The sequence below is a fragment of the Kistimonas scapharcae genome (genome assembly GCF_039540975.1).
Lineage (GTDB): Bacteria > Pseudomonadota > Gammaproteobacteria > Pseudomonadales > Endozoicomonadaceae > Kistimonas > Kistimonas scapharcae.
Genome location: NZ_BAABFL010000463.1, coordinates 1 through 44,028 on the forward strand (window position 1 = coordinate 1; position 44,028 = coordinate 44,028).

The following is a 44,028-nucleotide window of genomic DNA, read 5'->3' on the forward strand; positions in this document are numbered from 1 at the left end:
ATGAAAGCATGAGCGGTAGCAACATACTGCGGATTTTCAGGCTTGGTTCAAGGCTTTCAATGAAACGTCAACAGCCCCTAAAGGTTCTTTGCCCTATCTGCCCCGAGACGGAGTTATCACTTGACACAATAAACTCTCACATTGTCAGCAAACATAACAATATAAAACCCAAAAAAAAGAAAAAGGCATGTAAGCAACTTTACTATCGAGCATGCATATTAGCGTTTCAAAAAGTTAATACCGAGACTACAAATATCAAGCCATGACTCCTTTGCCAGTACAGTCTCTTCATTTTCTTTAAGTGAGGGTATTCGTATGAGTCGTGAAAATAGCAGTGAAAATGACTGCAACAAAGTTCATGGCGATGTCTTTTCTATCAACGGAGAATAACGGATTAGAACATTGTATTTATCTACAACGATGCATTTCCAGAAATAAAAGCTAGTTTTACTCATTACCACAAGGAGTCCAACTGAATGAATTATCTATATTTGCAAAAAAATGTGTTTATTCTAGGTTCATTGTTAATCATGACAACCGTAAATGCCGAGCTGGTTGTACTTCCCCCTGGCGGCAGCCTTTCTCTGAACGAACTGTATAACGGGCAGATACAAACAACGACTGTCTATTGCGATACTGACTACCATCATGAACGGACATCCTTTTCCATTCGACAAGAAAGCTCCTCCTATCAGGTACTGATGAACAATGACATCGCTGAAACCTGCTACTTCTTCAGTTCTGCGCTAAACACCGTGAAGAAACTGAAGGCCCACATGAATGAATGGGATATTGAGCCAGCAAGATGCGGTATCAAACAGGAGGGGAATCACTACCTCATCATGATTGACAGGAATGCTGCAGAAACCGTCTATTTCTTTGATGCGGCTACCAAGACACTGCAAGAGCTGCGTGATGCCGGTATCTGCCGATGAATCTGTCAGAAAACGTCTTCACCTCATCATCTGACGACTACCGTGCAAAACGAAAACTACAGTTTTCCTGCAAAGATGACCTGCTTGTCCGATTTTCGGCATCCATTGTCCCTATCACGTCAACACCTGCCATTACGGGAAACGTATTCCCTCAAGTTCCCGGCTTCATCCACACATTGACGGAACAGCCATAAACGATACAGTAGCAGCTAACCGATCTTGACGGGCTGGCTGGAACGATTCCAACAGACCAACCACAAACCTGTTGTCATAACACTGGCTGGAACACCACGTATGAAAGATCCGCTGCGAGAACTCACTGGCATCGTTCAGAGCGTGGCATTGTCTGAGTCGCCTGATGAGCAAATTCAGCAGGTCGTTATTGCGATAAGCCGAGCCATTGGCGCCGATGTTTGCTCACTGTACCGCAAGGCGGATTGTGACAATATGGTGCTGGTTGCCTGCCACGGCCTTGAGACGCCCAGCCCCCTGGTGCTGCCCGGTGGCACAGGTCTGGTCGGCCTGGTCGCAAGAAGTCGGCGCCCAATCAATTTGTCTGATGCTGCCACACACCCGGATTTTGTCCATATTCCAGGTCTTGAGGAAGATGCCTTTCCAGGGTTCTGTGGCGTACCATTGGTTCGGCGCGGCGAAGTGGTCGGTGTGCTGGTCGTACTGCACCGTAGACAATACCGTGTCAGCGATGAAACTGAAGCGTTCCTGCTGACCCTGGCCTCCCACCTGGCGCTGGTTCTGGTGGATATCAAACCGTCCGGTGTCCCCATCCCACGACCGCCCAACCAACGGATCACCGGCCAGAAAGGCGCTCCGGGCGTCGGCATTGGCCGGGTGCGCCTGTGTCGTCAATACGACCTGGATGCTGTGCCCGATACAGCCTGCGACGATATTGAACGCACAGTACAAGAGTGGCATAACCTGCTGGTTACAGTCAGCGAGGATCTGTGCGAAGAACGCGAGGCGCTGATCGGCGACGCCGGCGCAAGCATCCGCGGTATTTTTGACGCCTACCAGATGATGCTCAATGACACCACCCTGAAAGATCGGGTCGAGTCGGAGATCAGAACCGGACGTTCCCTGCCCAGCGCCCTGCGACTGGCCGTCCACTATTTTTCCGACCTTTTCCTGGCCATGGAGGATGCCTACCTCAAGGCACGCCACGAAGATATAAGACATCTGGGAAACAAGTTATTTCACGCCTGGCGTGGTGGCCAGCACGCGCAGCCTGTGTCAGGCGATCAAGACTCTCCCGTCGTGCTGGTAGGAACCCAGGTGAGTGTTTCAGATATCGCAGCTGTTCCTGGCGAAAATCTGGCGGGTGTCGTTTGCCTTGAAGGATCAAGCCTTTCCCATACAGCAGTGCTGGCCAATGCGCTCGGGGTACCCGTGGTTGTCAGTATTTCTGTGCTTCCTGACATGAATGACGGTGATGAACTGATTGTTGACGGCAACACCGGCCACGTCATTCTGCGCCCAACAAAGACCGTGAGAGAGGAATACCGCCGTTTAATGGTACGCCGTCAGCGATTCCTTGACCGGCTGGAATCCATTCACGGCAAGCCCGCTATCACAACCGATGGTGTCCGTATTGAGCTGTTAAGCAATACCGGCCTGCTGGCCGACATTACGCCGGGACTGAAAGCGGGTGCGGAAGGGGTTGGTTTGTACAGAACAGAAATCCCCTTCATGGTGCGTAGCAGTTTCCCCGGTGAAGAGGAGCAGGTTCAGGTATATCGACAGGTGCTGTCTGCTTACGCAGGCATGCCCGTCTATATGCGTACACTGGATGTCGGCGGCGACAAGCAGCTGCCCTACCTGCATATGGAACCAGAAGAAAACCCTGCCCTGGGTTGGCGAGGCATCCGTTTCACCCTGGACAACATCCCCCTGCTGATGGTGCAGGTCAGAGCCATGATCAGGGCTTCGCAGGGACTGGACAACCTCCATATCCTGCTCCCCATGGTCAGTGCGACGGATGAACTGGATATCTTTCTTGGTCTGTTGGATGACGTTTGTCGTCAATTACAGGATGAGGGATATAACATTCACTGTCCGCAGGTTGGCGTCATGGTTGAAGTACCTGCAGCGATTTCCCAGTTAATATTCTGGCGCAAGCGGATTGACTTCGTCTCTATTGGCTCCAATGACCTGAGCCAGTACCTGCTGGCATTGGATCGCAACAATGCCCGCGTCGCATCACGTTATGATCCGGTGCATCCTGCGGTACTGCATGAGATACAGCGGATTGTCCATATCACCAACACCTGTGGCCTGCCGGTCAGCCTTTGTGGAGAGATGGGTTCGGATCCGGTTGCGGTGGTGCTATTGGCCGGCATGGGTATCCAGCGACTCAGCATGAGTTCTGCCAAGCTCCCCGAAATCAAATGGCTCATTCGCTCCATCAGTCAGACGGCTGCCCGTGAACTGCTTGATGAAGCCCTGAAACTCGAGTCGGTTAGCGACATCCGTACCTTGGTACAGAATCGACTGCAATCACTGGGCTTGGGCGAACTGACCGTCTGAAGAAACTGTCATCCTTACAATCCCCTGAGCAGGATACGCTGCAGGAACTTCGTGGCTACCCTGCCGTAAATCAGGTTGCCCAGAAACTGGGCTCCAACCCTGTGATCAATAAGATTGGTGTAATGGGTCGCCGTGTCAATCGCCACCCTTGTCGTATGCTTGATATCCACACAGACAAAGGCGCTGGATGCCGTATATCCATGCTAGTCATACCGATACCCCTGTCACATGCCGTTGGCACAAACGGCTGCGCCAGAATCAGAGCGCTCATCAATGTCGCCGTCAGGTACTGCCGGAGTCACTCTGTTATAAAAATTTTGCTGGTACAGCACATGATGCATGTCAGGATTCCACTCATAATCACCCCAAAGAAACATCATCCACAAAGCGTACAATAAACAGCCTCATCAACTAGCAAAAACAAAAAAATGCATTATTACCTCCAAATAATATGCCATAGTCATAAATACTCATTACCCGTATAAGAACGGCCTTGATAATCTGCTCTTTCTGGTAAAAACCCAGGTTTCACCGTCCGCAGCATTCGCTGACGACGGATCGATTCATTAACACCGATATTCCACACCAGACACGATCAACACCAGCTCCAATGAAGGCTGGCGGTCGTGTATGCGTCGTTATGATCGGCTCAAATCAGACATTGCCAAATTGCCATGAAAAAACAGAGTTTTTTTGAAGTGCTGTTGGTCATACTGCTCATCACCGCCGTGGGACAGATGACCAATACGATCTATGTACCGGCACTGCCCATGATGGCCAATGACCTGCAGGTTCTGCCGTCGCAGGTACAGGCGGTTATGGCGTTCTATTTGATTCCTTACGGGCTGTCACAGTTTATTTATGGGCCGCTGTCTGATCGTCTGGGTCGCAAGCCGGTTATGTTAATGGGCCTGATTGTCTTTCTGGCAGGCTCCATCATGGCGGTCATGTCGAACCGGTTTGAGTTTCTGCTGGCTGCCAGCTTTATCCAGGGCATGGGCACAGGCACCGGTGGCGTCATGGCGCGTACCGTCATGCGTGACCTGTATTCTGGCCGAGACCTTCAGATGGCCAACAGCTATGTGAGTATGGGGCTGATCTTCACGCCGCTTATCGCCCCACTCTTGGGGGGCTGGCTGACGGAAAGCTGGAACTGGCAGGCAAACTTCGTTTTTCTGACTATCTTCGGTGCCGTAGTCTGGACCGCTGTTGCCCTGATGTTCCGGGAAACCTGTCCGGAACAACCGGCGCGTACCAGCGTTATCCACAGCTACAAAACAGTATTGGGACACGAGCAGTTTCAGGGCTTTATCCTCTGCCTGATTGCGACCTTTGCCGGTATTGCCGTATTTGAGGCAGCATCTGGCGTACTGTTCGGCAATGTGCTGGGTTATGACGCCACGACAACGTCACTGTTGTTTATTGTACCGATCCCGGGTTATCTGCTGGGTTCCTGGCTGGCCGGAAAACTGGCTGACCGACTCAGCATGAGTCAGGTCATGCTGCGTGGCATTCTGTTACTCCTGGCCGGTGCTATTGGCCTGCTATTGCCAGGGCTGTTCGGTCATATCAGCGCGGTTGCGCTGCTGATTCCAGGCTTCCTTTACTTCATGGGCACGGGCATCGTTTTCCCAACCGCCACAACCGGCGCAATTGAACCCTTTCCAACCATGGCGGGTGTCGCTGGTGCAGTGCTGGGCGGACTACAGAATTTGGGTGCAGGGCTGGTGACCCTGGCAGCCTCAATGGTGCCCATGCACAACCAGGTACCGCTAGGCATTATCCTGCTGGTCCTGAGTCTGATGGTGACATCAGTGTACCTGCTGAGACTGAGAAGTACCGACAACAACCTCCATATGGCTGCTGGCGGTTAATGTACTCCACAGGTTGCCTTGCTTCTGCAAGGCAACCTGATCATGGTGCACATAAGCCCCCCGCCATGGACGATCTTAGGATGGTTTCTCTGCTTCTCAGATTAACGATCTTAAACTAACATCTTGACTGAAGACGTGCTGAATCTGTAACGAGTAAGGCATATGACAACATGTATTTCTCTTGGTTCGCACATTTATCTTTTTAAAGATGACTCGGGTACTCGTGCTGACCATTTGCTAATTACCTCCCATGGAACATCCCCATTAACAAATAACTTACTCTTTGTACCTGAGTGGACAACACTGTACTTTTACAACCCGCCTGACACCAAATTATGTGGAATTGAAAACTGGGATATTCTATCAGGTAGAATCAATTACTTTGAAAAAAGGAAACCACATGATGTGGTTTACAACTATCTCTTATCAAAGTACCAATCGAAAAGCGACACAGAGACTTATGAAAGCATAAGCAGCGATATAGAATTAAATCGATTAAGTTTTGACATTATAGCTGGCACTAATAAACATTCTGCCGAACTGCGCAAAAGAACATTACAGAAAAATATAAACATAAAAAAATTTGATATCCTGACAATACGAAAAAGGCTGCTGGGACACCTTCCTTATATCACGCTTAACGATGTCTTAACAACATTAATGAAGCATGGCCATATCTATACAAACATTCATTGTTCTTTTTGTCGTTCTCATAGACTTAAAACTTCTGTTTCTTATAGACCAACTCCATGGTGATAAGTGAAAAAACGTGCATCACAAATAATCCATTCATACCATTCCCTTACTGCCTTTTTCATAACTGGATGTGCAAAAACAATCGTTGACCGAACAGCCAGTGTAATAATTCAACCACCACCTAGGTGAACATTATCATGGCAGCCACCGAGACCAGCATGGTATCTGGCTCGTAAAGGAATATTACTACCGACACCGTTGTCATCGCATTCACAAACAGGCTCATGGAAATATCCAGTACCATCTGCAGACAAACCGGCAAGGTATCCACCAGGAATGCGCGATAAAGCGGAACAGGCGAAGCTCATACTCGTTCGCTGTATTTATCACCAATGACTTTGGCAACACCAAAACCAAAGTAAAAACCACAGAACAATGCGTACACCTCGGGAGGACAGCGTCACAGCAACTTAATGATAAAAGGCGCCGTTGCACTGACAGTAATATGACGCCATCATGGCAGCATTGTGGAATAACCTGGAAAAACGCAAATTAACCGGTCTGTTCGGTCGCTTGGACTCCAGACATAGAGAACGTCGTCGATTGAATAATGAATGGTTGTCTATTTATAGGTTGTACTGGTTATTTTATGCAGTCCGTTATTTTAAACACACTGATACTTAACTGTCTGCCCATCTTCGGCATAGTGTTTCTGGATTGGCAAAGTGCAGACCTGATTCTGCTCTATGGCATCGAAACGTTGTTTATCATGATTTTTGGCATTATTTCTATTTGCCGACTGCCGGTTGAAAGCCCGGCATCCAGTATTTTGAAAGCCGCTGGCATTCTGTTCTTCCTCTGTCATTTTGGAGTCTTTTCAATTGTCGTTCTAATCATCTCATTGGCGTTTTATTATGCAGCCGATATTCAGGCTGAGCCCCTGCTACTCTGGCTGGCCTTTGCGGCACTGGTCTGGCACCAAGTCAGGGAAATGGAACAACATGGCGATAAGCACCATCCTGCCAGCAAGATCTTCACGATGGGGTTCAGTCCATGGTTCCGGATCATTGGTTTCATTATTGGCCTGATCGCTACCATCGTCATTGCCTCGGAATGTGACGGACTACAATGCAAATTCCACTACGATACGTCAACAGCAACAAAAGAAGAAACCCAAAATATCAATGACATTCTCATGCTCACCCTCCTCACCCTGAAAATCACCAATGACCTTGTATCTGACGTTTTCCGGCACAGAAGAAAACCGTCAGATACACAACCGGCGTAAAGCAATCTGCACCATCATAAACACCTTTTTATGCTCAGTGTCGCGTTGTTATATATCCGGTTACATTGCAGGAGAAGCCTCTCAGACAGAGTTAGTGTAACGTGATTCGATAAGAAGCCCTGAGGCATGCTGTATTTTTTCCGCCCCATTGGCGTAAATTTTACCGCCGCACTGTTGTTTCCAGCGATAACAGAAAGACAGGTCCTCTGAAAGCTCACTTTTTTCTAACTGAATCTTATTGAATGGTGTTATAAATTGAGAAAATTTTGATGAGAATGGAAATTTTTTATAACGGTATTAATCGACAATCTCAGGGCATTTCTCCACCATTTTTTCAATACAGACTCTGGAAATCATAAGAATACCCGCTCCACAGGAATCCACTTCAAAAAAGCCATTCCCAAAATCATCTACCACTTTCCCGACAAATGAACATGACCTGGCAAAGGCTTCGCTAAATTCCATTCCAGACAGTGAATGAAGCTTTTGCAAATCGATACACCGCTGCGGTGCAATCACACCGACAACATCTTTATCAAACTCAAGCATCTTATAAATCAAGTCACTATGAAAACCCATATCATCATCGATCATGAGGATATAGTCGCTATCTTGCTTGTTGTAGAAAAAGTGAGAAATAAGATAATTTCTCGAAACGGCAACATCAGCATAATCAACATCAGACAATGAAAAGCCAACATCAAAATCATTTGCGGTTGTTAAAAGAGAATATAGGCTTCTTACATAATTCCCTGAATAACGTGAACCATAAGACGGCGTAGCTATATTGATTTTCAAGCGTCTTTTTTGTTTTTGAAAAAACGGCATTCTTTCTGTGAGTAAGTTGTCACTCATATTCCGTTCCAACAATAGATATCCATAAGAGTTCGATTGTGCGTTATTGAATTCTGAACCCCGGATACGTCGCCCTATCCCACCGGCTCAATGACGCGTTTTACCCGCCAAACATTCTGGAAATCCCAAGATCAGGGGATTTCCAGTAACTGTCCAATCTGGATATGGTCAGCGGCCTTGATGCCGTTGATACGTCGCAGGCCAGACATCGAGACATTATACCGGGCCGCAATATCCGACAAAGTATCACCGGATCTCACCTTATGCTTGCGCGGCTTCGATGATGCCACCAAGGTGCCTTTGCTCTTCTCCTGGGCAATCAGGGTACCCAGTGGCGGCTGATGGTGGAAGAAATCGCGAATCCCGGTGTAAATGGAGTGTGCAATCCGCGTCCGATGGGAATGGGATTTCAGCTTACGGGCATCTTCCGGATTGGTGATAAAACCGGTCTCCACCAGCATTGACGGGATATCCGGCGATTTCAGTACGACAAAAGCCGCCTGCTCAACCTGCTTCTTGTGCAGTCGATTCTGCTTGCCCAGCTCGCTAAGCACCATCTTGCCTGCCTTGATGCTGCGGGTCTGAGTATCGGTCATGGAGAGATCCAGCAGGACACTGGCCAGCAAGCCATCCTTATCATCCAGGCTGACCCCTTCCTCACCACCGATCAGGTCAGAATTGTTTTCCTTGTTGGCCAGCCAGCGCGCCGTCTCAGAGGAAGCGCCCCGTTTGGACAGGGTAAACACCGACATTCCCCGGGCCTGGGGCTGAACAAAGGCATCGGCATGGATGGAAACAAACAGGTCAGCACCATGCTTCCGAGCAATCTGTGTTCGCTCCCGCAGGGAAATATAATAATCCCCGGTCCGGGTCAGCTTGGCTTTGAATCCTTTTTCCCGGTTAAAGAGCGCCGCAACCTCTTTGGCAATGGCGAGTGTGACATCCTTTTCCCGAGCCTTTCCATGACCTATAGCGCCTGGATCCTCACCACCATGTCCGGCATCAATCGCAACGATTATATCCCGCCCCTGCACCGGGGCGGGGGAAGACTTGGGCGGTATGGTGGGTTTGGCGCTGGCCTTGCCTTTATCAAACAGGTCAACCACCAGACGATGGCCATAGGTGGAATTCGGCTTCAGCAGAAAGCTGCGCGGGCTGACTGCCTCATGCAAATCCAGCACGATGCGTACGTCATTATTATTACGTTTTGCCCATCGCACCTTTCGGATAGGAGTATTCGTCAGAGTCAGGCTTGAAAGTGACTGCTTCAGGGAAGATCCATCCACATCAATGACGAGTCGGCTGGGATTGCTGAGTGAAAAGATTTTGTGATTAACGGAACCAGTGAGATCAAACACCAGGCGAGTCTTTTCCGGCGAGCGCCACAGGCGGGCACCCTCAATGTTGGTGGCATTGGCTATACCCGCCACCAACAGTAACAAGACAATCAGGCTTGTGTTTGCCAGACGTCCTAGCATACCTCCTCCGCCAACATTCCCTGTCTGCCCGCTATCGTTTTACAGATAGCCCGCCCATGTCCGGTCTGCGGGTCTACCGTGACAATCCGCGCCTCCGGAAGGTACTCGATAGATAATATAATATCGGCGGCCGGAAGGAAGCCCTTACCACGATCCGGCCATTCAATCAGACACAGGGAAGGGCTGTCGAAGTAGTCCCGAACGCCCAGAAAATCGAGTTCCTCGGGGTCACCCAGACGGTAAAGGTCAAAATGGTAAACGGATGCCTGTTCCATTTCATAGGGCTCAACCAGAGTATACGTCGGGCTTTTGACAGCCCCTTCGTAACCAAAACCGCGCAACACGCCCCGGCACAGTGTCGTTTTACCTGCCCCGAGGTTGCCCTGTAGATAAACAGTGCCATAGCCCTGGCAGGCATCAGCCAGAAGACGGCCGAAAGCCACCATGCGAGCTTCACCGGCCAGTGTCAGTTGAATTGACTCAGACATCGTATTCGACACGCTTCCCATACCATCACCTTAATCGGGAAGGATACCATCGGGAAACCGGGGTAAAAACGCCGTATTTGTCACGAATATCAGCTAATGACACTTTTCTTTCTGCACTCAGGCATTGGCCAGCTGATTAACGCGCCGGCGAATATAGGGCAGTAGATCCGTAGCCTTCATGCCGATCTGCCCATCCTCAGCCGCACAGTCGTCTCCGGCAGCAGCATGCAACCAGACGCCGAGTTTTGCTGCATGCGCCATATCATAACCTTGCGCCAGCAGGCTGCCGATGACGCCACTGAGTACATCCCCCATCCCGGCTACAGCCATGCCGGGATTACCGGCACCGCACAAGGATACGGTTTCACCGTCATAAACCAGCGAACCCGCGCCCTTCAACACCGCGACACCACCATATTGCTGCTGCAACTGTCGAACGGCCGCAAAGCGGTTGGCCTGTACGTCTGGAATGGGCTCCTGCAACAGTCGGCTAGCTTCCCCCGGATGGGGTGTCATCAATAACGAACGGGAAGTGCTTTCCAGCAACTGGCTATCTTCAGCGATCAGGTTCAGGGCATCTGCATCCGCGAGGATGGGGAGGTCTGATTGTAAGATGCTTGCCAACAACGCTTTGCTCCAATCGGACTGCCCAAGGCCTGGACCGATAACCACTGCAGATTTCCCCGTTAGCAAGCGATTCACATCATCCGCATCTTGAACACCACGCGCCATGATTTCAGGACAGCGGGCATTAATGGCATCCACATGTTCATCTCGTGTCGCCACTGTCACCAGCCCTGCGCCGGTTCTGAGTGCCGCTTCGGCGGCCATCACAACCGCGCCTCCCATCCCTTCATCGCCCCCGACAACCAGCAGATGACCATGACTGCCTTTGTTGGCATCGGCCAGCCTCGGTCGTACCAAGGCTGCCAGTTCCTGCTCCCGCAGCAAATGGGAGGCGGGCAATTCTTTACTGTAAATTTCATCCGGTACGGCAAGCGAGGCAAAATTGAGTGTGCCGCAATAACGCGGACCGGCACCGGTCAACAGTCCCTGTTTCAGGCCAATGAATGTCACCGTCATTGCGGCCTGCACTGCAGCACCGAGGGCTGCTCCGGTATCCGCTGATAAGCCGGAGGGGATATCCACTGCCAGCACAGGACGTTCCGAATGATTGATCATCTGGATTGCATCCAGGTAATCGCCCCTCACTTCACCGCTGAGACCCGTCCCCAGCATGGCATCCACCAGTACGGTTCCGGTGATCGTCACATTGCGACTCCAGGATTCCGTGGAACCGCCCAGATCACGGAACCAGTGCCATGCGCGCAAGGCATCACCATTTAGTTCATCCGGATTCTTGAGTGCAACCACCCGCACAGGGAGATAACGTTGACGGGCGAGACTGGCAATCACGTAACCATCACCACCGTTATTACCTGCACCACAGAAAACCTGCAGGGTGCCTCCACGCGATAATGCCGGCCATCGCTCCAACATCCGGTCAAACGCCGCCTGACCGGCCCGCTTCATCAGTTCAAAACCATTGATGTGATAGTCATTGATGGCAACCGCATCCAGATGCCTGACCTGTTCTGCGGTATACAATGCTTCTGGCAACCACTCGTCCATGGGAGACACGCCCTTTCATTGACCTTCTTGTTTCATTATATCCATTGCTGCGAGGAAAACGGTGACTTGGCACCATTCGGCATAGCAGTTCTTAGTGATAGACCCACTCAAGGAATATGGGAAATGGTCAACGTATGGCGTTCAGGTATCCGCCTGGCCGCCATGAAGGCCACCAGTGAGCAGCAAAGCATATAACACAACGGAAACTTAAATGAGTACTGTGCATACACGCCGGATAACCAGACACCTAATGCGGTGAAAAGTGCAAAACCAACATTATAGGAAAGCGCAAAACCACTGCATCGAAGACGGGTTGGAAAAGAATCCAGGACAACTCTGGGATAGACACCACGCCCAAACGCTGAAAAAACCGCAACAGACATCACAAACAACCAGAAAAAAATGCCTAGCGGTAAGAAATCAATGAGTAAACCCAAGGCGCTTAACAAACCTGTCACCATTGCACTGAAATGGATGATCCATTTTCGCCCCATCATATCGGACAATTTTCCTCCAATAATGATAAATGGAATACCAATTGACAGGGACAGCACAAACATGGACAGGAAATCGCGTCCGGACAGTCCAACCGCAGAGGGAAATAATTTATAAATGGAAAGCAGGCAGGCTAAGGCACCGGCGTCTTTCAACGCGATACCGATGCCAGTCAATATCTCCCGGTAATAATGAACCACCACGTCTGCAGGGGGAAAATTGCTCCTGCCGGAATTGCGGGACGCATCAAGAAACCCTCTGGATTCCAGGGTACACAGACGAATCGCGTAAGCGATACCCCCCATAGCGCCACCAAACAGAAACAAGAGTCGCCACCCCCAGGCGACAATATCTTTATCTGATAAAAACAACATCAATAGCTGACAGCACAAAAAGCCCGCCAGATAGCCGAATTCACAGCCCGCACCAAATTGTGCCACCACACACCCTCTGTTGTGATGGTTACTATTTTCAGAAACAAAGACATACCCCAGTGGTATTTCTCCTCCCGCCGAGACGCCCTGCAATACCCTGAAAACCATGAGCCAGACATAGGCCACAATCCCCTGATTGCTGGCATCAGGCAACAGTGCAATCCCGAAGGTGGCAATGGACATCAACATTAACGAATAGAGAAAGGTTTTTTTTCGCCCCAGACAATCCCCCAAGTAGCCAAACATGATGCCGCCCAGGGGGCGTGCGATATAACCGGTTACCATCAAACCTGCAGCAAGATAGCCCCCTTGTTTGGCAAGGGGTAGAAAAACAGCGGAAAGGTAATCCGATAGAAACAGGAAAATAGAGAAATCGTACATCTCAATCGCACCGCCCGCAGCCGTGGCAATGATGGGGTAGCGGTAATCACCTTGCATTAACCCATAAGTCCTGTAAGTGGGAAGAATGGAGAAATATAGTCATTTTCATATTTATCCACTCTTAAATAACCAAGGGATTTGTGAGGAACGCCCCAAACACAATGCAAAAACCATGTAACCCATAAAATACGGGTCTAACATGCACCTTCGGATATAAAAACACCGCAACATAAACATCAAACAAAGAAATAAAAACAGCCTCCCATCAACGAATAATCTGAAATCAGATAGTGCATATTGCGGCTATTCAATATCTCTTTTAGCGCTTACCCTATATCCTTCGCTTTCATTGTTTTATTGCTATCAATACTCCGTGACTGATTCAGCCTCCCAAACCAGAACCTCCCCAGACATGCTTGACTTGGCCAATGCCATCAAACAGTGGGGGCGCGAACTCGGCTTTCAGGCAGTGGGTATTACGGACGTTGATCTTGGCGAGCATGAGCAGCACCTGCAGTCCTGGCTAGGCCGTCATTTCCACGGTGAAATGACCTACATGGCCGACCACGGCAACAAACGCTCCCGTCCGGCAGAGCTGGTACCAGGAACCCTGCGCGTCATCAGTGTCCGGATGGATTATCTGCCTGCTGATACCGATGCCGTGCGTATCCTGAAAGACAGCAGCAAAGCCTACATTTCCCGCTATTCCCTGGGGCGAGACTATCACAAGGTCATTCGCAAGCGCCTGCAGCAGCTGGCGAGCCGTATTGAAGAACAGGTCGGTCAGTTTGGTTACCGGGCTTTTGTTGACAGCGCCCCGGTATTGGAAAAGGCTATCGCCATGAAAGCTGGACTTGGCTGGATTGGGAAAAACACACTACTGATGAATCAGAAAGCGGGCTCATGGTTCTTTCTGGGAGAACTATTTACCGATCTGCCGCTGCCTGTGGATAAATCGCAGGAAACCATGCACTGCGGCAGCTGCTTTGCCTGCCGTGATGTCTGCCCGACAGACGCCATTGTCGGCCCTCACCAGCTGGATGCCAGGCGCTGCATTTCCTATCTCACCATAGAACTGAAAGGTGCCATCCCGGTTGAGTTCCGCAAAGCCATTGGCAACCGCGTCTTCGGATGCGATGACTGCCAGCTGATCTGCCCCTGGAACAAGTTTGCCAAATCGACGGCGGAAACTGACTTTCTACCCCGTCACCAACTGGATTCCACCGATCTGGCCGGCCTGTTTCTCTGGACCGAGCAGGAATTCCTCGATCGCACAGCGGGCTCTCCCATTCGCCGCACCGGCTTTGAGGGATGGCTTCGCAACCTTGCAGTCGGATTGGGCAATGCCCCCTCCTCCGAGAAAGTGATTAAAGCTCTGGAAGCTCGACTGGATTATCCTTCCGAGCTGGTACGAGAGCATGTCCAGTGGGCGCTATCACAACACAACAAGGATGGATGCCGTCAAACAACAGATGACGTCCGAGGTTGACAGCTCGCTGCCCCAAAATAGTCACAAAACTGATCTCTCAGTATTCGCTTATTCAGCTTACCGGTGGCGGTATAAGGCAGCGCTTTTATCCAGACGATATCATCTGGAATCCACCAGTCTGCCACTTTACCCCGGTACCAAGACGCCATTTCGGCTTTATCCACAGGTTCTCCTTTACTCACAGCCACCAGCAGAGGTCGCTCTCCCCAACGGTTGTGGGGAACAGCAATCACCGCTGCAGCCGTTATATTTGGCTGATTCATGGCAATGTTCTCCAGCTCAATGGAGCAGATCCACTCACCACCGGACTTGATCAGGTCCTTTCGCCGGTCAGTGATCATCAGATAACCGTCAGCATCAATGGTGGCAATATCGCCGGTTCGCAACCAGCCCGCCTCATCGTGTGACTCCGCAGCTCCCTCTACCTGGAAGTAACGGGAACAGACGGTAGGCGCCCGAACACAAAGCTCGCCCATCTGAAGGCCATCATGCGGCAGGGTATTCCCCTGTTCGTCGACTATTTTCATCTGTACACCGAACAGGGGCGTTCCCTGCTTGAGCGCCAGCGTGTCGAGTTCAGACTGTGATTTATCACAGACTGCAGCCCTGACCCGATTAAAAGTGCCTACCGGACTCATTTCAGTCATCCCCCAGCCCTGATGCACAGAAACACCGTATTGCTTCATCCGTTCAAACAGACTGGCCGGACTGGCAGATCCACCCACACCAATTTCCTGCAGGCAATCAATACGCTTGCCACTGGATTCCAGATAATCCAGCAAAGCCTGCCAGATAGTGGGAACCCCTGTGCTGCAAGTGACTTGTTCTGTAACAATCAGCTTCTGCAACATTTCTCCATCAGCCATCTTCGGTCCGGGCAATACCAGTTTGGCCCCCAACATGGGCGCGGCATGGGGCATCCCCCAGGCATTGACATGGAACATCGGCACAACCGGCATCACCACATCGTGGTCAGAGAGATTCAAGCCATTAGACATAGCCACCATCATGGCATGCAGAAGAGTTGAGCGATGGCTATAGAGAACCCCCTTGGGATTACCCGTCGTGCCCGAGGTATAACACAGGGAACTGGCGGTATATTCATCCAGCACGGGCCAGGCAAAGTCCTCCGGTTCATCGTCGATGAGGGTTTCATAAGCAATGGCATTTTTCAGGGAGGTCTCCGGCATGGCTGACTCGTGTGTCAGAACCACGAAACCTTCAACAGCCTCCAAATCAGGCTGTAGTTTTTCCAGCAGGGGAACGAAAAGGGGATCAGTGAAAATCCAGCGATCTGCAGCGTGATTAAGAATATAAAGAATCTGTTCTTCAAACAGCCGGGGGTTCACGGTATGGCAGATAGCCCCGGCACAAGCAATAGCGTAGTAAATCTCCAGATGACGGAAGTCGGTCCACGCGAGGGTAGCAATCCGGTCCCCTTCCTTCATCCCCAGACGCTGCATGGCGTTGGCCAATTGCCGAACGCGCCGGAAACAATCCCGATACCGGTAACGGTGAATACCCTGGTCTTGCGTGACAGAAACGATTTCCGAGGTTGGATACACCGTTTCAGCATGCTGCATGATCATCGTGATCAGCAGAGGCTGGTCCATCATAAGACCGTTCATTGGACAGACTCCGGCAAATGAAATGCCCATAACCATAGTCGATGGGCATCCGTTTACCGGCTATTTCATCTCACGGTTACCCGTGATATACGCCAATTGCGGGTCAGTAACGTTGCACAAAACCCCAGCACCAATACGAATGCCACGATATAAAAGGCATCAGCGTACGCCATGATGGTTGCCTGTTCCGTCAGCTGCCGGGCAATCAGACCCACCTGTTGCTGAAAACTCAGTTGCGGCATAACGGCAGACAAGGTATCCAGCCGCTGCTGGGTCAGATCACCATACATCGGCAGGGTTTCACTGAGGCGGGCAGCGTGCAGTGTCGAGTGCCGCTGAATGATCGTTGCCAGCAAAGCAATACCAATGGCGCCGCTGAGATTCCGCAACGTATTGAACAAGCTCGAAGCCGAAGATACATCCTTTGGCAGGATCTTCTCCATCGCCAGCATGGACAGGGGAATCATGATGAAGGGCTGTCCCATGGCCCGAATCAGCAGGCTCAACCGGAACTGATCACCCGCATAATCTCCCGTCATTGTGGTATTCAGATAGACGCTGAATGCCATCAGGATAAAACCCAGACTGGCCATCAAACGGGGGCTCACCCGCTTCATCAATCGGGGTACCATGGGTATCAGCAACAGCTGTGGCATCCCTCCCCACATAAGTACTTCACCGATCTGCAGTGAGTTGTAACCCTGCACCTGGGACAGGTAGAGAGGCAGGATATAGACACTGCCATACAGACCGAGGCCAAGCCCCATATTGGCCAGTGTTGCCATCAGGAACTGCCGTTGTCCCAGCAAACGCAGGTTCAACAGCGGGCGCTCACGGGTTAACTGTAACCAGGTGAAAGTCACCAGTGAGACAGCAGCAATTAACGCCGTCCAGACAATGATCTCGGAGCCAAACCAATCCTTACGGTTGCCCTCCTCCAGGAAATATTCCAGCGTCGCCAGCCCCAGAGAAAGGGTAAAAATACCGGGCCAATCCGCTTCACGCAGCTTGTTCAGCTGCATCGGTTCTTTATCCAGGCTGGCGCTCAACATCAGGAACATGATGATGCCCGGCACCAGGTTAATGTAGAAAATCAGGTGCCAGCTGAACGTTTCCGTCAACCACCCACCCAGGCTCGGGCCGATAGCCGGTGCAAACACAGCGGAAAAGGAAAACAACGCCATCCCTTTGGCCTGATCAGATGCAGGCAAACGGAGCCGCACCAGGCTGAACGCCAGCGGAATCAAGGGCGCTGCACCAATGCCCTGCAGCACCCGGAACAGAATCATGGATTCCAGGCTCCAGGCCAGACCACACAGCATCGACGCCGCGACAAACAGCACAATGGTATAACGCATGTAGGTTCGGATCGACAGCACCTGCACCAACCAGCCGCTGAGTGGAATCATCACGATCTCAGCGATCATGTAGGCTGTGGATATCCAGGAGCCTTCTTCCACCGATGCCGACAATGCCCCCTGGATATCCGCCAGCGAGGCATTGATGATCTGGATATCCAGTACCGCAATAAAGGCGCCGAGGGCAGCACCATAGACCGCCATCCAGTCCCGGCGGCTGGCGCGCTCAATACCCTGCGACATGCTGCTCTACCACAGGGGCAACGTTATTGCGGACAGCTTTCATCCCACTGATCGCCACAGGCTCATCACGGGTGTTCAGAGACGCCTCCACTGACATGCATGCTCGCAATTGACCTGCCAGTGGCTGATCCGCAGGTATCGCGATCTTCACAGGAATGCGCTGCACAATCTTGGTGAAATTACCTGTCGCATTCTCGGGGGGTAACAGGCTGAACTTCGCACCGCTGGCAGGCCATAGACTGTCGATGTAGCCGGTCACGGGCTGGCCGGGAAAGGCGTCAATATCCAGTGTGACGGGTTGGCCACGACGCATATGCCCGATCTGGGTTTCCTTGAAATTCGCAGTCACCCAAACCGTGTCTGCCGCCACCAGTCCGAACAGCACCTGGCCCGCCTTGATCAGCTGACCATCCTTGACCTGGCGCTGCCCGATAACACCATCGCGTGGTGCACGGATGATGGTTTCACTCAGTGCCTGTTGTGCCTGATCCTGTCGAGCCTTGGCCTGGGACAAGGTTGCACGGGCTTCCTGCAGCTGAGTATCCAGCACGGTTAATTGACGACGCGAGGATTCCAGTTGCGCCTGGCTTTCTGACAATGCCGCACGGGTTCGCTCATTCGTGGAAATGGCGTTATCAAGATCATCCTGAGAAGCATATTTCTTGCGGTGCAGTTCCCGCGCACGCTTCAGTTCAGCAGCCGCCAGCTGTCGATCAGCCTGCGCTGCCGCAACGGAGGATTCACCAGCCGTGATCACGGATTCCTGCAGATAACGCTGTGCGGCCAGTTGGTCAATACCCGCCCTGGCAGCCGCAACCGCAGCCCTGGCTTCCGCCAGATCCAGTTGAAAATCTGTGTCGTCTATACGGGCCAGCACCTCACCCTCATGGACGGCCTGGTTATCCTGAATCCAGCCGGCCTGGGCAAAACCACCCTGTTTTGAACTGATATAAATGATGTCTGACTGCACATACGCATTATCGGTGGATTCCTGATATTGCCCCACCTGCCACCAGTAACCTCCACCGATCAGCAGCACCAGCATTATCAAAGCAATAACCACCGACAACCGGATGTTTTTTATCATTCAGTCTTGCCTCGGAACAGGAAACTTGAAAGGGAAAAAAAGCGCAGCCGCTTGGGGGAGTAGGTGTCAAAACGCAAAATGCGGCTGCGAATCAATGGGTAGCGGCTATCCTACCATTGTTGTTTGTCTGGGATTAGAATACCAAAACTCAAAACAGTGTTTCCTGTATGCAACAACCCACCGACCTGAATGAAGCCCTGATTTTTGTCCGTGTCGTCGAAGCCGGTAGTCTCACTGCCGCAGCTGAACGCCTGACCATGCAAAAATCCACCGTAAGCCGCAAATTGACGGCGATGGAGAACCGCCTCGATGTACGCCTCATTCAACGCAGCACCCGCCGCCTGACACTGACAGATATCGGTGCCGAACACTACGAGCGCTGTCGTCAGATTGTGCAGGCCTTTGAAGAAGCGGAACTGGCCCTGCGTCGTGTACATGAAGAACCCTCAGGCCATTTACGGCTGGTGATGCCCATCGAGTTTGGGCAACGCTTTCTTGCCCGTGTCATCGCCCGCTTCCTGCAACGTTATCCACAGGTTACCATTGAGGCAGAACTGACCAGCCGTCGTGTGGATATCATTGAAGAGGGTATTGACCTGGCAATACGGGTTGACCCGGGTCATGAGCCAGACCTGGTGTGCCGTAAACTGGTGTCGGCTCCCGTCCGGTTACTGGCATCACCGGCTTATCTCGATCGCCATCCCAGGCTTCGGCATCCCAGCGACCTCGCCTACCACAATTGCATACGTAACAGCTCCAGCCTCGCGCATAAGACCTGGTGCCTTCACAAAAACGACGAAAAGATTGTTATAAACCCGACGGGCAACCTGATATTGAATAACATTACGGCCGTTCGAGAAGCCTTAAAAGCGCACGCAGGTATTGGCACAGTCCCCAACCTGATCTGTCAGGACGCCATTAACCATGGCGAACTGGTGGAAGTTCTGCCGGGATGGCAATTGCCTGCCGGTAATATCTACGGTATGTACATGCCCCGTCGTTTTATGCCGCTGGCGCTTGAAAAGCTTCTGGACCACTGTGTTGACGAAATCGCCACAACAGAAGCTTCACCGCAGGTCAGGGAGACAGCCTGAGTGCAAACAATGCGGTTAATGCAGTAATACCCTCTCACTACGAATGTTTCATCTAGAATAAAAGCCTGTTTTAAACAATCTGCTGTCACCCCATGCCTTCCTCATTATTCGGCCGAGAATACAGGCCATGCTGTTCAATAACAGAATCAAGAGCGCGCTGAAAACAGCACTGGCCATGGTGCTTGCTTATGGCCTGGCCCTGTCATTTGGCTGGGACAAACCCATGTGGGCGGGCTTTGCTGTCGCATTCATCAGTCTTTCCACCACCGGTCTGACCGTTAACAAAGGCCTGCTGCGATTCTTGGGCACCCTGGCTGGTATCCTGTGCAGCCTGACCATATTGGCCCTGCTGACCAGTAACCGCTGGCAGCTGATTGCCGGATTATCCGTCATTGTCGGCTTCAGCACCTATATGACCGGGGGCGCCAGCAAACAGTATTTCTGGCGTATGACGGGGTTCGTCACCATTGTCATCACCTTTTACGCCATTGCCTACGATCTGAACGACATCAAAACCTTTAACCTGGCGATTCTCCGGATACAGGAAACCGCTCTCGGCATTATCACTTATACCGTCGTTACCGTAGTGCTATGGCCCAAGAGCACCTATCAGGATCTGCTGGCGGAAACCCGGCAGCTTGTCGCCGCACAAAACCGCCTGCAATCCGCCTACTACCGCCTGTTGAGCCAACCTATTCCTCTTACTGACATTGAGGCGTTGCGAAAGCAGGAGCTGGATGCGTTGAATCGATTCGGCGAGCTGCTGGAGGGCGCCGAGAGCGACAGTTACCCTGTCATGGAAAAAAAACGTCAGTGGAGATGTTTCCACCAGCAGTCGCGGGAACTGCATCGCCAACTGGAGAGCTGGCGGGAGTGCCTGACCATGGCTGACATGCATCACTTCCTGGCAAGCATTCCCAACCTTCCTGCGTTTGAGCAGGCTCAGCATCAACTCGCAGAAAACCGGACTGCAATCTGGGAGACGAACCGGGATATCTCGATACCATCCTTTCTACTGCCCCCGCTCTACGATCAGCAAACAGACAGCGCCGGGGATAAACGGCAATCAATCGGTGAACACCTGCTTTATAAAAGGATGTGTGACACCATAATGCTGAACCGGCAACTCCTTATCCTGTCCATGGATATCAGGAATCAGAAAACTAAACCGCTTCCCGAGACAGACATTCAAGCGGTTCCCAAAAACCAGTCCCTCGCGCTTGATCATTTTCGACTGGCTGCAGCACTTCGGGTCATCGTAATTATGTGGATTGCGTTCTTGCTGTGGATCTTTTTCCGAATACCCGGCGATACCGCCTTCCTGATGATTACCACCATATTCGGCAGCGTGCTTTCCTACAGGATGGATGTGCCGGTCAGGCGATTATACTGGCCCATGACAAAGGCCGCCCTTATTGCCTCCGGCTGCTACTTCTTGGTCATGCCCATGCTTTCCTCTTATTGGGGCTTGGGCACCATGCTGTTTTGCACCAGCTTTTATACGTCATATTGTTACTCTTCACTGGAACAGGTGCTGAATCGCGCTTTTAGCCTGATCATGCTGGCCAGTATCACCGCTATCAGTGACGTTCAGACATACACCGTCACACATCCCCTGAACGTCACCCTGATGTTCGCCATCGTCATTACCCTGTTGAGTCTCATTATGGCTTTCTGTCCTTCATCCAATCCTAAAACCCTGTGTCTGTGGCTTCTGCGCCACTATTTCCGGCAGCTACGTTTTGTGTTCAGGTGGATGGGAAGAACGCCGCAGGGATTGACGGGTTGGATACGCTATCGGTCAGAACATTTCTATTCAGGGGGCGACTGGCTACTGACCTCGAACCGTTTGACGCCTCTACTCACAAAGTTGCAGGCATCTCCTTCCGCCGCAGAGCGTAATACTCCCCTCCGCGATCTGATTTATTCCCTGGAATCCATGTCCTATCGGCTCAGCATGTTACTTGAGAGTACTAACGACAGACGCCTTCGACGGCTACTGAGTCATATACCCGCATCAGAATGCCTTGATCCTCTGTTATCTCACCTGAATATCTGGATTAAGTCGCCAGAGATGGCAGACAAAAAACGACAACAGCCGTTGAGTCCATGATGACGTCCTGCGAAGCACACCTGCTCAAAGCGGTCGAAAGTCTCACGCTGTCACCTGAGGAATATGAAGCGCTCTACAGCTTTATTGGTTATTACAAAAACTTCTGCCAGGCGGTTATGCATTATTCCACCGCCATGGACACGCTCCGGACACCACTCTTCAGCAACAATCTGCATCCCAGCCAAGGTTCCTGCCATGAGCAACGTACCACATGAGATCGCCATCCTGGGTATTTTCTGCCCGCCCCTGCTGATCGCTACAATGATTGGCATGTTCCTGGCCTGGGGTACCAAGTACATCCTCACACGACTGCAACTATCCCACTACCTGGCCAGTCCACCACTGGTGTATATCGCCATGACCATCATTTTTACCAGCGTCGTCGGTTTTCGTATTACCCCTTTTTGAGGGCCATGTCATGCAATCCTGGATTCGTTATATCACTTGCGGCACCTTAATCGTGATTGCCACCATCATGCTGCTGGTTCGATATTCAGACTACCTGGTCAATCCCTGGACCCGGGATGGGCAGGTACGCGCCCGTGTACTGCAGATTGCACCTCGTGTCTCGGGGCCAATAATCTCGCTCTCAGTGAATGAAGACCAATATGTCCGTGCGGGTGACCTGCTCTTTACCATCGATCCAGTCACTTTCCAGAATGCCGTCGCCCAGGCCACAGCGGAAGTCAATGCCGCAGACGTCAAGGCTCGTCTTGCAAGGACGGAATACCACCGCTATCGCGACCTCGCCCAAACAGATCCCGGCAGCCTCTCGGAACAGTTACTGACCGATAAGGAAGATGCCTTCAAATTAGCGTCTGCCCAGCTCGAAAGCGCAAAAGAAGCATTGACCGGCACAGAATTGAACCTTTCATTTACACAGGTTTATGCCCCTGTTGACGGCTATGCCACCAACCTGCAATTAAGCGTCGGCAGTCAGATGGTTGCCAACCAGCCAGTGCTGGCCCTGGTCAACAGCGCGACATTCTGGGTAACCGGTTATTTTCAGGAAAACGCACTGACTGGCATAACCGTCGGTGACAACGCGATCGTCACGTTAATGAGCTATCCAGACAGGCCATTATCTGCAACCGTCAGCGCCATTGGCTGGGGAATTGCCACTACCGATGGTCAGTCCGGCTATGATCTGCTGCCGGATGTCCAGGCAAACTTCAGCTGGATTCGCCTGCCCCAGCGTATACCGGTTCATGTTCGCTTAACAGAACATCCAGAGACGGTACATTTAAGGGTCGGCACAACAGCATCAGTCCTGGTGAAAACAGATAACCGACAGTGACTGATTTATTATGTCTAAATAGTAGTCGGTAGTTGTTTATTAGTTTTTATTTATCTAATAAAAAACCTGAGTAAAAACAATAACATTCACAATTCAACTATTCTTACTCCAATTTGGAGAATTGACGACTTCGTGTCAGGAAATGAGCCTTAGTACTTACTGGCATTCATTGCTAATCATGATCAACTGAATAACCGGATCCCACCCTCTTACTCCACTTCCTTTCGTCCAAGACAAGAACACGATTATGGCCACCGTATCGAGTAAACCTGCAAAACGCTTATCGATTATGTCCATCGCGCTGATGACCGCCGCAGCGGTCATCAGCCTGAGGGGGCTGCCCATGATGGCAAAGGAAGAAATGACCATGTTCTTCTACATTGGTTTTTCCACCATCATGTTCCTGTTGCCTGCAGCACTGGTCGCCGCAGAGCTGGGCAGCGCGTTCTCCAATCAGGGAGGGGGTGTCTATACCTGGGTTGAACAGGCGTTCGGCCCAAGGGCAGGCTTCATTGCCATATGGTTGCAATGGATACAGAACGTCGTCTGGTATCCAACGGTGATGTCATTTGCCGCAGCAGGCATCGCCTATCTGATTGCCCGGCCGGAACTCGCGAATGACCGCTATTATGTCGGTATTTTCTGCATTATTTTCTATTGGTTCGCCACCTGGATGACGTTCAAGGGAACCGATGTCATTGCCAAGGTCACCAGCAGCAGCTTCCTGCTCGGCACGATCTTGCCGGGCATCGTCGTCATCATCCTCGCACTTGTATGGATTGATCATGGCAATCCCATCGCTTTTGAACACCTGACCACCAAAGACACCGGACTGATCGCCCTAGAAGGCGGTAAGGTGCACCCGCGGTTCTGGCCCGAGTTCAACAGTTTCGGGAACCTTGCGTTCCTGGGAGGGATTATTTTGTTGTTTGCCGGGGTTGAGGTGCATGCCGTCCATGCCAATGAGATGGCAAACCCGAAGACCGAGTTTCCTACCGCGATGCTGATTGCCGCCCTGATCATTTTCATACTGTTCACCCTCGGCTCCCTGGCAATTGCTACAGTGATGCCGGCAGACGCCATTGACCTTCAATCCGGCCTGATGGCCGCCACGCATATCATGCTTGACAAGGTAGGGCTGGCCGACTGGAACCGCCTGCTGTGTGCCCTGCTGGCTATCGGCGCACTGGGTGGTGTCATGTCCTGGATCAGCGGCCCCAGCAAAGGGCTGCTCTGGACTGCCCGCCTGGGCCACCTGCCACCAGCACTTGCCAAGAGTAATGACCAGGGCATCCCAAGCAACATCCTGCTCCTGCAAGGCCTGCTGGTTACGATTCTGTCGTGTATTTACTTTGTTTTTGACAATGTCAGTGTCGCCTTTTTCCTGATCAGCGTCATGACCATCTCCCTGTACCTGATTATGTACATGATGATGTATGCTGCAGCCATCCGTCTGCGTTTCACCAAACCGGACATGGAGCGACCCTACAAGGTTCCGGGCGGCAACGGCGGAATGATCTGTATCGGTGGACTAGGCTTTCTCGGGGTCCTGTTTGCCTTCATTGTCTCCTTCTTTCCTCCCAGCAATCTCCCCATAGGCAGCCCAAACACCTACGTGATGATTGTCGTAGTCGGTACAGTCGTCTTTACCGGCCTGGCCTTTGTTATCGACATGTTGAAAAAACCTTCCTGGCGACAGGCGTCTGACCAGTAAACACCTGTCCATCGTTTATCACAGCGTTGTTAAATTAACAGGAACCCGTCATGCCTTTACATCACCGCTCTACCAATGTGAATGTCTTCGCCACCAGTTTTGGATCCAACGTCGATCTGGAGCCACTGTCAAAATATAAACTGCCGGAAAAAAGCACGAGCCCACGCTTTATCAAGGATTTTATCCGTGATGAACTACTGCTCGACGGCAATGCCAAAATGAATCTGGCCACCTTCTGCCAGACCGATGTCGAAGAAGAAATCCATTACCTGATGGATCTTTCCATCACCAAGAACATGATCGATAAGGATGAATATCCACAGACGGCCGAAATTGAACAACGCTGTGTGCATATTCTTGCGGACTTATGGAACTCACCGGAATCCGCAACAACGATCGGTTGTTCTACAACCGGCTCCAGTGAAGCGGCCATGCTTGGCGGTTTGGCACTGAAATGGAAATGGCGGCTGAAGCGCGAGGCGGAAGGAAAATCCGCCGACAAGCCCAATCTCGTCACCGGGCCGGTACAAATCTGCTGGGACAAGTTCTGCCGCTATTTCGATGTCGAGCAACGCCAGATACCCATTAAGAAAAATGAAGTCGGCATCACAGCCGATCAGATTGCGGACTTCTGCGATGAAAACACCATCGGTGTCGTTCCCACCCAGGGGCTGACCTACACCCTGGCTTATGAACCGGTCAAGGAAATCTGTGAAGCACTGGATCGACTGCAACAGGACAAAGGTCTGGATATTCCGGTGCATGTTGATGCGGCAAGCGGCGGTTTCCTCTGTCCCTTCATTGACCCGGACCTGGTATGGGATTTCCGCCTGCCCCGGGTGAAATCCATTAATGCTTCCGGCCACAAGTTTGGACTCAGTCCACTCGGTGTCGGCTGGGTCGTCTGGCAACATACGGCAGACCTGCCGGAAGAACTGATCTTCAATGTGGACTACCTTGGCGGCAACATGCCGACCTTTGCCCTGAACTTCAGTCGTCCCGGTGGGCAGATCGTTGCCCAGTATTACAACTTCCTGAGGCTTGGATGGGAAGGGTATTTCAGCATCCACAACAATTGTCGTGAAGTCGCCAGAGCGTTAACCAAGCGGATAGAAGCCATGGGAATCTTCACCATACTTTATGATGGCAGCAATGGTATACCCGGACTCTGTTATACATTACAGGATGAAGCCGCCAGCCCTTTCACCTTGTATGAACTAAGCGACCATATTCGTATGCGTGGCTGGCAGATTGCGTCTTATAAAATGCCTCTTGGACGGGAAACAGAGACCATACAGCGAATTATGATTCGCAACGGAACAGGTATGGATATGGGAATGATGCTGGCGGATGATCTTGAAAGAAGCATCGCTTATCTGAATAAGCATGGCAGTAAGGCATCGACGCACAGTACCTCTTTCGCCCACTTGTAATAGCCTGCCCGATGTAACGAATTTACGTTATGTATGGCTGAACAAGACCAGCCATACATAACGTACTACAAAACAACAATGTTAATTACCAGGGGACAAAATCGCCATATTGATTAAGGAACTGCCCATGGTGTTCCGATTCCAGACCTGCAATTGTCGTTACCATCGCTGCAATACTGTCATCGACTGACAGCTCAGCATTCACACCGCCCATATCCGTTCGTACCCAACCGGGGCACAGACAAACTGCTGTGATTTCAAGATAGGTATAATCAAGTGCAAAACGTCTGACCGCCATATTCAACGCCGCTTTTGCGCTTCGGTAATAAATACTGCCTTCCGCTGTCGCCAGTTCAATGCTGCCGTAGCTGCTACTGATAAATACGACTTTATGAATAGCACTGCGTTTCACCTGAGGAAGGAACGCCTGAGTCAGGATCATTGGCGCAACCGCATTAGTCTCCAGTGACTTTAACCATGTTTCAGCGTCGTATGCCGTATTGACCGAAACCAGTATCCCTGCGTTATTGATCAGAATATCAATACAATAATCCGCATACTTTTCTGACAACCTGATCACTGCGGCATAGTCACAGATATCCAGCGCTTCAATGGCAATATGAGAAAACTGTTCCGCCAGCGCCTGAAGTTCCGTGGCTTTGTCAGGCTCGCGGCAGGTAGCAATAATCGTCATGCCCTGCTCTGCATAATGGCGGACAAAACCCAGCCCAAGCCCGCGGTTTGCCCCGGTAATCAAAATGGTATACATGGCCAGCCCCTGCGCGTTACTGCCAATCAATATCATGCATCGAGTGTAGATGCCGCCAGAAAGCCCGACCGATTTATTTCGAGCTAGCCGGCTTATTGATACTCGTCAAAAAACACCGGTAACAGTTCTGCTATTTCTATGCGAGACAGCCTTACCCGGCTGCGAAAGCCGCGTCTTCGTGCCTGCAACCATCCCTGTGGCATGAAACAGATAACCCGGGTATTACAAGACCACCCTGCGGCAATCCACGACTACACCCTGACTTTTCTCGTGTCGTTTCGGAGGCTTCATGAAACGAGAGCAGTGGGCATCGCGCACCGGGTTTATTCTTGCCGCAGTCGGTTCCGCCATCGGGCTGGGCAATATCTGGCGTTTCCCGTATATGGCCTATGAAAATGGTGGCGGGGCTTTTCTTATTCCTTACCTGGTCGCTATGCTGGCAGCCGGTATTCCTTTTATGATTCTGGAGTTTGGCCTGGGCCATAAATACCGGGCGTCGGCTCCAATGACGTTTGCGCCCCTACATCCGCGCATGGAAATCCTGGGCTGGTTCCAGGTGATGGTCGCCGCCGTGATTGCCTGCTATTACATTGCGGTCATTGGTTGGTCGCTTTCCTACCTGATGTTCTCCTTTACCCAGAGCTGGGGAAATGACGCCAACGCCTTTTTCTTTGGTTCTTACCTCAAGCTGAGTAGCGATAACAGCCCGTCATCGCTTGGTACACTACAGTGGTCGATTGTCGTGCCGTTACTGGTAGCCTGGAGCTTCAGCTTCTTTGCAACCTTTACCGGGATTCGTGGCGGCATCGAACGGCTCGGCAAAGTAATGATTCCGCTTCTGTTTATCATGGTCCTTATCCTGACCACGCGGGTACTGACATTACCAGGCGCCACCCACGGTGTAGACTGGCTGTTCCGGCCAGACTTCAGCGCCCTGCTTAACACAAGGGTGTGGGCAGACGCCTTTGGTCAGATATTCTTCACATTAAGTGTTGGCTTCGCGATCATGATCGCCTATTCCAGCTACCTGCCAGAAAAATCCGATATCAACAATAACGCCTTCATGACCGTGTTTATCAACTGCGGCTTCTCCATGCTGGCAGGTATCATGATCTTTTCGGTATTGGGCTACATGGCTGCTGAACAGGGTAAACCGCTGACAGAGGTGGTCAGCTCCGGTGTTGGCCTTGCGTTTGTCACCATCCCTACCGCCATCAACCTGCTGCCCATGCCCTGGCTGTTGGGTCCCCTCTTCTTTGCGTCTCTTTTAGTTGCCGGTGTCAGCTCGCATATTTCCATCATGGAAGCCATTACCTCTTCGGTCATGGATAAAACCGGCTGGAGCCGGCGGAAAACGGCGAGCCTGTTGTGTGGAGGCGGCGCACTGATTTCACTGGCTTACGCGACCAACGGCGGCCTGCTGTTGCTGGATCTGGTGGATCACTTCATCAACAACTTCGGCATATTGGGCAGCTGTCTTGCAGAATTGATCTGCCTGTCACTCCTGTTACGCCTTGATGGCATGCGCAACCACATTAACCGGTTATCGGAATTTTCGATCGGGCGATGGTGGGAATTCTGCATCCGTTACCTCTGCACAGGATTACTCTCAATACTGGTTATCAGCAACCTGGTAACAGATCTGTCCACCAATTACGGAGGCTATTCTGAGAGTGAAATCCTGTGGATTGGCTGGGGCATGCTGGCAACAATGGCGATCATCGCCGTCACACTGGCAACCCGGTTTAACGATCAAACCCTGACTACGGAGGCCTGATATGTCGACAGCAGCAATCATCATGATGCTCTTTGGCCTGGGCATCACCTGGGGCGGCGCCGCCATATGCCTGAAGCGAGCGATCGCCAAAGTGGAATAATCAAGCATTCCATCTGGGGGCATAAATGCCCCCTTTCTATGCTTTTCACAATCGAATCAACAGCTGACAAGCAACCCTCTATGACCACGTCTGACTATCAGGCTTTACCTTCCCCGCCACATCATGGCAACGTTGCCATAACTGTCTGGCCATTCACTGAGCTAACGACACAGGACAGACAAAACAACAATCGGAACACAGGTCATGACGGAAAAACTCTTTCTGGGTATTGATGGTGGCGGCACTTCCTGTCGGGCCCGTCTCTGCAACGGTGATGGACAGGTACTGGGTGAAGGGTTGACCGGTATTGCCAATCCGCGCTTTGGGCTGGATCAAGCCTGCAACAATATCTTGTCAGCGACCCGGCAGGCACTGCAGCAGGCCGGCCTGCACGAAGACGACATGCAACGTATGGTGGCCGGCTTTGGCCTGGCCGGTATCAACCACATTAATGACCGTAATGCGGTTATGCAGTGGGGCTTTCCCTTTGCTTCTCTCGTGATGCGAAGCGATGCCTATACGGCATGTCTGGGTGCCTTTGACGGAGCCAACGGCAGTATCCTGATTATGGGAACCGGCTCCTGCGGTTTCTGGATTCGTGATGATGAGTCAGGCAGTGTTGGTGGCTGGGGCTTTCCGATATCAGATCATGCCAGCGGTGCCCGTTTGGGGCTGGACGCCCTCAGCTATGCCCTGCGAGCCCACGAAGGCATTGTACCGGGAACACCGCTCTGTTCTGCACTGATGGCCCATTTCGATCATTCACCGGAAGCAATCATAGCCTGGCAGACACATGCACTACCCAGAGACTACGGCGCATTCGCCCCCGTTATCTTTGACCATGTCGATAAAAAAGATTCTCTGGCCATACAACTGTTACAGGCAGCAGCAGAGGACGCTGCTGCCATGATTCGTGCATTACTCGATAAAGGTGTCGAACATTGTGCACTGGTCGGAGGCATCAGCGGTTTTATACGTCCATGGCTACCAGAATCGTTGCTCCCTTATATTGTTGAACCTAAGGGCGATGCGTTATCTGGGGCACTTATCATGGCCCGGGAAGGTCAGTAACGCGCCTGATGTCAGTCCGACAATAGTCAACTCGCGAGTGAAATACGGAACAGTGCACCACCCAAATCGGAGTCATCAATGGTCAGGGTGCCGTCATAATGCTCAATAATATCGAGTACTACCGCTAAGCCTAATCCCTGTCCCGGTGTCCGGCTGTCGGCCCGGACACCGCGCTGCAGGATCACATCTCGACGATCCTCCGGCACGCCGGGGCCATCATCTTCGATAAGCAACTCCAGTCGTTTGTCATGACTACCCGCTTCACGATCTCTGACGACATGGGCACTGACCCTGACTTTCTGCAGACTCAAACGCCAGGCATTTTCAAGTAGATTACCCATGACTTCCATCAGGTCCTGCTCGTTGCCTGTGAACAGGCAATCCTCACTGATCTGGATATCAGCCTGAACCTGCTTGTCCCGATAGACCTTGCACAGCGTATTGCGGATACGCTCTACACTTTTTACAACGGATACCTGGTTTCTGATCAATGACCGATGCCGTGTCACGGCACGCTGCAACTGATAACCAACAATCTGGTTCATCCGCTGCACCTGTTCATCAATGGTTTCTTCCAGTTCCGCCAGCCCCTCCTGGGTAATCGTTTCACGCTGCATATGCAGGGTATGGCCCGTACTCTGTAAAACGGCCAGCGGAGTCTTCAGACTGTGGGCAAGGTCAGCCATCGTATCACGATACCGTTCCCTCTGGCGTTGTTCATTGCTCAGCAGGCGATTCAGTGCGTTGGTCAGTCGGGCAATTTCCAGGGGATAATGTCCGGTCAGCTGGTCATTCTCGCCGGACTCAATATCTTTCAGGCGAGCAACCAGCTGCTTGATGGGAATCAGACTCCAATACATGGCCAACCAGAGCACCAGCAACATTACACCACCGCGAACCAACGACCAGAACAGCATCTCATGCTTGAAGTAACGCAGGTTCTGTTCATATTCCTGTGCGGGTTTGATAGTGACAAAAATCAACGGCATGGATTCACGACCGGTTTTTAAAACCAGGTCAATGTCGTAAACAAAATAACTGCCCCCATCCCCTTCAATCAAATCAAAAAAGTTCTCATGCTCGTTATACACGGGCTGATAGGGTAACGGTTCATCAAGCGTGGAACGAGAGCGCCACAGCAGTTCACCTTCTTTATTGTAAATCATGCCAAGAACCCGTGACTCCACCTGATTAAATTTCTCATCAGGCAGTTCACGTGGCATGATCAGCTGGCCGTTTTTAATACGAGCCGCCGTCAGCAACACATTGGCATCCGATGAGAGTTGTCGTTTTGTGGTATCAAACATGAAGTTCTTGAACGACTCAATATCCGTCACTGCATTGACCGCCCAGACCAGTATCATGGCGACACCGAACGCCAGCAGTACCCGGAACTTGAGTGAACGTCCTACGAACATGACAGTTTAAACAGGTAGCCCTGCCCCCGGATGGTATCGATCGGGCTGTCGCCACCCGCCTGGGACAACTTCCGGCGTAGTCGTCCAACAAGCACTTCCAGTACATTGCTGTCGCGGTCATCATCCGCATATAGCTGCTCCATCAGGCTGGTTTTGGACACCACCTGTTGGTCATGACGCATCAGGTATTCAAGAATTTTGTATTCATACGCCGTCAGCACCAGCTCGGTTTCACCGACCCAGGCTTTCTTGGCAGACAGATCCAACCGGTAGAGACCTGCGGCAATTTTGGGATGACTGAAGCCTGATGCACGACGAATCAAGGCATTCAGCCTGGCCTTGAGCTCCTCAAACTGGAATGGTTTGACGACATAATCATCGCCACCGGCTTCCAGTCCGTTCACCTTATCCTCCCAGTTTCCACGCGCCGTCAAAATCAGGATGGGGTAGGTACGGCCTCGCTGGCGCAGGGTTTTGATCAAGTCGATGCCATCCATCCCTGGCAGACCCAGGTCGATAATAGCGACATCGAAGGCGTATTCATCACTGAAAAACAGGGCTTCCCGCGCTTCCGGCGCTGCATAGACACGAAACCCCAGACTCTCCAGCTGATACCCCAGGTGGTGACGCAGTAGGTCATCATCTTCCACCAGCAATACGTTCATGACTGCGCCCCTATAAACGACAACGTTTGAATGATACCTCTGTCGTGATGACAGGTTAAGCGAAGAAAGGTAACCGGGCCTGCATGGCAGGCCCGGTTAACGACACAATCAGAAGTGGTAGTTGGCGGAGAGGAACCAGGTATCAGAGCTCTTCAGCTTGGAGGAGCCCAGCTTGTCACCACCATGCTCCTTCACATCAACCTTGGCATTATGGCGCATGTAGCGGTAGCCACCCTCAACGGAGAAGTTGGAACTCAGCTTCTGGACGACACCGGCCTGCAGACCCATGGCGTAGCCCAGGTCATTATCACGACGCATGTCCTTGGACTCGTGGGTCAGCTTGGTGATACCGGTGGTGGCGCCGGCAAACAGTTGGGTACCGCCAGTGCCAACATCAAAGGTCTTGTCCAGAGATACAGTCAGGTTTTCCTGGCGCATCTTGTACTGGCGATAGCTGTTGGACGCATTGTCGTACGTCGCGTAGAACCGGTAGCCATCGTTCTGCTGACCAACACGGATACCATAGAGGCCATCATTCTTGATGATATTGTCGAAGCTATTGTTGGTGCCTTTCAGACCACTGGGGGTCTGCAGGTCTGCGCTGTGGGAACCGGCGACCAATCCGACAAACGTATCGGCCTGTACAGTAGCAACACCCATAGCAGTAACACCGGCAAGAGCAATGGCTGCAATCTTTTTCATGGTCGTTCTCCTCGTCTGTTCTTTGTTGCTGGCCGGCTCTGCCAGGGACTGCCTGTTCTGATGAGGCCGTGTCCAGCGTGGTGCGTTATTACATCTGAACTCGGGAACAAGAATACGGTAGGGTCACTGAACCTTACCTGAACACGAGGGGCTACTTGCGTAAGGGATCTGTAAAAGAGTGTCTTCGGGTATTAAGCAAGGAAAATGAAGCAGCAGGGAGAAACATCAACATAAAAAAGGCTGGAAAACCAGCCTTTCGGGGGATCACTTCATCTTGATAAAATGTTCACGGTAGTAACGCATCTCAGCAATGGATTCGCGGATATCATCCAGCGCCTTGTGCGAGCCGGCCTTCACGACACCATTAAATACATCCGGACGCCAGCGGCGCGCCAGTTCCTTCACAGTACTGACATCAATATTGCGATAGTGGAAATAATCATGGAGATCACGCATGAAGCGGTGCAGGAAACGACGATCCTGACCGATGCTGTTGCCACACATCGGACTGACCCGCGGGTCAACATATTGACGGATGAAATCCAGAGTTTGCTTTTCTGCTTCCTGTTCTGAGATGGTACTTTTCCTGACCCTGTCCGTCAGGCCGGTCTGGCCATGGGTTTTGATACACCAATCATCCATTGCATTCAGCACCGAGTCTGGCTGATGCACCGCAATGACCGGACCAACCGCCAGCTCATTGAGCTCACCGTCGGTGATGATCGTTGCGACCTCCAGGATGCGATCAGTGTCCGGATTAAGACCGGTCATCTCCAGATCGATCCACACCAGATTGTCTGCTTGTACCATTAAACTGCCTATCAGGTCTTTAGTTGATTCATAATCGATGGTTCATCATAATCTGCACTTTTGGCACCATGCAAACTACATGTCCCTGTATCTGCCATACTTCCTCAGGCTTAATGCCTGCCCACCTGAAAATCCGGCATATCTTCTTACAGTCTAAACCATGTCAAAACGAAGACTGAACCGCAGACAAAATTGGCGCATAAAAAAAATCCAGGATGAACGTGCAGAGCGCGCTGCACGCCGGGAGCAAAAGAGCCTGGAGCAATTGAGCGCCAGTGATCTCGGTCCTGAGACCGAAGGGTTAGTGATTGCACACTACGGCGTACAGCTTGATATAGAGCCTCCTGGCGAGCCTGGCAACACCTTTCGCTGTAACCTGAGAGCCAACCTGCCAGCCCTGGTGACCGGTGACCGGGTCGTCTGGCGCCCCGGAAAGGACAAAACCGGCGTGGTCGTCGCCCACCTGCCGCGAACCAGTGAATTAGCAAGACCCGACCAGCGGGGCCAGTTAAAGCCCGTTGCTGCCAATATTGACTACATTGTGCTGGTGATTGCACCGGTTCCGGAGCCCCACGGTAATTTAATTGACCGCTACCTGGTGGCTGCGGAGTCTGTGGGAATTGAACCGGTTATTCTACTGAACAAGACGGATTTGCTGGATGACACCAACACAACAGCGATAAGGGATGATCTTTTAAAGGTCTATCGCGATATAGGCTATCAGATGCTGGAAGCCTCCACAGTGACAGATCACGGGTTGGACGCACTTAAATCCTTGTTGGAAGAGCATACCAGCGTCTTTGTTGGCCAATCCGGCGTAGGGAAATCCTCACTGGTGAACCTCTTGATGCCCGGTATTAACGCCAAAGTGGGCGAATTGTCCGAAAGCACCGGTAAAGGCACCCATACCACCACCGCAGCACACCTCTTTCATATGCCGGACGGCGGGATGCTGATCGACTCCCCCGGTATTCGGGAATTTGGCCTCTGGCATATGGATGCCGATGATGTCATCCATGGTTTCCGGGAGTTTCATCCCTTCATTGGCCACTGCAAGTTCCGGGATTGTCGCCATGAACAGGAACCCGGCTGCGCCATCCATAAGGCATTGGACGAAGGGCATATCACACCACGACGCATGGCGTCATGGCGTCATATCGTAAGATCACTTGAGGAAGGCAACTGATTAAAACACGGGTTATGACAAGGAACCGCTTCAGGGATAACGAACCGCATCCACCGCGTTGAACAGCCTGACAGCGGCTCCCGCCAGCGCCCAGCTTAACTCTCCGCCATGAATCAATCGCGGCTCATAGCGATCCGTTAAACCGCTGCGTAGCGCCTGATAAAAAGAGGGAGAGGCATTCAAAATATCCGCGTAGAAACCAATAATAGCGACCGGCTGCTTTTGACCTGCCGTCAATGCCGGGGCCAGCTCAGACAACATCTTGCCAATATCCTGGGCAGTTTCAAACACCAGCTGCTTCAAGGTCGATACATCCCCCTCATTCAACTGCCAGAGAACAGGATTCGTCCCCATCTCTGCCAGTACACCACCAAGCTCATTCCGGTTGGTATCCTGATAACGCTTCTGAAGCTCAGCATCCGTATAATGGCGACCCTGCTTGTCCCAGAATTGCCGAACCGATTCTGTCAGATGCTCTGCGCCCTTTTCACTGAATAACGTCTGGCTACCATTTTTGCCTAACTGAAAAAAACCACCCGCTGGGGTTCTGGCGGGATCATCAGCAAAGCTTTCCTTAACCTTTATATCGCCATCATGCCGGTAAAAACCGATGGAATAGGTATCGGCATAAACCACCAGATCAGCCGCAGGCCCCGTGGACGTTTCCCGTACTACCTCCATAGCCTGTAATATCAGTTTGCTATCACTGACCCCATGCATTGCAGCGATGGTGCGACCGTCACTTTGAAATGCCGTATCCACCATCTGTTCGAACTGGTGCAGCGCCTGCCTTCCAGCCACCGGATCATAGCCCGATGCCTTTCCATCCACAGCATTCAATCCCGCAAGGGCATACAAAAATGAAAGCGATGTCACTTTTAGCTGACCAGATTGTTCGAGTCTCCGGAGTTCCGGTAACGCCTTGCGTATCAGGTGATCTGCCAGCCAGCCGGCATGTTGATCGGTATCTGCAAAATGGTGAAAAGCAATATTGCCGTAATGACCGGTGTACTCTGCCACGGTTTTTGAGTCAGCGGTTTCTGTCAGCAATACCTGTCCTGTCGACCTGTCGACCAGCCAGAGATCGCCCCGTGCGTTGCCACCCAGAAAGGCAAACAGGTAATCTGCAGCCTGAACGCCTACCGGGACAAAAACCAGCACTACGCACATGAAAAGTTGTCTGATAACGGGTCTACTGATCATCGCTGGGTACCTGCTGTTATCCAGGTTCCCGAAAGTGGAACCTGTTTCATCATCCATTAGAATGTCTGACCATCAGGATTGGTCAGTGTTCCCGTTCCCTCACTGCGTGAGTTAGTCCTGAAAAATAGTCCATCCCTTTCTTAGCGCAACCCGTGATATTTGCAGCAGACCATGGCTGCAGTACAATCACAGGCCGACCAAATCCCCGGAAATGACAACTATAATGAGCAGCCAGCCTCTCCTGCCGCCTCTGGTGGAACCGGAAGATCTTCAGCCTCTGCTGGGCTCCGAGGACTTACTGATTATTGACCTCTGTAATCCGGCCCTATACCAGAAGATGCATATCCCCGGCGCCATCCACGTGCAGCCCGGTGAACTGGTATCAGGCCAGCCTCCTGCAACCGGTAAACTGCCAGCACTGAATCAGCTCGAAGCCCTGTTCGGACGTATTGGCTACCAACCCGACCAGCACATTGTTGTTTACGATGATGAAGGCGGTGGCTGGGCCGGCCGGTTTATCTGGACCCTGGATCTGATCGGCCACACACGCTGGTCCTACCTGAACGGCGGTATGCGTGCCTGGCTAGAGGAGCGTTTCCCGCTGCAGGCCACACCGGCACTTCCGACACCGACCATCGTCAGCCTGAGTATTGACGAAAGCCCCAGAATTCACGCCGAGCAGATCATGACCGCTCTGGATAACGACGACACCGTCATCTGGGATGCCCGCTCAGCGGCGGAATACAGTGGCGAACGAACCTTTTCCATGCGAGGCGGTCACATACCCGGGGCGATCAATTTTGAATGGACCCAGGCTATGGATCCTGCACGCAATTTCAGGCTCAGAACGGATCTGCCTGAAATCCTGACCCGGCTGGGTATCAGTCCTGACAAACAGGTCATCACCCATTGCCAGAGCCATCACCGGTCAGGCCTGACCTACCTGGTGGCCCGATTGCTGAGATACCCATCCATCAAGGCCTATGACGGCTCCTGGTCGGAATGGGGTAACAGAACGGATACCCCGATCGAAACCGCTTGAAGTACAATCGCCACGAGCCGCTGCAAGCATAAGTAACCACGCCGACAAGGCCCTACGGATGACAGAGACCGCCGTGACAGATAACAGTAGTACCAACAGCCCATTACCCGACCGCCTGTTTGCAGCGGTTCAGACCATCCTGCCTCATCACCTGATCTCCCGTGCAACACACTACCTGGCCGAGTGCCAGATTCCCTGGTTCAAGAACGCGTTTATCCAGTGGTTCATCCGCCAGTATGACGTCGACATGCGTGAAGCGCTGGAGGAAAACCCCAAGGCTTACGCCCATTTCAATGACTTCTTTACCCGGCCACTCAAGCATGATGCCCGTCCCATGCCAGCCGACAGTCATGCGGTGATTTCCCCCGCTGACGGTGCCATCAGCCAGTTAGGCGATATTCGCTATGGCCGCCTGTACCAGGCCAAAGGTCACGATTTCAGCCTGACCGAACTGCTGGGTGGTGACAGTGCACTGGCCACAGAATTCACCGAAGGCAAATTTGCCACGGTATACCTGTCTCCCAAGGATTATCACCGGGTTCACATGCCCGCCGGTGGTACGCTGCGTCGCATGATTCATGTACCTGGCCGCCTGTTCTCCGTTAACCAGGCCACCACGGAAAACCTGCCCCGCCTGTTTGCCCGGAATGAGCGGGTGGTTTGCATCTTTGATACTGACAAGGGCCCCATGGCCGTGATTCTGGTCGGTGCCATGATTGTTGCCAGTATTGAGACGGTCTGGTCTGGTGTCGTGACACCGCCACGCAGAATACTGAAAGCTTTCGACTATACCGAGGCCGGTCGGCAGGCTATCCACCTTAACCGGGGTGATGAGATGGGCCGATTTAAGCTGGGTTCCACAGCTATTGTCCTGTTCGGTAAGGACCAGATGAACTGGCTGGATGACCTGAAATCCGGTGATACCGTACGTATGGGTCAGGCCATCGGCAGTTTCTGTTAAACCTGCTGGCGGACAGTCACATTGCCTGTCCGCCAATCGCCCTTCTAATTTGCCTCCTCTTACGCTTACGCCTAACTTTTCCTGATTTTAAGGGTCTAAATGACCACGACACACCTGACAGGAATGGTTCCCTATGTCCGGCATTCAATGGTTTACTCGCACCTTGCTGGTAATCTTTCTTCTGTGCTGTCAGCCACTTGGGGCTGATAGCACAGAAAAAGAGGCAGGACTATCCCTGATAAATCCTTCTTATCGTCTGTCACCAGGGCTTCAGGAAATCCTTCCTCATCACCTGATTAACGATATTGCTTATTCTCTGGCGGAAAAACAGTGGCCCTGGCTTAAAAACTGGCTCATTCGTGACTTCATTAAGAAAAATAATATCGATATGAGTGAGGCGGCATTACAAAACCCGGAAGATTACCTCAACTTCAATGACTTCTTTACCCGGGCACTGAAGGATGGCGCCCGCCCCCAGCCTAAAGATCCATCCCTGGTCAGCAGCCCTGTTGACGGCACTGTCAGCCAGATTGGCTGGATTGAGAATGACCGCATCATCCAGGCTAAAAAACATGATTACAGCCTGAAGGCCCTGTTGGCTGGCAATGATGCCCTAGCCGACACTTTCGACAATGGCCTGTTCAGCACCATTTACCTTTCTCCAGGAGATTATCACCGGGTTCATATGCCAATAACCGGTACTCTCAGAAAAATGGCTTATGTTCCGGGAGACCTCTATTCCGTCAATCAGGTGACCGCTGATAGTGTTGAAAACCTCTATGCCAGAAATGAACGGGTCATCAGTATCTTCGATACCGAATATGGCCCAATGGCCGTGATCATGGTCGGCGCCATGGTGGTTGGCAGTATGGAGACGGTATGGGCTGGAGAGGTCAAGCCGGACACGCGCGAGGTCACCTGGTCATTTTACGACGATACCTCGATTACCCGGAACCGGGGGGATGAAATGGGCCGTTTCAAGCTCGGCTCTACGGTGATTGTTCTTTTCTCGTGGCCGGTGGTCAGCTGGCTCGAACAGCACCAACCTGGCAGTAAAATCCGGATGGGCGAGGCTCTGGCCACGCCACAATAGTGGCTGGCGAATACCGCCCGATACGCCCGTGCCAGGCACCTATACTGTCAGCAGTGCTGGTGTCATCAGGAAGTACAGCCCATGTCTCTGGTCATCAAGACCGATTGCAGTGATATCGATTGGTGTCAGGCCGCAGAAATCTACCACCGCGTCCGTATGGGCGAACGGTCGCCAGACCTGCTGGAGCAGGCTTTCCAGCACAGTCTCACCACCTGCGCGATATTTCAAGACAACCAGCTTATCGCCTTGGGACGCGCCATTTCAGATGGCATTTATCAGGCAGTGCTCTGTGATATCGCAGTAAGACCTGACTATCAGCGTCAGGGTTATGGCAAACGCATCGTCAGTCATCTGATGGAACAGCTGGATGTGGATAACATCATCCTGTTCACCTCACCCGGACAGATGCCGTTTTACCAGCAATTTGGTTTCCATCCCCTGAAAGCCGGCATGGGCTGGTTCCGTCATCCGGAAGAACGTCGCCAGGGTAAGGTGATCGACTGAATTGCGAACCTGTCAGCAGGAGTAATCACCTTCCAGCTCCCGCGCCAGCTTCTGCAGGAACTGATTCAAATACTCGGTATTGTGCCTTGCCAGCTTTCGGCCGGCTTCAGTTTTCATGGTATCAGCCAGACGCAGCAGCTTCAGGGGAAAGTGATCAATTCCAAAATTCCGGTCATCCAGCTCACGATGATTAGCCCAGGGATCTTCCGGGTTAAAGATATGACGACCGAGCTTGCCGGACGTATAAAACACCCTCGCCAGGCCAATCGCACCCAGTGACTCCATCCGGTCAGCATCCTGAACCACTTCAGCTTCCGGCGTTTCCGTTGGGATGTTCGCCGAAAAGCTGTGTGCTTCCACCGCATGGGCCACAGCAGGAATCAGCGACGCGGGGAATGCCAGTTCGTTCAGGATTTCACAGGTTCTCGCCGCTGCCAGCCTCGAGGACTCCGAACGCTGCGGATGATCCTTGGGCAGGGAAACAATATCGTGAAAATAGCAGGCTGCCAGTACGACCAGGCGATCAACCGGACGCTCATCCTCCACCATGATCAGCTGGGCGGTTTTCCATACCCGCTGGAAATGGGAAAGATCGTGGGAGTGGTCATCGGTTTCATGGTGGCGCAGGTAATCCACAAAACGGGATTCCCATGACGCCAGTTGTTCATCGTCAGAGAAAACGGCCATCAGGTACTCGTAAAGGTTTGAAATGGCGGTAGTCTACCAAATTACTCTGTTTTATGCCGGGAACGTCCGGCCAGAAACTCCGCCAGCATGACCCAGTCCGCCATGAAACTGTACAACGGATAACGGAAAGTGGCCGGACGGTTCTTCTCAAACACAAAGTGACCTATCCAGGCAAATCCATAGCCGACAACCGGTAGAGCTAACAGCCAGACCAAATCGCCGGCAATCAGGGAATAGGTCACCAACGCCAGCACCAGGAGACTGCCCACATAGTGCAATCCACGGCAGACAGGGTGACTGTGCTCATTCAGGTAATAAGGGTAAAACTCACGAAACGTGTGGATGGATTCCTCTGCCATAATCGGTTCTCCATGTTCTTATTGTTATGGGGGAAACATGCTGCACCGCAGGCGCCGTGCGCGCTGACGGATTGAGACTATACTCTGGTGGCGCGGTCGTCCAGACCTGATATTCCATGGCTATAAAACTGCGGTAAGAACACCTTTGCAACGACTCAGAACCGTATTTTCCCTGCTGCTATCCTTGGGAATAGCCCTTTTGTCGTCAGGGTATGGTCATACGAAGGATAAACCAGTACACCTGCGTCTGGGCACCTTGAGCCTGCAGTCCGGCAGCGTATTCCAACTGGCAGAGGATTTCGGCTATTTCCAGGAGGAAGGTCTCAGTACCGAATTTCACATCTTTCCGTCAGCTCAGAAAATTGCATTGGCGGTCGCATCAAACGACCTGGATATCGGACTGACTGGCATCACCGCTGCCGTCTTTAATCTTGCCGGACACGGCAAACTCAAGCTGATAGCCGGCAATTTCCGGGAAGAACCCGGTTGGGAAGGCTCTGCCATCGTCGTTTCCAACAAAGCCTGGCGCGAAGGACTCCACCACCCCAGGCAACTGGCCGGTCACACTCTGGCAGTCACCGACATTGGGTCAACCCTGCATTTCACAGCGGGCAGAATCTCCGATAAATATGCCTTTCCTTCTGGCAGTATCAAGCCAATCCCACTGCATAGTTTTCCTGAAATATTCACGGCACTGGCAACTGATCAGGTAGACAGCTCAATTGTCCCCGGCATGCTGGCACATCGTATGGAAAAGAAAAAGAACGGGCACATCATCGGCTGGGTGAGTGAAGAAACACCCTGGCAGGTCACCGGGCTCCTGGTGTCATCGCGCCTACTTACGCAGGATCACCAAACAGTGGAGAAATTTCTTCACGCCTTTCGAAAAGGCAGCCGACTTTACCATGAAAGTTTCAACCAGGTCCCACCGGAAGCCAATCTCAAAAACCTGGCGGATGGCAAGCAGCCTCTACGGCAGGTAACCGAAAGCATGCAGCAGTTCATTGCTCCGGTAATGACGGCAGAACAAATGGTGCGCTATCCCCTCTATATGGATATTGATGCTCGACTGGACTTGAAGAGTGTTGAAGAACAGCTTCGCTGGTATCAGGAACAGGGAATGGTCAACCGTCGAGTCACTCTGGATCAGGTGATTGATAAGCCACTGGTTTCCAGCTTCACCACGCCATGAATAGATCTATAAACACTGCACTGTCTGTTCAACAACTCAGTTTTTCTTATGGTAACCGGATGGTACTGGACAATCTCAACATCGGTTTTCCAGATGGAAAAACGACGGCCATACTGGGGCCATCCGGTAGCGGTAAAAGCACACTATTGAAGTTAATAGCAGGCCTTATTCAACCAGATACCGGCAGCATTACACCTGCACCTCATAGCCTGATTACAGGCTATGTATTTCAGGATTTCTGCCTCCTGCCCTGGCTGACCGTACAGGACAATATTACGCTGGTTCTGCGTCCACATAAGTTATCGCCTGACGCCATTAGCGAACGTATTCAGGAAGTCTTGACATTAACTGGCCTGCTACCTTTTGCTGATACGTTTCCTTATCAACTGTCTGGCGGCATGCAGCAGCGCGCAGGTCTTGCGCGTGCCATGGCCATTCATCCATCGCTTCTGTTACTGGATGAGCCCTTCTCAGCTATAGACGGCCAAACCCGCGAATTACTGATAGGCGAATATCATCGACTCTGTCAGCAATGGCCAATGACACGCATCCTGATCACCCATCAGCTGGACGATGCCTTTGATCTGGCAGACCAATTGTTGCTGTTATCCTCACGACCAGCACGGGTTCTGCATTGCATGGATTTGCCTGACTCACTATCACCTGATCAACGGGATAAATTAAGATCCGAAATCTGGCAACACCTGAAAAAAGAAGTACAGGTCAGTGACCGGCAGGTAATGAGGTCGTCCATTGCTTGAGAATAAAAAGCGTGGATGGCTGCTATCCCTGTTGAGCCTGGGTGCTCGATTGTCATTATGGCAGTGCGTGAGCCTGTTCAATGAGGCAGGTTTAATCCCATCTCCCGCACAAATACTGACAACATTTTATGACTTACTGGTCTCAGGAGAGCTGGGGAGACATACGTTGGCATCACTAGGGAGATTGCTGCCCGGTTGGCTACTTGGCATAAGCATTGGGGCAACTCTCGGCACACTCTTAGCTGTATCACGCCGACTCTTTTATCTCTTTATTCCCTGGCTGGCATTACTTTTCCCAATACCTAAAATCGCACTTTTTCCACTTTTCATCATTTTGTTTGGAATTGGAGACAGTTCACGCATCATAACCATTATGGCAGGCGTACTTTTCCCAGCCCTGTTCTGTGTCTATCAGGGCGTTAAGGCCATTCCCGGTAATCTTGTGGATATGGGTTGGAGTTTCCAGCTTTCAAAGAAAACAATTATTCGACATATCATCCTGCCAGGTGCCTATCCCGGCTTATTCCTTGCTTTTCGACTGACAACCCCTATTGCACTGATCGTCCTCGTCGCTGCGGAGATGCTGGGTGCACAGGAAGGCATCGGTTCATTGATCCTGGCCGCAGGTGGTATGGCACAAATGGATATTCTTTTTGCGGGGGTATTGGTACTCAGCCTGATTGGGTTAAGTGTGATGGTATTCTGGAACTGGCTGGAAGCACGGGTAATACACTGGCAATCGAGTGTCAGCCTCTTCCGGTAGCCAAAAGTTTCTATCAGCCTGATATCAACGACAGAAAATCATTCGTAGTGCTATGAATTCAACTCACTCTACGATGCGTAGCCTTTCAATTCTCACGGACAGCCAATATTTGATTGGAATCAGATAGCAAAAAACCCCGTAGCACTTGCTGCTACGGGGTTTCTGATTTAGACGCTTGACGGTGACCTACTCTCACATGGGGAGACCCCACACTACCATCGGCGATAAAGCGTTTCACTTCCGAGTTCGGGATGGAATCGGGTGGTTCCACTTCTCTATTGCCGTCAAGCAATTCTGTGGCAAACCGTCATATGGACGTTTTGCGAAATTTAAAGCCTGGCGATGACCTACTCTCACATGGGGAGACCCCACACTACCATCGGCGATGTATCGTTTCACTGCTGAGTTCGGG

General features: G+C 51.8%; 43 protein-coding genes and 2 rRNA genes. 25 read left to right on the forward strand and 20 right to left on the reverse strand.

The window, feature by feature from the left end:
• The 3 genes from ABD892_RS21620 to ptsP all read left to right on the forward strand — a co-directional run.
• The coding region (locus ABD892_RS21620) for a hypothetical protein (RefSeq protein WP_345198243.1) at positions 1-266 on the forward strand (266 nt) is incomplete at its 5' end.
• A 264-nt stretch (positions 267-530) separates the two neighbouring features.
• Complete coding sequence (locus tag ABD892_RS21625) at positions 531-935, forward strand: hypothetical protein (RefSeq protein WP_345198244.1); 405 nt, start codon at positions 531-533, stop codon at positions 933-935.
• 294 nt (positions 936-1,229) lie between these two features.
• A complete protein-coding gene (gene ptsP / locus ABD892_RS21630) occupies positions 1,230-3,476 on the forward strand; it encodes a phosphoenolpyruvate--protein phosphotransferase (RefSeq protein ID WP_345198245.1) in 2,247 nt (748 codons plus the stop codon).
• Positions 3,477-3,490: 14 nt separating this feature from the next.
• Here ptsP and ABD892_RS21635 read toward each other — a convergent pair whose 3' ends face one another.
• The gene (locus ABD892_RS21635; RefSeq protein ID WP_345198246.1) at positions 3,491-3,646 is read right to left on the reverse strand and encodes a hypothetical protein; all 156 of its coding nucleotides are present in this window, start codon (positions 3,644-3,646) and stop codon (positions 3,491-3,493) included.
• Positions 3,647-4,150: 504 nt separating this feature from the next.
• Between ABD892_RS21635 and emrD the strand changes: the two genes are divergently transcribed.
• Positions 4,151-5,350: a multidrug efflux MFS transporter EmrD gene (emrD, locus tag ABD892_RS21640; protein WP_345198247.1), complete on the forward strand. Its 1,200-nt coding sequence runs from the start codon at positions 4,151-4,153 to the stop codon at positions 5,348-5,350.
• A gap of 162 nt (positions 5,351-5,512) precedes the next feature.
• The gene (locus ABD892_RS21645) at positions 5,513-6,106 is read left to right on the forward strand and encodes a putative adhesin (RefSeq protein WP_345198248.1); all 594 of its coding nucleotides are present in this window, start codon (positions 5,513-5,515) and stop codon (positions 6,104-6,106) included.
• Positions 6,107-6,227: 121 nt separating this feature from the next.
• Here the strand turns inward: ABD892_RS21645 and ABD892_RS21650 are convergent, their stop codons facing one another.
• On the reverse strand, positions 6,228-6,368 hold the full coding sequence (locus ABD892_RS21650) for a hypothetical protein (RefSeq protein WP_345198249.1): 141 nt from the start codon (positions 6,366-6,368) through the stop codon (positions 6,228-6,230).
• A 327-nt stretch (positions 6,369-6,695) separates the two neighbouring features.
• Between ABD892_RS21650 and ABD892_RS21655 the strand changes: the two genes are divergently transcribed.
• Positions 6,696-7,334, forward strand: a complete 639-nt coding sequence (locus ABD892_RS21655; RefSeq protein WP_345198250.1) for a DUF6498-containing protein — start codon at positions 6,696-6,698, stop codon at positions 7,332-7,334.
• A 297-nt stretch (positions 7,335-7,631) separates the two neighbouring features.
• On the opposite strand, the gene ABD892_RS21660 is transcribed toward ABD892_RS21655, so the two are convergent.
• From ABD892_RS21660 to ABD892_RS21680, 5 genes are all read right to left on the reverse strand, one after another.
• Positions 7,632-8,189, reverse strand: a complete 558-nt coding sequence (locus ABD892_RS21660) for a glycosyltransferase family protein (RefSeq protein ID WP_345198251.1) — start codon at positions 8,187-8,189, stop codon at positions 7,632-7,634.
• A gap of 131 nt (positions 8,190-8,320) precedes the next feature.
• The gene (locus ABD892_RS21665; RefSeq protein ID WP_345198252.1) at positions 8,321-9,667 is read right to left on the reverse strand and encodes an N-acetylmuramoyl-L-alanine amidase; all 1,347 of its coding nucleotides are present in this window, start codon (positions 9,665-9,667) and stop codon (positions 8,321-8,323) included.
• Positions 9,661-10,176, reverse strand: coding sequence for a tRNA (adenosine(37)-N6)-threonylcarbamoyltransferase complex ATPase subunit type 1 TsaE (tsaE, locus tag ABD892_RS21670; protein WP_425559331.1), 516 nt, complete (start codon positions 10,174-10,176; stop codon positions 9,661-9,663). Before tsaE ends, ABD892_RS21665 begins: the two co-directional genes overlap by 7 nt.
• A 96-nt stretch (positions 10,177-10,272) precedes the next feature.
• Positions 10,273-11,787 carry an NAD(P)H-hydrate dehydratase gene (locus ABD892_RS21675; RefSeq protein WP_345198253.1) on the reverse strand — a complete coding sequence of 505 codons (1,515 nt, stop codon included), beginning with the start codon at positions 11,785-11,787 and terminating at the stop codon, positions 10,273-10,275.
• Between the two features lie 107 nt (positions 11,788-11,894).
• The gene (locus tag ABD892_RS21680) at positions 11,895-13,154 is read right to left on the reverse strand and encodes an MFS transporter (protein ID WP_345198254.1); all 1,260 of its coding nucleotides are present in this window, start codon (positions 13,152-13,154) and stop codon (positions 11,895-11,897) included.
• Positions 13,155-13,509: 355 nt separating this feature from the next.
• On the opposite strand from ABD892_RS21680, the gene queG reads away from it, so the two are divergent.
• The gene (gene queG, locus ABD892_RS21685) at positions 13,510-14,586 is read left to right on the forward strand and encodes a tRNA epoxyqueuosine(34) reductase QueG (protein WP_345198255.1); all 1,077 of its coding nucleotides are present in this window, start codon (positions 13,510-13,512) and stop codon (positions 14,584-14,586) included.
• On the opposite strand, the gene ABD892_RS21690 is transcribed toward queG, so the two are convergent.
• The 3 genes from ABD892_RS21690 to ABD892_RS21700 all read right to left on the reverse strand — a co-directional run bounded on the left by ABD892_RS21690 (position 14,559) and on the right by ABD892_RS21700 (position 18,902).
• Positions 14,559-16,214 carry a long-chain fatty acid--CoA ligase gene (locus tag ABD892_RS21690; RefSeq protein WP_345198256.1) on the reverse strand — a complete coding sequence of 552 codons (1,656 nt, stop codon included), beginning with the start codon at positions 16,212-16,214 and terminating at the stop codon, positions 14,559-14,561. The two genes, queG and ABD892_RS21690, sit on opposite strands and share 28 nt — an antisense overlap.
• A gap of 65 nt (positions 16,215-16,279) precedes the next feature.
• Complete coding sequence (locus ABD892_RS21695) at positions 16,280-17,815, reverse strand: DHA2 family efflux MFS transporter permease subunit (protein WP_345198258.1); 1,536 nt, start codon at positions 17,813-17,815, stop codon at positions 16,280-16,282.
• Positions 17,799-18,902: an HlyD family secretion protein gene (locus ABD892_RS21700; protein ID WP_345198259.1), complete on the reverse strand. Its 1,104-nt coding sequence runs from the start codon at positions 18,900-18,902 to the stop codon at positions 17,799-17,801. The genes ABD892_RS21695 and ABD892_RS21700 overlap by 17 nt, the downstream gene beginning before the upstream one ends.
• A 167-nt stretch (positions 18,903-19,069) precedes the next feature.
• On the opposite strand from ABD892_RS21700, the gene ABD892_RS21705 reads away from it, so the two are divergent.
• From ABD892_RS21705 to gad, 7 genes are all read left to right on the forward strand, one after another.
• On the forward strand, positions 19,070-19,996 hold the full coding sequence (locus ABD892_RS21705) for a LysR family transcriptional regulator (protein WP_345198260.1): 927 nt from the start codon (positions 19,070-19,072) through the stop codon (positions 19,994-19,996).
• A 127-nt stretch (positions 19,997-20,123) separates the two neighbouring features.
• Positions 20,124-22,109, forward strand: a complete 1,986-nt coding sequence (locus tag ABD892_RS21710; RefSeq protein WP_345198261.1) for an FUSC family protein — start codon at positions 20,124-20,126, stop codon at positions 22,107-22,109.
• Complete coding sequence (locus ABD892_RS21715; RefSeq protein ID WP_345198262.1) at positions 22,106-22,324, forward strand: hypothetical protein; 219 nt, start codon at positions 22,106-22,108, stop codon at positions 22,322-22,324. The genes ABD892_RS21710 and ABD892_RS21715 overlap by 4 nt, the downstream gene beginning before the upstream one ends.
• On the forward strand, positions 22,305-22,517 hold the full coding sequence (locus tag ABD892_RS21720; RefSeq protein WP_345198263.1) for a DUF1656 domain-containing protein: 213 nt from the start codon (positions 22,305-22,307) through the stop codon (positions 22,515-22,517). The genes ABD892_RS21715 and ABD892_RS21720 overlap by 20 nt, the downstream gene beginning before the upstream one ends.
• 10 nt (positions 22,518-22,527) lie before the next feature.
• A complete protein-coding gene (locus ABD892_RS21725; RefSeq protein WP_345198264.1) occupies positions 22,528-23,406 on the forward strand; it encodes an HlyD family secretion protein in 879 nt (292 codons plus the stop codon).
• Positions 23,407-23,653: 247 nt separating this feature from the next.
• Entirely contained in the window at positions 23,654-25,120 is a 1,467-nt protein-coding gene (locus tag ABD892_RS21730) for an amino acid permease (RefSeq protein ID WP_345198265.1), read from the forward strand.
• Positions 25,121-25,170: 50 nt separating this feature from the next.
• Positions 25,171-26,553: a glutamate decarboxylase gene (gene gad / locus ABD892_RS21735; RefSeq protein ID WP_345198267.1), complete on the forward strand. Its 1,383-nt coding sequence runs from the start codon at positions 25,171-25,173 to the stop codon at positions 26,551-26,553.
• A gap of 85 nt (positions 26,554-26,638) precedes the next feature.
• Here the strand turns inward: gad and ABD892_RS21740 are convergent, their stop codons facing one another.
• A complete protein-coding gene (locus ABD892_RS21740; RefSeq protein ID WP_345198268.1) occupies positions 26,639-27,322 on the reverse strand; it encodes an SDR family oxidoreductase in 684 nt (227 codons plus the stop codon).
• Positions 27,323-27,611: 289 nt separating this feature from the next.
• Between ABD892_RS21740 and ABD892_RS21745 the strand changes: the two genes are divergently transcribed.
• From ABD892_RS21745 to ABD892_RS21755, 3 genes are all read left to right on the forward strand, one after another.
• Positions 27,612-29,099 (forward strand): sodium-dependent transporter, encoded by a 1,488-nt coding sequence (locus ABD892_RS21745; RefSeq protein WP_345198269.1) that lies wholly within the window; start codon positions 27,612-27,614, stop codon positions 29,097-29,099.
• Position 29,100: 1 nt separating this feature from the next.
• Complete coding sequence (locus ABD892_RS21750; RefSeq protein WP_345198270.1) at positions 29,101-29,199, forward strand: MetS family NSS transporter small subunit; 99 nt, start codon at positions 29,101-29,103, stop codon at positions 29,197-29,199.
• A gap of 204 nt (positions 29,200-29,403) precedes the next feature.
• Entirely contained in the window at positions 29,404-30,270 is an 867-nt protein-coding gene (locus tag ABD892_RS21755) for a glucosamine kinase nucleotide-binding domain-containing protein (RefSeq protein WP_345198271.1), read from the forward strand.
• 26 nt (positions 30,271-30,296) lie between these two features.
• On the opposite strand, the gene ABD892_RS21760 is transcribed toward ABD892_RS21755, so the two are convergent.
• From ABD892_RS21760 to orn, 4 genes are all read right to left on the reverse strand, one after another.
• Positions 30,297-31,688 carry an ATP-binding protein gene (locus ABD892_RS21760; RefSeq protein WP_345198272.1) on the reverse strand — a complete coding sequence of 464 codons (1,392 nt, stop codon included), beginning with the start codon at positions 31,686-31,688 and terminating at the stop codon, positions 30,297-30,299.
• Positions 31,679-32,353 (reverse strand): response regulator, encoded by a 675-nt coding sequence (locus tag ABD892_RS21765; RefSeq protein ID WP_345198273.1) that lies wholly within the window; start codon positions 32,351-32,353, stop codon positions 31,679-31,681. The genes ABD892_RS21760 and ABD892_RS21765 overlap by 10 nt, the downstream gene beginning before the upstream one ends.
• Before the next feature lie 108 nt (positions 32,354-32,461).
• Complete coding sequence (locus tag ABD892_RS21770) at positions 32,462-33,055, reverse strand: hypothetical protein (protein ID WP_345198274.1); 594 nt, start codon at positions 33,053-33,055, stop codon at positions 32,462-32,464.
• A 264-nt stretch (positions 33,056-33,319) separates the two neighbouring features.
• A complete protein-coding gene (gene orn, locus ABD892_RS21775; RefSeq protein WP_345198275.1) occupies positions 33,320-33,865 on the reverse strand; it encodes an oligoribonuclease in 546 nt (181 codons plus the stop codon).
• Positions 33,866-34,025: 160 nt separating this feature from the next.
• Here orn and rsgA point away from each other — a divergent pair, with 160 nt between their 5' ends.
• Positions 34,026-35,051, forward strand: a complete 1,026-nt coding sequence (gene rsgA / locus ABD892_RS21780) for a small ribosomal subunit biogenesis GTPase RsgA (RefSeq protein ID WP_345198276.1) — start codon at positions 34,026-34,028, stop codon at positions 35,049-35,051.
• 30 nt (positions 35,052-35,081) lie between these two features.
• Here rsgA and ABD892_RS21785 read toward each other — a convergent pair whose 3' ends face one another.
• On the reverse strand, positions 35,082-36,254 hold the full coding sequence (locus tag ABD892_RS21785) for a hypothetical protein (protein WP_345198277.1): 1,173 nt from the start codon (positions 36,252-36,254) through the stop codon (positions 35,082-35,084).
• 223 nt (positions 36,255-36,477) lie between these two features.
• Here ABD892_RS21785 and ABD892_RS21790 point away from each other — a divergent pair, with 223 nt between their 5' ends.
• The 4 genes from ABD892_RS21790 to ABD892_RS21805 all read left to right on the forward strand — a co-directional run bounded on the left by ABD892_RS21790 (position 36,478) and on the right by ABD892_RS21805 (position 39,854).
• On the forward strand, positions 36,478-37,296 hold the full coding sequence (locus ABD892_RS21790) for a sulfurtransferase (protein WP_345198278.1): 819 nt from the start codon (positions 36,478-36,480) through the stop codon (positions 37,294-37,296).
• A gap of 58 nt (positions 37,297-37,354) precedes the next feature.
• A complete protein-coding gene (asd, locus tag ABD892_RS21795) occupies positions 37,355-38,257 on the forward strand; it encodes an archaetidylserine decarboxylase (protein WP_345198279.1) in 903 nt (300 codons plus the stop codon).
• 133 nt (positions 38,258-38,390) lie between these two features.
• Entirely contained in the window at positions 38,391-39,350 is a 960-nt protein-coding gene (gene asd, locus ABD892_RS21800; RefSeq protein WP_345198280.1) for an archaetidylserine decarboxylase, read from the forward strand.
• 81 nt (positions 39,351-39,431) lie between these two features.
• A complete protein-coding gene (locus tag ABD892_RS21805; protein WP_345198281.1) occupies positions 39,432-39,854 on the forward strand; it encodes a GNAT family N-acetyltransferase in 423 nt (140 codons plus the stop codon).
• Positions 39,855-39,866: 12 nt separating this feature from the next.
• Here the strand turns inward: ABD892_RS21805 and ABD892_RS21810 are convergent, their stop codons facing one another.
• Positions 39,867-40,541 (reverse strand): phosphohydrolase, encoded by a 675-nt coding sequence (locus tag ABD892_RS21810; protein WP_345198282.1) that lies wholly within the window; start codon positions 40,539-40,541, stop codon positions 39,867-39,869.
• A 41-nt stretch (positions 40,542-40,582) separates the two neighbouring features.
• Entirely contained in the window at positions 40,583-40,900 is a 318-nt protein-coding gene (locus tag ABD892_RS21815; RefSeq protein WP_345198283.1) for an Mpo1-like protein, read from the reverse strand.
• A gap of 145 nt (positions 40,901-41,045) precedes the next feature.
• On the opposite strand from ABD892_RS21815, the gene ABD892_RS21820 reads away from it, so the two are divergent.
• Genes ABD892_RS21820 through ABD892_RS21830 form a run of 3 tightly spaced genes read left to right on the forward strand, consistent with a single transcriptional unit; the run spans position 41,046 to position 43,616 of the window.
• A complete protein-coding gene (locus ABD892_RS21820; protein WP_345198284.1) occupies positions 41,046-42,092 on the forward strand; it encodes an ABC transporter substrate-binding protein in 1,047 nt (348 codons plus the stop codon).
• The gene (locus ABD892_RS21825) at positions 42,089-42,853 is read left to right on the forward strand and encodes an ABC transporter ATP-binding protein (protein ID WP_345198285.1); all 765 of its coding nucleotides are present in this window, start codon (positions 42,089-42,091) and stop codon (positions 42,851-42,853) included. Before ABD892_RS21820 ends, ABD892_RS21825 begins: the two co-directional genes overlap by 4 nt.
• Positions 42,846-43,616 carry an ABC transporter permease gene (locus tag ABD892_RS21830; RefSeq protein WP_345198287.1) on the forward strand — a complete coding sequence of 257 codons (771 nt, stop codon included), beginning with the start codon at positions 42,846-42,848 and terminating at the stop codon, positions 43,614-43,616. Before ABD892_RS21825 ends, ABD892_RS21830 begins: the two co-directional genes overlap by 8 nt.
• 173 nt (positions 43,617-43,789) lie before the next feature.
• On the opposite strand, the gene rrf (ABD892_RS21835) is transcribed toward ABD892_RS21830, so the two are convergent.
• A 5S ribosomal RNA gene (rrf, locus tag ABD892_RS21835) occupies positions 43,790-43,905 on the reverse strand.
• 45 nt (positions 43,906-43,950) lie between these two features.
• Positions 43,951-44,028 (reverse strand): 5S ribosomal RNA (gene rrf / locus ABD892_RS27185); the annotation flags it as partial.

Excerpts from the sequence above, each read along its gene's own strand:
- ABD892_RS21625 (WP_345198244.1), top strand. The coding sequence starts at position 531 with ATGACAACCGTAAATGCCGAGCTGGTTGTACTTCCCCCTGGCGGCAGC.
- ptsP (WP_345198245.1), top strand. The coding sequence starts at position 1,230 with ATGAAAGATCCGCTGCGAGAACTCACTGGCATCGTTCAGAGCGTGGCA.
- emrD (WP_345198247.1), top strand. The coding sequence starts at position 4,151 with ATGAAAAAACAGAGTTTTTTTGAAGTGCTGTTGGTCATACTGCTCATC.
- ABD892_RS21645 (WP_345198248.1), top strand. The coding sequence starts at position 5,513 with ATGACAACATGTATTTCTCTTGGTTCGCACATTTATCTTTTTAAAGAT.
- ABD892_RS21655 (WP_345198250.1), top strand. The coding sequence starts at position 6,696 with ATGCAGTCCGTTATTTTAAACACACTGATACTTAACTGTCTGCCCATC.
- ABD892_RS21660 (WP_345198251.1), bottom strand. The coding sequence starts at position 8,189 with ATGAGTGACAACTTACTCACAGAAAGAATGCCGTTTTTTCAAAAACAA.
- ABD892_RS21665 (WP_345198252.1), bottom strand. The coding sequence starts at position 9,667 with ATGCTAGGACGTCTGGCAAACACAAGCCTGATTGTCTTGTTACTGTTG.
- tsaE (WP_425559331.1), bottom strand. The coding sequence starts at position 10,176 with ATGGGAAGCGTGTCGAATACGATGTCTGAGTCAATTCAACTGACACTG.
- ABD892_RS21675 (WP_345198253.1), bottom strand. The coding sequence starts at position 11,787 with ATGGACGAGTGGTTGCCAGAAGCATTGTATACCGCAGAACAGGTCAGG.
- ABD892_RS21680 (WP_345198254.1), bottom strand. The coding sequence starts at position 13,154 with ATGCAAGGTGATTACCGCTACCCCATCATTGCCACGGCTGCGGGCGGT.
- queG (WP_345198255.1), top strand. The coding sequence starts at position 13,510 with ATGCTTGACTTGGCCAATGCCATCAAACAGTGGGGGCGCGAACTCGGC.
- ABD892_RS21690 (WP_345198256.1), bottom strand. The coding sequence starts at position 16,214 with ATGAACGGTCTTATGATGGACCAGCCTCTGCTGATCACGATGATCATG.
- ABD892_RS21695 (WP_345198258.1), bottom strand. The coding sequence starts at position 17,815 with ATGTCGCAGGGTATTGAGCGCGCCAGCCGCCGGGACTGGATGGCGGTC.
- ABD892_RS21700 (WP_345198259.1), bottom strand. The coding sequence starts at position 18,902 with ATGATAAAAAACATCCGGTTGTCGGTGGTTATTGCTTTGATAATGCTG.
- ABD892_RS21705 (WP_345198260.1), top strand. The coding sequence starts at position 19,070 with ATGCAACAACCCACCGACCTGAATGAAGCCCTGATTTTTGTCCGTGTC.
- ABD892_RS21710 (WP_345198261.1), top strand. The coding sequence starts at position 20,124 with ATGCTGTTCAATAACAGAATCAAGAGCGCGCTGAAAACAGCACTGGCC.
- ABD892_RS21715 (WP_345198262.1), top strand. The coding sequence starts at position 22,106 with ATGATGACGTCCTGCGAAGCACACCTGCTCAAAGCGGTCGAAAGTCTC.
- ABD892_RS21720 (WP_345198263.1), top strand. The coding sequence starts at position 22,305 with ATGAGCAACGTACCACATGAGATCGCCATCCTGGGTATTTTCTGCCCG.
- ABD892_RS21725 (WP_345198264.1), top strand. The coding sequence starts at position 22,528 with ATGCAATCCTGGATTCGTTATATCACTTGCGGCACCTTAATCGTGATT.
- ABD892_RS21730 (WP_345198265.1), top strand. The coding sequence starts at position 23,654 with ATGGCCACCGTATCGAGTAAACCTGCAAAACGCTTATCGATTATGTCC.
- gad (WP_345198267.1), top strand. The coding sequence starts at position 25,171 with ATGCCTTTACATCACCGCTCTACCAATGTGAATGTCTTCGCCACCAGT.
- ABD892_RS21740 (WP_345198268.1), bottom strand. The coding sequence starts at position 27,322 with ATGTATACCATTTTGATTACCGGGGCAAACCGCGGGCTTGGGCTGGGT.
- ABD892_RS21745 (WP_345198269.1), top strand. The coding sequence starts at position 27,612 with ATGAAACGAGAGCAGTGGGCATCGCGCACCGGGTTTATTCTTGCCGCA.
- ABD892_RS21750 (WP_345198270.1), top strand. The coding sequence starts at position 29,101 with ATGTCGACAGCAGCAATCATCATGATGCTCTTTGGCCTGGGCATCACC.
- ABD892_RS21755 (WP_345198271.1), top strand. The coding sequence starts at position 29,404 with ATGACGGAAAAACTCTTTCTGGGTATTGATGGTGGCGGCACTTCCTGT.
- ABD892_RS21760 (WP_345198272.1), bottom strand. The coding sequence starts at position 31,688 with ATGTTCGTAGGACGTTCACTCAAGTTCCGGGTACTGCTGGCGTTCGGT.
- ABD892_RS21765 (WP_345198273.1), bottom strand. The coding sequence starts at position 32,353 with ATGAACGTATTGCTGGTGGAAGATGATGACCTACTGCGTCACCACCTG.
- ABD892_RS21770 (WP_345198274.1), bottom strand. The coding sequence starts at position 33,055 with ATGAAAAAGATTGCAGCCATTGCTCTTGCCGGTGTTACTGCTATGGGT.
- orn (WP_345198275.1), bottom strand. The coding sequence starts at position 33,865 with ATGGTACAAGCAGACAATCTGGTGTGGATCGATCTGGAGATGACCGGT.
- rsgA (WP_345198276.1), top strand. The coding sequence starts at position 34,026 with ATGTCAAAACGAAGACTGAACCGCAGACAAAATTGGCGCATAAAAAAA.
- ABD892_RS21785 (WP_345198277.1), bottom strand. The coding sequence starts at position 36,254 with ATGATCAGTAGACCCGTTATCAGACAACTTTTCATGTGCGTAGTGCTG.
- ABD892_RS21790 (WP_345198278.1), top strand. The coding sequence starts at position 36,478 with ATGAGCAGCCAGCCTCTCCTGCCGCCTCTGGTGGAACCGGAAGATCTT.
- asd (WP_345198279.1), top strand. The coding sequence starts at position 37,355 with ATGACAGAGACCGCCGTGACAGATAACAGTAGTACCAACAGCCCATTA.
- asd (WP_345198280.1), top strand. The coding sequence starts at position 38,391 with ATGTCCGGCATTCAATGGTTTACTCGCACCTTGCTGGTAATCTTTCTT.
- ABD892_RS21805 (WP_345198281.1), top strand. The coding sequence starts at position 39,432 with ATGTCTCTGGTCATCAAGACCGATTGCAGTGATATCGATTGGTGTCAG.
- ABD892_RS21810 (WP_345198282.1), bottom strand. The coding sequence starts at position 40,541 with ATGGCCGTTTTCTCTGACGATGAACAACTGGCGTCATGGGAATCCCGT.
- ABD892_RS21815 (WP_345198283.1), bottom strand. The coding sequence starts at position 40,900 with ATGGCAGAGGAATCCATCCACACGTTTCGTGAGTTTTACCCTTATTAC.
- ABD892_RS21825 (WP_345198285.1), top strand. The coding sequence starts at position 42,089 with ATGAATAGATCTATAAACACTGCACTGTCTGTTCAACAACTCAGTTTT.